Origin of the sequence: Desulfovibrio sp. OH1186_COT-070 (assembly GCF_003860215.1) — a bacterium.
Taxonomy (GTDB): domain Bacteria; phylum Desulfobacterota; class Desulfovibrionia; order Desulfovibrionales; family Desulfovibrionaceae; genus Desulfovibrio.
The window spans coordinates 1-44,553 of record NZ_RQYH01000016.1; the positions used below are offsets into that span (position 1 = coordinate 1).

A 44,553-nucleotide genomic window follows, 5' to 3' on the forward strand; every position below is an offset into this window, starting at 1 on the left:
CATATGGGCATCGGTGGTATCACCCCGGCCATGAAACTGAAACGGGCGGCATAGGCTCTACTTTTGAGCACTACCACAAATGGGGAGATTACAGACCCAGGCACGGGCGCGGGCATCAAAGAGTGATGCTGCGGCATGGGCCTCCTGCGTCAGCCGCGCTGTGTCCATTCCCGGATCGGCCGCAAACCGCGCTTCGTAAATTGCCTGCGCATGGGCGTCCTTCAAAACCAGAGTGTCCGGCGTTGGCGAAGAGAACTCCCACGGATGGCGTTGCCCGCGCTTGGCGCGCAGCCAGTCCCCCACAGCCCCGGCCGTAGGGTGCAGGGCCGCGCCGAACGCCGCGCCGAAAGCAATGTTGCCCAAGGCTTCAAACATGCCGTATTCCGCCTGCTCCTGCGTCCGTGCGGCGGCAATGATGGGCTCCACCATAGCCGCGCCCGCCGCGGCACCATGCGAGGGAAACAGGGAGGCCATCCATGATGGAACTCATTGAAAGCATGCTACCCGGAGCACTCCGCAGCGGCATCAATGCAAGGAGGCATAGCCATGCAACAAGATAATCTTCTTCGTCTGACTGACGTAAAAAAATCATCCCCTTGTCCCGTCCGACAATTTACAAGCGCATCCAGGAACGACACCTCGTACAGCCTGTTTTGGGCATATTTTTGGGCAGTTTTCGTTTATGCCCCTCCAAAATACCCCCAACGTGTTTGCGCTGTCAAGATTTTTAATGGACATTGTGAGACGTCAAAACAGGGAAAAAGTGAAGGCTCTCAAGTCTTTTGAGACGTTGAGAGCCTTCGGGAGAAAATGTCTTGGCGGAGAGAGTGGGATTCGAACCCACGTAGGAGCTGTTAACCCCTAACTCGATTTCGAGTCGAGCGCGTTACGGCCGCTTCGCTACCTCTCCGCACGGCATGCACGAACTGCGTGCCACAAAAACATATATTTCATCACGGGCAAAAAAGCAATGACCTCGCAGCCACCCGCTTTGCACCGATAAGCGCATGCCTTCCGCACGGCCTGCCGAAAAGTGCCGTTCCAAGTGTAAAGCCCATCCGGACTGTGCCCGCGCCCTCCCTTCCGCGCGTGAGCGGCCTGCAATATCCTCCCCGCTGACTGACAGGCGATCAGCCCCCTTGCTGCTTAAACAGGCAGCATCCGCTCCAAAGCGTTGTGCACCAAATGTCTTGCGCGAGACAATCGGCAGAAAAAGTGAACTTTTGTCCGGCCTTCGTTGACAAAGGATCAAAAACGTGTTTCTTCAATTCATGGCCGCGTACCGGCAATACGTTTTGCCGGATGGTCGCGCGGGAAGATTGTTTCTTTTGAGAGGGTGTTTCATGTCCAAGTCTATTTATGTGGGGAACCTTCCTTGGTCCGCTACGGAAGAGCAGGTTCAGGATCTTTTTGCCGAGTACGGAAAAGTGCTGTCCGTCAAACTTGTGAGCGACAGGGATACCGGTCGTGCCCGTGGTTTCGGCTTTGTGGAAATGGAAGACAACGAAGCTGAAGCCGCCATTGAGGCTCTGGACAACTTCACGTACGGCGGTCGCACCTTGCGCGTCAACGAAGCCAAACCCAGAGCCCCGCGTCCGCCCCGCTACTGAGCCACGGATTTTGAGAGCGCACGGGCGCAAGCCCGGCGCTTGAACGGATTGGCCGAAAACGTCTCGACTTCCGAGGCGTTTTTTTATGGGGCTGCGGATAACGCGGAACTGTATTGCCGACTGCCGGGATTTTTGCCATGATGCCACAGACGCTTTCGCCGGTTCGGCGAACCTCTGCGGCGCAACACTATTTTTGAGGAGAACAGCATGCTCAACCCCAAACAATGTGTGCTTTACAGCGGCGGAGCCGCAGGAACGGAACAGTTCTTCGGCGCGCTGGCCGAAAGCTGGGGCATGGAAGAAGTGAACTACAGCTTTGAAGGCCACCAGATCGAACGCACACGCGGCGTGCGCGTACTCACTTCGGAGGAGCTGAGCCTCAAGGACGTCAGCCTGACCTATGTTTCGCGGCTCATGAGCCGCGAATACACACGCGCCCCTCTGTTCCGCAAGGTTTTGCAGTCCATCTGCTGGCAGGTCAGCAGCGGTGACCAGATCATCGTGGTCGGAGCCATTCAGCCCGACGGCACAGTCAAGGGCGGCACCGGCTGGGGAGCGGAGTTTGCCAAAATCTGCAACAAGCTGCTCTATGTGTTCGATCAGCCGAGAAACGACTGGTTTTCCTGGCAGAAAGACAAATGGACCCCCCTGGAAAAGCCCGTCATCAGCCAGCCCCGTTTTGCCGCCACGGGAACACGCTTTCTTGAAGACAATGGCCGCGTGGCCATTCAGGATCTGTTTGCCCGGTCGTTCTCGCGCTGATGCCGCAAACCGGGCACAGCAATCTCCGGCATCTTCGCGGAATGCCCTTCTGCGAAGATGCCCAAACCGCGTTTGTGCGCTTTTGCGACGGGCAAAATGAACCACTCCTTTACCCCTGCGGAACAGACTGTCCTGCGCACAGTACAGGACAATCTTCCCGATGGCCTCACGCCGTACGCCCTGATGGCCGAACAGGCGGGCCTGACGGAAAAACAGGTTCTGGATCTGCTCACGGGCCTGAAAAAGTCCGGCGCCATCCGCCGCTTCGGCGTCAGCCTCAAGCACCAGAAAACCGCCTGGCGGCACAACGCCATGGTCGCATGGAAAGTGGACGCCGCACAAGTGGAGGAATGCGGGCGTCAGGTAGCCCGACACAGCCACGTTTCCCATGCCTACTACCGCCCCAGCCCCACGCCTGACTGGCCCTATGAGCTGTATACCATGATCCACGGCCGCAGCGAAGCCGAATGCCTGGAAGTGGTGGACGAAATCATGCACCGCACTCCGTTGCGGGACCATGCCATCCTGCGCAGCCTCAAGGAACTGAAAAAAACCTCCATGACCTACTTTGCCTGACAAGGAGCCACGCATGGACGACGCCTCCCGCAAACTTTTTGAAAAAAGCCGCGCTCTTGTTCCCGGCGGCGTCAACAGTCCTGTGCGCGCCTGCCACAATGTGGACAGCCTGCCCCTGTTCATCGCCGAAGCCCACGGCTGCCACCTGATCGATGCGGACGGGAAAAACTATATTGACTTTGTGCTCTCTTGGGGCCCCATGATTTTGGGGCATGATGCCGCGCCTGTGACCGAAGCCGTGTGCAGCGCAGCCAAGCGGGGCACCAGCTATGGCGCGCCCTGCCCGGACGAGGTAGCCTTGGCCGAAGCCGTTGTGGCAGCCATGCCCGGCCTTGAGATGGTTCGCATGGTCAACTCCGGCACAGAGGCCACCATGAGTGCCTTGCGCCTGGCCCGTGCCGCTACCGGCCGGGACAAGGTTCTCAAGTTTATCGGCTGCTACCACGGCCATGCGGATCCCTTTCTGGCCGCAGCCGGATCGGGCGTGGCCACTTTTTCCATTCCGGGAACACCCGGTGTGCCCCAAAGCGTTGTGGCCGACACCCTGCTCGCCCCGTACAATGATCTGGCGGCGGTGGAAGAAATTTTCGCAGTCCACGGTCCGGCCATCGCTGCGGTGATTGTGGAGCCTGTAGCCGCCAACATGGGACTGGTACTCCCCAAACCGGGCTTTCTGGAAGGATTGCGCGCCCTGACCACACAGCACGGCAGCCTGCTTGTTTTCGACGAGGTCATTACAGGCTTTCGGGTGGCCTTTGGCGGGGCGCAAGCCCGGTTCAACATTGACCCGGACCTGACCACCTTTGGCAAAATCATCGGCGGCGGCCTGCCCGTGGGCGCTTTTGGCGGAAAACGCCGCTATATGGAGCTTGTGGCTCCCCAAGGCAATGTGTACCAAGCGGGAACCCTGTCCGGAAACCCGCTGGCCATGGCTGCCGGACTCGCCACCGTACGCGCGCTGGCTGTTGCGGATTATGGCGCCCTGGAAGCGCGCACCAGCGCCTTTGCCACTGCCTTGCGCGACATTCTGGCCGCCAAGGGAGTGCCTGTGCAGATGCCCACACTGGCCTCCATGTTCTGCCCGTACTTCTGCGAACATGAGGTCACGGACTTTGCCGGTGCGAAAGCCTGCGACCAAAAACTTTTCACCAATTTTTACAAGCAGATGCGCGCTCAGGGCATCTACCTTGCGCCGTCAGGCTTTGAAACCGGCATGGTGTCTTTTGCCCACACCGAGGACGATTTCTCCCGCACGCTGGACGCCGCCCGCAAAGTGGCCCTGTAAGAGGCCTCCCTTGCGTGTGCTGCCGCTGGCCTGCTACGCCCTCAGCCGTGCCGCCCTGCCCCTGGCAGAACGGCTGGCCGCGCGGCTGGCGGAGTGCCCCTGGAGCGCGCCCGGCCAGCGCAGTATCGGGCAGTGCCGGATCTTCGCCCCCCAGCGCTTCTGCCCGTGCGGCGCCACTCCCTTTGACCGGCTGGGGGAGATGCTGGCCCGTACCTACAGAAGCCACGCCGCCCATATTTTCCTCGGCGCGGCCGGAATCGCAGTACGTGCCTTGGCTCCCCTGCTGGGACACAAGAGCCAGGATCCGCCCTCTCTGGTGCTGGATCATGCGGGCAGATATGTCGTCAGCATTCTGTCCGGGCACTGGGGGGGAGGCAATGACCTCACCGAACATCTGGCCCGCCTGCTGGGGGCTACGCCCGTTGTCACCACGGCTTCCGACTGTCTGGGAGAGCAGAGCCCCCCGCCGCTGGACATCCACCTGCGCGATGCCGGCCTGCGCATTCTGGACTGGGACAGGCTGCCGCGCTTTCAGGCAGCACTTCTGGACAACGAAAAAATTTTCCTGCACGACCCTTGCGCAGCCGTGCCCGCCCACCCAAACCTGATCCCCGTACGCGATATTCCCGCCCAGGCGTTGGCCCCTGCCCTGCATGTGAGCGCGCACTGGCGATACTGTGAACCTGCGCCGCACATTCTGCGTGTGGCGGTTCCCCGTTTGTATCTGGGGATAGGCTGCCGCAAGAATCTCGCGCCGGATATGCTGGCCGCTGCCGTGGAAGAAACCTTCTTTCGGCATGGGCTGGAAAAAAAAGCTCTTGCCGCTTTGAGTACGGTTACGGACAAACTGAACGAGCCCGCCCTGCGCCTGCTGGCAGAAGAACTCTCCGTTCCCCTGAAGGGCTTTTGCGCTGCGAAACTGGCTGCCTGCCCCGTTCTCCACCCTTCAAAAGCGGCGGGGCAACGATTCGGGCAGATCCCCTTCAGTGTGTGCGAAGGAGCGGCCCTGCTGGCCGCGAGCGAAAGCATTCCTGACAGCGTGCGCCTGCTGCTGCCCAAACAAAAAATCCTTTCCTGCCTGACGCTGGCTGTTGCCGCCCCGCAGGGCGGCCCACGCGAAACATGAGGAGCCTATATGCCTTCGGCAAGTCTGCACGTTGTGGGGCTTGGCCCCGGCGATGCCCAATGCCTGACGCCCCAGGCGCGTACCGTGCTGGAACAGGCCCGCTGTGTGGCCGGATACCACCTGTATGTAGAAATGGTCCCGCCCGAAATTCTGGCCGGAAAAAACCTCATCAGCACCGGCATGCGCCAGGAGCGGGAGCGTTGCTCTCTGGCTGTGGACGCAGCTCTGGCAGGCCAGCCTACAGCTCTGGTCTGTTCCGGCGATCCGGGCATTTACGCACTGGCGGGCCTGACTCTGGAAGTTCTGGAAGAACGCGATCTTCTGGGCAGCATTCCCTTTGGCGTTGTGCCCGGCGTTCCGGCCCTCTGCGCCGCGGCGGCTCTGTTGGGAGCCCCCCTGACCCACGATTTCGCCTGCATCAGCCTCAGCGATCTGCTGACGCCGTGGGAAACCATTGTACGCCGCCTCACTGCCGCCCTTGAGGCCGATTTTGTCTGCGTTATCTATAACCCCCGCTCCCGCGGGAGGCAGCACCATCTGGCCGAAGCCCTGAGCTTGGCGAGACGCTTTCGTCCGCCGGACTGCCCTGTAGGACTGGTGCGTCAGGCGTTCCGGCAGGGGCAGAACGCCGCTGTCCACCGTCTGGATCAGATTGATCCACAGCAGGTGGACATGCTTTCCCTGCTCATCATCGGCAATACACAAAGCCGGGTGCTCGGTCCCCACATGCTGACGCCGCGAGGCTATGCCCGCCCGCAAAATAACGCCGCGCACCGTATTGACACGTTGATACACCCCTGATTAGGGTAGCAGGAGGTGTTTCTCCATATTTTTTCCAAGGAGGTCTGCGGTGAAAAGAATCCTGTTCCTCTCCTGTATGCTGACGCTTGCCGTGGCGGCGTCTGTGGCGGCGGCCCCCAAGGCTCCTGAAGCCCCCCTGGAGTTCAAGGGCTCGCAAAAAACCGTCATGTTCCCCCATGTGCCTCACGCCAAGGTGGAGTGCGTGACCTGTCATCACCTGATTGACGGCAAGGAAAGTTATGCCAAGTGCGGCAGTTCGGGCTGTCACGATGATCTCGTGGGCAAAAAGGGCGAAAAGAGTCTGCACTATGTGGTCCACTCCAAAAGAGACCTCAAGCACACCAGTTGTCTGATGTGCCACACCAAGGTTGTGGAGGAAAAACCCGACCTGAAGAAGGATCTTCTGGGTTGCGCCAAGTCCAAGTGCCATCCGTAAGCCTCAAGCGGGAAAGCGAAATCTGTCATCAGTCTGGCAACCGGAGCCGTCCCCCATGAAGGCGGCTCCGGTTCCGCTTTTGCGGCCTCCGGCAAAGGCCTTCGTCGCCATGCATTTGCCTCTTTTTCCATAAGCTGATATGAACATTTGGCGTTTTTGTCGCAGGCGGCGCACGCGCACGGTTTTTCGCCACACGACATACCCCCACGAGGCTGCATATGGCTGATCAGAACACCGCTGAAGAAATCATCGACCTTACCGAACTGATCGAAAAAGGCGCTGTTCCCGCTTCCGGCGATGCCGCCCAACCAGCGCCAGCGCAAAACGCGGCTCCGCAGGCGGACGCTGCGGACGCAAGCGCCCTCAACGCCAATTCGCCGCATCTCAAAGGAGAAATTGACGAACTTCTGGATTCGGTGGGCCTTTCCGATGCCGAAGTCTCCAAGGAGCCGCTGGACTTTGCCGCGCCGTCCGCGCCCACAAATCGTCCGGTTGATCCCAATGAAGAATTGCAGATGCCCGGCATGGACGACATAGATAGCCTCCTGGAGTCATTGAATATTCCTCCACAGCCCGACAACAGGGAAACTCCGCAGGAAATCGCCGGGACAGACCATGCCGTGGACGACCTGCTCAATGCCCTGTCTTCTCCGCCCGCACAGCAAGCGGCACAGCCCGAACCCAATGTGGCCGACCTGTTGAGCGCAGGCAATACGCCCTCAAGCTCTGCGCAAGAAAGCGACCTGGAAGATTTGTTGCGCGCGGGCATGGTCACGCCTCCGCCCCCTTCTGCGGCCTCCACACCTGCTGCCAAAGCCCCTGCCCCCCCTCCTGAGCCGCAGGAATCTACAGATATTTCCGCAGACGATCTGGACGCGCTGCTCTCGTCTGTGGCCGGGCATGTGCCGCCGCCGGACGGCCAGACCGCGCAATCGCTCTCTTCCGACATGGCTGCGGACCTGGACAGCCTGTTGGAGCAGAACGATGGTGGGGCCGCACCGCAAAATGCCGCGAAAGAGGAAGCTCCTGCGCCGAAGGAGGAGGTTCCCGCTCCGGAAGCATCGGACGACATGAGCATCGACTCCCTGCTCTCCTCCATGTTTGAAGCTCCGTCCTCTGATGCGCCGGAGGAAGACAGCGCTGCAGCTCCTCCTTTGCAGGCCAGCGAATCTCCCACGGCAGACCTCGGCCTGGACGAAGCAGCCTTTTTTGCGGCCAGCGAAACAGCGCCCGACACAACAGAAGCAACCCCGCCCTCTTTCCCGGAACCGGACGTTACCGTAGAGGATGAAACACCGGCCGCAGGAGAAGACGCTCCAGCCAGCACTGACGAACCTGCGTTGCCGCCTCCCCCGGAAGTGGATCCGCTTGCCGACGATAGTACGGCGGAGCGTGAAACGGGCGGCGCGGAACACGGCGAAAGTGAAGCAGCCCTGCCCGAACCTCCGGAGGAGGAATTTTCCGGAGAGGCTCCTGTAACTGCCGAAGATGCCTGCGAGAATCTTGCAGAGGTTTTTGCGGTCGACACCGGCAGCGAAAGCGCAAGCCCTGCGGATACCATACTTTCTGCCGACCATGCGGCATCACCTACGCAGGATGACCTCCGCAAAGAGCTTGAACATGTGCGCGTCCAGGCTGCGGAAGCATCTTCGCAGGCTCTCGAAGCCTTTGAGCAGGCGCTTGACGCATCCTCCCGCACCGTTGACGTGACCGAAGCCGTGGACGCCTTGAGCCGGAGAACAGAGCAGTGTGCTGCCCTGCTTGAAGAAACTGCGCAGCGCCTGACAGATTTGGAAGCGGCCTTTGCAGCCACGCAGGCGGCAGACACACAGCCCGATGCAGCGCAGGCTCTGGCCGAGGAAAGCCTGGGCGCGCTGCTGGATGTGGCCCATCCCCTGCACCAGAAATTCCGCGATGCCGTTGCAGCAGCCGTTCGGGATGCTTTGCAGGCAGAGTCGACAAATCCGGACGGAGAGAGCGTGAGTCCGGCACTGGAAGAACGCCTTCAGGCACTGGCCCTGACCGGAAACAGCACTGCCGCGCGCGCCGATGCGCTGGAAAACCGCCTGGACGCGCTGGAACCGCGCTTCAACGAGCGGGTGGAAAAAGCTGCGGCTGCGGCTGCGGCCCGCATCTTGCGGGAAGAAATCGCCCGCCTGCTTCAGGGCGCGTAGTCCGGGCAGAAAAAGACAAACAAAAAGGGCGGGGGCTGCCGCTTCCGTTCTTTTACCCGTCCAGGCAATACCCGCTGTGGGTCAGGCCATTCCCCAACGACGGGTTTTTTCTTTGTCGCCCCTGTGGGCACATGCCGAGGCAGATTATGGACAAGGATCACAAGGAAGCCCTGCAGGTGGCCAAAGAACTGACCGCCAAATTCATCGAAACGCGCACGGTTTCGCCGGGCAATTTTGCCGAGGTTTTTCCTTCGGTCTACCGGGTTGTCTGCACTGCCATCGGTCTTGAGAACAAGCAGGAGGGCGCGTGACCTCCGGACGCAGGTTTTTCCGCTCCCGTCACGATGCTGCTGTAGAAAACATGTTCAGCCGCATCGTCCCCTGGTACGATCTGCTCAACAGGTTGCTCAGTCTGGGTATTGACCAGCACTGGCGGCGGGTACTGGCCCGGAGCGTGCGGCCCGGAACTGCGGGCATCGTGCTGGATCTGGCCGCAGGCACTCTGGATGTCGCCCTGGCCATCCGCCGCCTGTATCCGGGCGTTCTTGTCCCGGCCATGGACTTCTGCCACCCCATGCTGGCGCAAGGACGCCGCAAGCTTGCGGGCAGCCACCAACGGCATATCCTGCCTGTGACTGCTGACGCCAGACAGTTGCCCCTGCCCGATGCCTCTGTGGACTGCCTGACCATGGCCTTCGGCATCCGCAACATCGTGCCGCGCGAGGCTGCCTTTGCCGAAATGCTCCGCGTCCTGCGACCGGGGGGAAGGGCCTGCATTCTGGAATTCGGCTCCGGCCGGGAGCGCATTCTGGGGGGAGTGTACAACCTGTATCTGAACCGCCTGCTCCCGCGCATGGGACGCGCCTTTTCCAAAGACTCCGAAGCCTATGCCTACCTGGCCCGAACCATACGCGATTTCCCCCCGGCCCAACGGCTGGAACAGGAAATGCGGGCCGCGGGCTTTGCGCGCGCCTGGCACACACGGCTCACTTGGGGCATTGCCTGCCTGCATGTGGGCGAAAAGGCGGGTACGGACTGAACCTAGAAGTGAAAAGCCACGCGGGAAAGCAGGGCCCCCAGCAACAGAGCACCCAGCCCCACAAGCCGCAACCGGCTGTCGGGCAGGGGCAGAAGCTGCAACAGGGTTTTACGCATGCCGCCGGGAAAAACCGCCCAGCACAGCCCCTCCAGGGCAAGGGCCAGACCCAGGGCACGGAAAAACAGGGAAAAATCAAAATCCATGCATCAGTGGTGACGGAAAAAATCCGTTTTGTAAAGGAATGACGGTATGGTGACTTTTGAAGAATTACGCTCGGGCACGGCCACGCTGGCGGTAGTGGGGCTGGGATATGTGGGCCTGCCCCTGGCGGTGGCTTTCGCACGGCAAATGAACGTGCTGGGCTTTGATATCAGCTCCCGCCGCATTGAAGAACTGCGCAACGGCCTCGACCGCACACGCGAGGTGGACAATGCCGACCTGCAGACAGCCCGCCTGCGCTACAGCAATGACCCGGAGGATCTGCGGCAGGCATCTGTCATTATTGTCGCCGTGCCCACTCCCATTGACGAGCACCGCTCGCCCGACCTGACCCCGGTCAGGGGAGCCAGCATCACCGTGGGCGAAAACCTGCGCAAGGGCTGCGTGGTGGTTTACGAATCCACGGTCTATCCCGGCCTCACTGAAGAAATCTGCATCCCCATCCTTGAAGCTCGCTCCGGGCTGAAATGCGGGCAGGACTTCAGCGTGGGGTATTCGCCGGAACGCATCAACCCCGGCGACAAGGTGCATACGCTGGAAACCATCACCAAGATCGTTTCCGGCTCCGATGCAGCCACCACGGATCTGCTGGCGGATCTGTACGGATCTGTGGTCAAGGCCGGTATCCACCGCGCCTCCGGCATCAGGGTGGCCGAAGCAGCGAAAGTCATTGAAAACACCCAGCGCGACCTGAACATCGCTCTCATGAATGAACTGGCAGTGCTCTTTGACCGTATGGGCATCGACACGCTGGAGGTGCTGGAAGCCGCAGGCACCAAATGGAATTTCCTCCCCTTCCGGCCTGGTCTGGTGGGAGGGCACTGCATCGGAGTTGACCCGTACTACCTGACCTTCAAGGCCGAGGCTCTGGGCTTCCATCCCGAGGTCATTCTGGCCGGACGCCGCATCAACGACCACATGGGAAAATATGTGGCCGAATGCGCTGTCAAGAGGCTGATACGGGCTGGCTGCGCGGGCCGTGGCGCGCGCGTGGGCATTCTGGGGTTCACTTTCAAAGAAAATGTGCCCGACCTGCGCAATACCCGTGTGGTGGATGTGGTGCGCGAACTGGAAGACTACGGATTTGCGGTTCTGGTCAGCGATGCCGAGGCGGATCCGGCGGAAGCCATGCACGAATACGGCCAGCAGCTTGTGCCCCAGAAAGAGATGCGCAATCTGGACGCCCTGATCCTGGCTGTGGGGCACACTGCCTATGCCGCCCTGACGCCCCAGGAAATCAAAAGCTTTTTTGCACACCCGGACAAAGCCGTTGTGCTGGACGTAAAAAGTTTTTTTGATCCGCAGGCCATGCGTGCCGTCGGCATTGACTACTGGAGGCTGTGACTTCTGTGAGCCTGCTGCTCTGCGCCGCCACAAGCCGGGAACTGGCAAGCCTTGCGCCGCACTTTTCCCCGCCGGAGGACGACGGGCAGAAAAATCCCTGGCCCGAAATGCACCTCTGGCCCCTGCGGCTGAAGCACGGGGAAGCTCTGTGCTGCATTACCGGCGTTGGCCCCGTCAACGCGGCGCTGGTCATGGGCCATGCCCTGAGCCGCGCGGAGGCGGAAGGCCGCGCGGTGACCGCTGCCATCAACGCAGGCCTGGCCGGAGCCTTTGACCTCGCCACACACCCTCTGCGCTCCCTGTGCCTGGTACGCGAGGAAATCTGGCCGGAATACGGCCTGCACGACGGCACGCAGGTCAGCGCGGGCGCTTTCGGCTTTCCGCTCTGGCAGCCAGAACAGGGCACAGCCGTCAGAGATCGCCTTTTTCTGGCCGCTCCGGAAGAGATGAAATATCCGGGCATTGACTGCAAGCAGGGCGTATTTTTGTCCTGCACTTCCCTGACTGTGGCCGGAGTCAGTGCCAGTTTTGCCAGAGCGGCGGCCATGCGCATCCACTTCGGGGCGGACCTGGAAAATATGGAAGGATTTGCCGTGGCATATGCCTGCGCGCGGCAGGGCGTGCCCTGCCTGGAGGTGCGCAGCGTCTCCAACAAGGTGGGGCCGCGCGCCAGAGACGAAAAGGATTTTCCCGGCGCCCATAGCGCGCTGGCGCAGGTTTTGCCCGCTCTCAACCTCATCTGAGGACACGATGATCCAACTCAAAGCATGCCTTGCCCTGGAACTGCCGCCCATCAACCGCGCCTTGAACCGCGCGCTGGACAGGCTGCCGCCGCCAGTGCTTCCCGTGGCCCGGCATATTTTTGATGCAGGGGGAAAGCGCCTGCGGCCCTTGCTCACCGTTCTTGTCGCTCGCCTGCTGGGGCATACGGACAATGGCATCCAGGATCTGGCCGTCACTCTGGAGATGTTGCACGCCGCCACCCTGCTGCACGATGATGTTCTGGACAATGCCCTGACCCGCCGTGGCCGCCCGGCAGCCCACACCCTCTGGGACGCTTCTTCCGTTATTCTGGCGGGTGATGCCCTGCTGGCCTGTGCCAACGCGCTGGTTGCTGAACGGGGCGACCCGCGCCTGAGCCTCTGCTTTTCCAAAGCAACCAGCCGCACGGCCGCCGGAGAGATTCTGGAAATCGCGGCGCAGGGCCGTGTGGACACTACACAGGAAGAATACGAAGACATTGTGCGCGGCAAAACCGCCTGGCTTATCCGCGCTGCCTGCGAAATGGGCGCACTGGCCGCCAATGCGGCGCAGAGCCATGTGGCCGCTGCCGCCGCCTACGGGGAAAATCTGGGCATGGCTTTCCAACTGGTGGACGATGCCCTGGATTTTGCGCCTGAAAGTGTTACCGGCAAACCCACCGGCGGAGACGTGCGTGAAGGCAAGTTTACCCCGCCTGTGCGCCTCTACCGTCAAAGCCTGCCCTCCGGAGAGCGTGCCGCCTTTGACGCGGCTTTCGCGGCCAGAGCCATCAGCCCGGACGAAGCTGCGGCCATTGCCGAAAATATCCGCACAGTCGGGCACGACACAGCGACACGCCGTCAGGCGGAGGCTTTTCTTGCAAGGGCGCGTGCCGCTCTGGACGACATGCCGCCCGGCAAGGACAGGGATATTTTGCACAGCATGGCCGACCACGTGCGTGACAGGAAAAAATAGCAAACAGTGCAAACAAGAGGTGCTCCCATGCTCTACCGCCTGGAAGTCGGCCCGCGCGCCGGAAGTGAGGATAGCCTGGGCCGCAGAACGGCCCGCCGCCTGTCCGATGACCTGCATGTGGCCGTTGCCGCCGTGCGCCAAAGCAAAATCTATACTGTGGAAGGCCTGAACGCAGCCCAGGCGGATCGGCTGCTTGCAGAAGGCGTCTGGCACGATCCCATCCTGCAGGCGGCATCGCTGGCTCCGCTGCCGGTAGAAGAACCGTGCCCTCACTGGTTTGTTGAGGTGGGGTTCCGCCCCGGCGTTACCGACAACGAAGCCCGCACCGCGCGCGATACGGCCGCTCTCGTACTGGATATCGACCGCGAAAGTCTGTGGGTTTACACGTCTGTGCAGTACCGCATCAGTACCCTCCCCAGCGCCCCCCTGACCCGTGATCAGGTGGAAAGCCTGACCAGGGATCTGCTCTGCAACACGCTTATTCAGCGTTTCCGCATCAAGAGCCGGGAGGAATGGCAGGCACAGCCGGGTTTTGAGCCGCAGGCGGCCAAGGTCACGGGAGAAATCAATGAGCATGTGGGAACTATTGCCCTTTCCGCCATGGACGATGCGGCTCTGGCCCAGACCAGCCGTGAGAACACCTGGGCACTGAGCCTGCGCGAGATGCACGCCATCCGGGACAATTTTGCCGCCCCGGAAGAAACTGTCCAGCGCAGGGAACTGTGCCTGCCCGCCGATCCTACTGATGTGGAAATGGAAGTTCTGGCCCAGACATGGTCAGAGCACTGCAAGCACAAGATTTTTGCTTCGCGCATCCGCTATACGGATGCGGCCACCGGCCGCAGCGAAACCGTGGACAACCTCTACAAAACCTGCATCCGGGATGCAACCGCCCTTCTGCGCGCGCGCCTCGGAGCCAACGACTACTGCAAGTCCGTCTTCAAGGACAATGCGGGTGTCATCGCCTTTACCAACGGCCATGATGTCTGCATCAAGGTGGAAACCCACAACAGCCCTTCCGCTCTGGACCCTTACGGCGGCGCGCTGACAGGCATTGTGGGCGTCAACCGCGATCCCATGGGCACAGGACTGGGGGCGGAACTGGTCTGCAATACCAATGTGTTCTGCTTTGCCTCCCCCTTCCACACAGAAGCCCTGCCGCCGCGCCTGCTGCATCCGCGCCGCGTGCTGGAAGGCGTGCGCGAAGGCGTGGAGCACGGCGGCAACAAGTCCGGCATTCCCACGGTCAACGGCTCGCTGGTTTTTGACCAGCGCTTTCTGGGCAAGCCTCTGGTCTATTGCGGCACTGTGGGCCTCATGCCAGCGGAAATCCATGGCCGTCCGGGCTGGCAGAAAAAGGCGGAAGAAGGTGATATCATTGTCATGACCGGCGGGCGCATCGGCAAGGACGGCATCCACGGAGCCACCTTTTCCTCCGAAGAACTGCACGAGGGATCGCCAGCCACTGCCGTGCAGATAGGCGATCCCATCACCCAGCGCAAAATGTACGACTTTATCCTGCGCGCCCGTGATCTTGGCCTGTACAACGCCATCACGGACAACGGCGCAGGAGGCCTTTCCTCCTCTGTGGGCGAAATGGCCGAAGACACGGGCGGCTGCGTGCTGGACATCGCCAAGACCCCTCTCAAATACGACGGGCTGCGTCCGTGGGAAATCCTGCTTTCCGAAGCTCAGGAGCGCATGACGCTGGCAGTGCCCCCTGCCAAGCTGGAAAGTTTTCTGGATCTGGCTGCCCGCATGGATGTGGAAGCCACCGCTCTGGGGCATTTCACGTCTTCCGGATATTTTGAAGTACGCTACAGAAACCGCGTGGTGGCCTCCCTACCCATGCGCTTTTTGCACGAAGGCGTGCCCCAGATGGAATTGGAAGCCTGTTGGCAGGCTCCGGAAGAAAAGGAAATCGCCATCAGCGTCAGCGATGTGGATCAGAGCGCCTTTCTGCTGCGCATGCTGGGTCGCCTGAATATCTGCTCCAAGGAATACATTATCCGCCAGTATGACCATGAGGTGCGCGGCGGCAGCGTTATCAAGCCGCTGGTGGGTGCGCGGCGTGACGGCCCGGCCGATGCCGCGGTTCTGCGTCCCCTGCTGGAGTCCGATGCCGGGCTGGTCATTTCCCACGGCATCTGCCCCAAGTTCAGCGATTACGATACCTACTGGATGATGGCCAACGCCATGGACGAGGCCCTGCGCAATGCCGTGGCCGTGGGCGCTGATCCCGATGCTCTGGCCGGTGTGGACAATTTCTGCTGGTGCGACCCCGTGGCCAGCCCCGCCAATCCCGACGGTCAGTACAAACTGGCCCAACTGGTCCGCGCCTGCCGTGCCCTGCGCCATTTTTCCCTGGCTTTTGGCATTCCCTGCGTTTCGGGCAAGGACTCCATGAAAAACGACTATCTGGGCGGCGGGCAACGCATTTCCATCCCTCCCACGGTGCTCTTTTCCGTGCTGGGGGTTATCCGCAATGTTACAGCCACCCAGACTTCGGATTTCAAGCAGCCGGGAGATGCCGTGTATCTGTTGGGCGGCACGTGGCGTGAAATGGCGGGCAGCGAAGCCGCTGCGGAACTGGGACTCGCGGGAGGCCGCGTGCCCCATGTAGACGCGGGCAGCGCCCTTGACCGCTACCGGGCAGTTCACGGCCTCATGGGCCTGCGCTCCATCAGCGCCTGCCATGACTGCTCTGACGGCGGGCTGGCGGTGGCCTTGGCCGAAATGTGCATCGGCGGACGCCTGGGGGCGCAGATTGATCTGGAAGCCGTGCCCGGCATGGAAACAATGAATGCCACCGAACTGCTGTACAGCGAGTCGGCCAGCCGACTGCTGGTCAGCGTCAAACCCCAGTTGGTTCCCGCCTTTGACGCTCTGGCCCAGTGGCAGATTTGCGCGCGCATCGGCACGGTCAGCAATGACGGAGCACTGACCCTGAAGAGCGGCGAGAGTACGCTGGCCCGCGTCCCGGTGGACGAACTGGCACGGGCTTTCAAAAAAACGCTGGACTGGTAAAAAGCACAGAGCCGCAAGGTCTGACGTTTTCCCCCCTCCCCGGCACGCCGGAGAGGGGGGAAATTTTTGTGCGGCAGCCTCAAAATTACTTCAGGGCTGCGGCTCCTGCTTTGGCCACAACCGTATCTTCCGCCACGGAGCCGCCGCTCACGCCGATGGCACCTACAATGAGCCCGTTGCGGATCAGCAGTTCACCCCCGCCAAAGATCACAAGCCCGCCGTTGGTGACCTCAATGCCGTACAACTCTTTGCCGGGCTGGGAAGCAGATCCCAGATCCGCTGTGGACATGTTGAAATACCGGGCTGTGAGAGCTTTTTTTTGCGCGATGTCTATGCTGCCCAGAAAGGCCCCGTCCTCGCGGGAAAAAATCTTGAGATGCCCCCCGGCGTCAACGACGGCGATATTCATGGGAACGCCCTGCTCCTGGGATTTTTTCAGCGCAGCGTTGACCACCGTCATGGCCTCGGCAAGCGTCAGATCGCCGGGCAGATGCTTTGCAACCTGGGCGGCATGGGCAGTGAAGGAAAAAAGCATCAAAACCATGAGAAAGGAAAAAATGCGGTGCATAGCCAACTCCTTGTTTGCCTGGTGAAAAAGTTTCTCTTTACGCACAGAAATCGCTTGCTGTACGGCACAGCCAAGCCGCGAGCGGCAAAAAACCGCTCGCGACAAAACTTACGGCTTGGCGTCCACAGGGCAGACGCGCATCCGACTCCGGAAAAAAAGCGGAAAGCTTTTTCTCCGGAACGGAAATTACATGGCTGCCTTGTAAATGGCTGCCACCGCCGCATCTGTCATGGTGCGGGGGTTGGTGAGACCACAGGCATCCTTCTGGGCATTGGCGGTCATGACGGGGATATCTTCTTCGCGCACGTTTTTCCCGTATTTCTTGCCAAGAGCAACCAGCCCTTCAGGAATGCCCACATCCCTGGACAGAGTATTGATCGCCGTTATGGCCAGGTGCGAAGCCGCATCCGCGCTGAGCCCCTGGGGATGTTCACCCAACAGTTGCGCGATGCGCCCGAAACGGCGACGGTTGGAAATGCGGTTGTACGCGCAGACATGGGGCAGAAGAATGGCGTTGCACTCGCCGTGCGGCAAATCATAGAAGCCGCCGAGTTGGTGGGCCATGGCATGCACATGCCCGAGGCTGGCATTGTTGAAGGCCATGCCCGCCAGATACTGGGCATAGCACATGCCCTCCCTGGCCTCCTTGTCCTGCCCGTTGGCCACGGCCCGCCGCAAGTAGCGGTTGATGAATTCCATGGCTTTTTCCGCACAGGCATCGGTCATGGGCGTGGCTGCGGTAGATACATAGGCTTCCACGGCATGTGTCAGCGCGTCCATGCCGGTGGCGGCGGTCAGAGCCGGAGGCATGCCCATCATGAGATCGGGATCGTCAATGGCCACGCTGGGCGTACAACGCCAGTCAACAATAGCCATTTTGACCTTGCGGGACGTATCGGTGATAATGCAAAAGCGCGTCATTTCCGAGGCTGTGCCCGCAGTGGTGTTCACCGCCACATAGGGAGGGAAAGGCTTGGAGGATTTGTCCACCCCCTCATAGTCATGGATTTTACCGCCGTTTCCGGCCAAAAAACCCACTCCCTTGCCGCAGTCATGCGAACTGCCGCCGCCCAGGGTCACAATGCTGTCACAGCCTTCGGCAGTGTACACGGCAAATGCCGCGTCCACATTTTTGTCTGTGGGGTTGGGCACGGTTTGATCAAAAATGGAGTACGGCATGCCGGCGGCATCAAGAATGTCCGTAATCTGCTTGAGAATACCAGCCTTGACGATACCCTGATCCGTGACGATGAGCGGCTTTTTGCCGCCGATGTTCTTCAGACGGCCGGGAATCTCGCGGGAACAGCCAGCACCCACAAGCGTGACGTTGGGGATGAAGAACGAAGTGACCTGGCCAAGATGCATTGTCTTGATATCCATACTTTCGCCTCCAGAAGACTTTTCGCACGCAGGCAAAATGCCTTTTCATGCTGTTTGAAAAATATATAGCAATTTTTCTTTTTTGTGGCAAGATAAGAAAAAGATTTTTCTCTCTTGTTTAAAGCATTTTGCAGAAAAATTTTTCCATAAAATTTGACGCAAAAGAAGAAAGAAGTTTTATACTCCTGATATAGAAAAATCATATTTGATGATAAAATATTATTTTTTTGTTTTCATATTCTAAAATATATTTGTTAATCACAGAGCAACAGACCGCAAAGGCACAAGAGTGCCGGACCGGGCCGCCAGCAGTTCTGCCACCACAGAAACCGCTATCTGTTGCGGTGTTTCGGCCTTGATGCCCAGACCAATGGGGCAGCAAACGGCAGCCAGCTCCGCCTCGGGAACGCCCGCACTCCGGAGAGCTCTGTACACATGCTCACGCTTGTTTTTGCTCCCGATCATGCCGACATACCGGGCCCGGCTGACCAGAACCTGCTCCAGAACTTCCCTGTCAAAGGAGTGACCGCGCGTCATGATGGCCACGAAATGCCGGTTTCCCACGCCACATATCTCCACCAGGCGGGCAAATCCGGGCAATGCATGGCAGTGCCGGGCCATGGGAAAACGCTCCCTGTTGGCGAATTCCGGCCTGTCGTCCACAACGTCCACCACAAAACCACAGGCATGGGCCAGGTGCGCCACCTCCAGCGACACATGGCCGCCGCCGCACAGCAACAGCACCGGCGGCGCGTCCAACGGCTCCACATACACAGTGCCGCCTTTTGTCTCCACCATCCCGGGACGGCCCTTTGCCTGTTCCAGCAGGGGAAGAACCTCTTCCATCCCCTCCTGTACCCGCACAGGCAGCGGAGCGCCCGCACTGTCCGCATACAAGCGGCGGACGGGACGGACCACTGTCTCTCCCAAAGCAGCCAGCCCCTCCCCGCCAAAATCCACCACCCAGAGACCGCGCCCACCTCGCATCAGGCTTGCATCGGCCACGGCAAACATCCCGGCCTGCTCCGGTTTCAGAAATTCGCACAGCACTTCCATGCGCCCGCCGCAAACCATATCACTTTCCGGAGCCGAGGCGTCCAGCACAAAGACCGAACGCACAGAACGCCCCTCTGCAAGGCATTGGGCGGCAGCCTTCATGGCCTGGGCCTCAAGAATGCCGCCGCCCACAGTGCCTTCAAAACCATGCCGGGTCTGGAGCGCCCGCGTGCCCGCATGGCGCGGCGCGGAACCGAAACTGGACACGATTGTCAGCAAAACCACCGGTTCGTCCGCCCGCAGCAACTCCGCCACGCGCGCCTCCAGCGTTCCCTGCCAGGGCCTGTGCAACCCCGCACCCTGTCCGACCGATGCTGTTTCGCTCATTCCCTGCCTCCGTAGGGTATGGCCGGTTATCCGCAACCTTTGTCCCCGCCGCCTTTGCCGCAATCCCATTCTCGCCGAGAGGGAATTGCTCATGTGCCGTCCTGCCAGCCCGGCAAAAAACAGTGGCAGGCGTAGCCTGCAGGGATGCGCAGCACATCTGCGAGCGGCAGCGCCAGCCAGTGCGCCAGAAGTGCGCGCATGACTCCCGCGTGCGTGACCAGCAGCAAAACGCCCTCATACCGCTGTCGCCAGCGGACCACAGCATGCAGGGCGCGGCGCTGAACCATGCGAAAGCTTTCCCCGCCCGGCGGCACAAAAGAGGCCATGTCCAGCCCGCGGGCTTCATGCGCGCCAGGCCAGCGGCTGGCAATATCCGCGCGGGACAGCCCTTGCCACTGGCCGAGGCATATTTCGCGCAGATCCGCGTCCGCATGTACAGGAGGATGCGGCGTCCAGCCTTCCAGCAAAAGGGAGGCCGTATGGCGGCAACGCTCCAGATCTGACGTGATGACAGCCCCCAGGCCATGCCGCAGCAGCGGCATGAAGGAAGCCGCCAGTTTTCGCACCTGCGCGCGCCCTGCTTCACTCAGGGGGATATCCTGCGTGCCGACCATACGGCGCAAAGGATCGGCAGATACAGCCCCATGCCGCACCAGCCAGACGCCGCTCATGCCGCTTCCTCCCCGCTTTCCAGCGCCGCACGGGCCAGGGTTGCTGGCGGGATTCCCGTTTCCCGTGCAAAGCGCGCCTCCATACGCTGCGCCCGTTCCAAGCGGCCGGTAATGGCGGCGCAGGCTTCGGCATCGTTGGCATACTGCTCCAACTTTTGCCCGAAACGGATTTCCAGGGGAACAAAAGAGTCGCCCCGACAATATTTGTCCGCCAGATAGACGAGTTCCCGCTCCGCAAAGGGCGCTTCCTCCGGCAGGACAAGATCACGGTGGTCACGCACCAGCTCTGCCATGACCGGCAGGCCCAGGCTTTCCAGCAATTTGCCGCCCGCCGCCTCATGGTGCGGCTCCCCTTTGCAGATGTCGTGCAGCAATCCTCCGGCCATTGCCAGCCGCGCACAGCAGCTTGCGGCAAGCCCCCGGTCTTTACGGCTTTTCTCTAACGCATGCGCCAGGCGGGCGGCCACCGCACCCACGGCACGGGCATGCCGCAGGCCTTTTTCCGGTATACGGCGCAGACGCAACAAGGCATGTGCTTCGTCAGGCGACAGAGCTTCGTGCCAGCGCGCCTGTCCGCGCAGGCGCTCATACTCCACAGGAGTGTCCATATCCTCCAGAATCAGGGCATCGGGCACATCCACCACGCGCTGGGCCAATCCCGCCAGAGCTGTGCGCAGCCCGCCCCGGCCGTCATGCTCCAGAATACGGCGGAAGCACTGTGCACCAACCAGGGGCGGATGGCCTTTATCGCCGGAGAAGGCGGGCACAAGAACCGGAGAAGCAGGCAAATTTCTGCTTTTTTCTTCATCTGCCGCATCCAGCAGAGCCATGACCGTCAGGGGGCGCACCAAGGGAATATCCACAGGCTGCACAAAAATTCTTTCCACGCCGCCGCGCTTTGCCAACGCCGCAAAACCGGCGCGCACCGAGGAAAACATGCCCGCCTCCGGATGAAGATTGCGCACCACGGCCAGCCCCAGAGCTGCGGCCTCTTCCTCCACCAGAGTGGCATGAAATCCGCTGACCACGGTAATGTCTTCCAGCCCGCACGCACGGTACAGCCGGGCCAGCCCCGCCAAGGTGGAACATGCAACACCGCCCGGCAACAGGGGCAAGGGGAGCAGCGCCTTGACGCGGCCCATGCGCTCGGCCTTGCCTGCGGCCAGAATGAGAACGGACGTTCGTCCGCAGTCCACCCCGGTCATGCGCCTCCCTTGGCGTATGCGACAATGCGCGACCTGCCCTGCGGCCCGTCACGAACAATGCGCCCTGCCACAGGCCCCAGGCGCGGCAGCGGGCTGCCGCACGCACAGGGTCCGGGCAGCAGGGAAGCCACGTCACCCGTGCGGTACCGTATGAGGGGCATGGCCTCCCGGTTCAGGGTGGTCACGACAACTTCCCCTTCTTCCCCCCACGGCAGGACGCGGCCGTGGACCGTGTCCACAATTTCCACCAGCACGTCCAGAGCGCGCAGGTGGCGGCCATTGTGGGCGGGACATTCCACAGCGCAGCCATAACCGGTTTCGGTAAGGCCATAATGATCCAGAAGCTCACACTTCCAGCACGCGCGGATTTTTGCCGCTGTTTCCGGCGGCAATGGCTCGCCGCTGGACAGTATGCCCGCAAGGCGCGGCAGCCCCTCCGGCAAAAAATCCGGCAAACGGGCCAGTTGCGCGGGCAGGGCGACAAGACAGTGCGGGTCGGCCCGCAGCAGGCTCTCCGCCAAACACGCCTCCTGTCCCGCTTTCAGGCATTCCGGCGGAGGAGAAAGCACCTCCACGCCTCCGGGTTCCAGAGCCTGCCGCAGCAGATCGGCCACGCTGTGGGGACGTTGCGCGCCGGGCAGGAGCACGGCAAGCCGCTGTCCGGGCTGCACCAGACGGGCCATGCCCACGGCGAAAAAATCCCGCGTTCGCGCCAGATCCTTTGCGGTGAAGGCCAGCCGCTTGGGATGCCCTGTGGTGCCGGATGTGCGCAGCGTGACCATACGCTCCACCTCGCCCAACGGCACACAGAGAATATTTTCCCAAGGGTGCAGGTCGTCCGCCGTGGTGAAGGGCAATGCCGCCAGTTCCTCCGGCCCCGGGGGAGAGAGGTTGCAGCCCCGCAACCGCCGGGCATAAAGGGCACTGTGCGCGGCAGCCCGGCGCAGGGTTCGGGCCAGAGCAGCCCACTGTTCCCTGGCCAGACCACGGGCCAAAGACTGCGGAGAACGGACGCCGCAGGAGGCCGCCAGCCAGGCGTCCAGCTCGCAGGCGAAAAAACCTGCTTGCGGCCATGTGCCGCTCATGAAAAATCCCCGTGCAGCCGCATGCCGTCGGCCGACGTGAGATTATGCAGACAAAAGGGAATGAGGCGGCCATCGGCCCGCGCCACATGGATGCAGCAGCCGCGCACACGGGCCAGATCCAAACTCAGGGCATCCTGAAAAGCCATGCCCGAAAGAGTGAACCTCTGCTCCGCTCCGGCCTGGGCCAGAAAGCGGTCAAAGCCGTCCGCGATGCCGCTTTTCCCCGACTCCCTGCCTGCGCTGTTCCAGTGCAGGGCCACAAACTGCCGGGCCGCGCGTGCGCCTTCGGCAGCAGAAGGAGGAACCGTCCGGAGGGCAGGAGAAGGGCAACAGGCAGCAGGGCTGGATACAGGCTCAAGACCGGGACCATGCTCCCACTCCACACGGCGATATACCGCGCTGAAGGAGCACAGCTCGTGCTCGCAGCCCGGCGGGTGCAGGTGGCCGGGGCTGACAAATTCCGGAGCCTGGCTTGCCAGTGCGGCCATGACTTCGGGCAGGGTCAGGCGCGGCGCGTCCATGAGATGCCAGGGGTAACGCCCGAAAAAGGCCGCAGGCTGAAAATGCAGGCCGCGCACCGCCGGTCCCAGCCGCAGGGCCAGCCGCAGAAGATCCCCCACTTCTCCGTCATTGACGCCGCGCACCAGAGTGGCCACCAGCACCACGCCAAGGCCCGCCCGCGCGCAGTTTTCCACGGCGCGCCGCTTGAAATCCAGACAGGCCTGTCCGCGCAGGGCGGCAAAGGATGCATCGCCTGCGCCGTCCCATTGCAGATACACGGAATCCAGGCCCGCATCACGCAGCAAGGCCGCGTATTCCGGCTCGCGCGCCAGACGCAGGCCATTGGTATTGAGCTGCACCAAACCGAAGCCGCGCTCCCTGGCCAGAGCCACAAGGGAAGGCAGGTCTTCGCGCACCGTAGGCTCGCCGCCGGAAATCTGGAGGTTGCAGGGTCCGGACATGCTCCGCAGGGCATCCATGCGCGCTGCTATGTTCTCCGGGGCAGGATCTGGAGGCACAGTTTGTTCGCCTGCTTTGGCATAGCATACGGGGCAGGCCATGTCACAGCGCAGGGTTACTTCCACAAGGCCGGTGCAGGTGTGCTGCCCGTGCTCCGGGCACAGGCCGCAATCAAAGGGGCAGCCCTTTCTGACGGCCGTGGCCGGGTGCTTTGGGCGGGAAGGCGTTTTGGGGCGCGACCAGTCTGCAAAATCGGGCACAGGAATACCGCCCTGCTCCGGTTCAGACCATACGGGGACGCAAAACACACCGTGCTCCGGACAGACTTTGCGCAGCACTACAGTATGCGTGGCGGCATCGCGCTCGTACACGGCGTCCAAACGCCGCAAACAGACAGGGCAGAGGCTCCGGGTACGACGCAACATCACGCTTTCCCGCTCAGATCCACATCATAGGTCTCAACAAGCTCCACAATTTTTTCCCAGCATTCGGCCAGCAGATTTCCGCAGGCCGCGGGATCGGGCAAGCCATCGGACGCAGCCCCCAGACCGGCGGCCACCTGCCCGCAACGCTGGCCGCCGTACGGCGCAGTGCGCTCCTCAAACCATGCGGCATAGTCGTGTAGCAGGGGCACAAACAGGGGGTGAGCTTCCTCCCCTTCCGCGCCCTTGCCCGCCGCCAGCGAAAGAGCGCAAGCCCCTCCTGTCAGCAAGCCGCAGGGGCCGTCGGACTGGCCGATGCCGTGGCACAGCCCTTGCGCGGCCCGCACCACAGGGGCGCTTTCCTGATCCATGATCCGCAGCATGAGCAGCAGCAACAACTGGCTGCAACAATATCCCTGACGTACCCACGGCAGCAGTTCCAGCATCATGGGGTGCATACGGCCTCCTTGCGGGCGATCCACAGCCCGTAACCATAACGGCGGCGCGGAAGAAAAGTTTCGCAGGAACACATGCCGCCCAAGGCATGCCTTTCCGGATCATTTCCGCCCGGCGCGACTGCGCCATACCAGCACAGGCGCGCGGCCAGTTCCGCCAGGGCGCGGCTGTGATCCTCATGCAGAAGGATGCGAAAGTTCGCTGTTTCCAGCATTTCGGCCCACATATCTCCGGGCCGCGCGCCGGACAGGCAGGAGTCCCCCTTCCTGTCCCCGCACAGCGCGCCATCACGCAGCGTGACATCTCCCATCAGGCAAATGCCGCCCGCCTTCAAAACCGCCCACGCCGCGCGCAGCGCAACGAGAGGTTCTGGCAGAAGCGACAACACGCATTCCAGAAGAACAATGTCCGCGCACCCTGCGGCCAGCGGCGGGTGTGCCACATCGGCGCGTATACGAAAACCAGCTCCGGCCCCAACGGCTGCTCCGGGCGGCGCAGGCTCCCTGTCCACTCCCACGGCCCGCAAGCCCCGCGCGGCCAGAAGCTGCAAAGTGGCTCCGGCCCCGCAGCCCATATCCACCGCCAACGCGGTGGGCGGCAACAGGCCGTGAGCCGCACACCAGTCCAGAGAGCGACGCGTCAGGGCAAGACCGCCGGGACGCCATGCATCCCCGGCTACGGCGCGAAAGTCCGGCTGTTCCCATAACGCGTTCATTTGTCCTCCAGCAGGGCCTCCACTTCCCGCATTTTTCCTTCTGCCAGGGATTTTGGCACCAGCGTCAGCCCGCACTGCGGACAGGAAGGAAGCAGAACGTCAAAAGAGCTGTTGAGATAAGCAACAGATGTTTTGATCTGCTCCAGAGGCACGCGGCAACGCCCGCAAACCCATGTTCCGCCATCCGGTGCGTAGCTCGGTTCCATGCTCATGGCAGTTCTCCCAAGCCGCCGTCCGTACAGCAGGCGCTGGCAGCCCCGCCGGTGTGTCCGCCGGAACCGGGAACAGTCATGCGGTGCGACCAGGCATCGTGCAGTACCAGCGCGCCGTCACGCCGCTCATATTCCACCCAGAACGTCACATTGCGCGGACGCCACGAACCGAGAAGGCGGCCTGTTTCCACGTTTTCAAAATTCTGGCCGCCAGCCTCGACCCCGGCCACGGCAGCTTCCACATCAGAAAGAAGAATGTGCCGGGACTCCAGGCGCTCCAGCAGCCCCGGAGCAAGGCCGAGGACACAGGGCGAAACTTCCTGCCCTGCTTCCGCTTCGCCGTGCTGCGCCAGCAAAAACCGACGCAGGGCCGCCCTGTTGGCCCGCCGCGCGGAGAGTCCCGGACCCGCAACTTCGCCGGAAGGCGCTGCAACGCCGGGCAGCAATATGTCCAGCACATGCCAGCACGCTTTGCCGCCAGCGGCCAGGCGGTCACGACACATGACGCACGAGGCCAGCCCCGGATGCGCCATGGCTGCGGCCCGATGGGCGCTCATGGCCGCAGCCAGTTGCGGTTGCGCGCACCACACCAGCCCCCCGTATCCGCAGCAGGCCGTGGTTGTTCCCGAAAAAGCGGGTTCTTCCACCGCAACTCCGGCCTTGGCAACCAGGCTGCGCACAGAGGCCAGCCAAGACGCGTCGTGACGGGCTGTGCAGGGATCGTGGAGGGAAAAAACAGGAGGCAGGTCCGGCGAATTTGCGGCAGTGCCACGCAGGCGCAGACCGGAGATGTCCATGCCATCCATGACTTCCCATACGGATATGGCCTGCGCTTCGGGGAACCCTTCACGAAAAGCCGCAAGGCAGGAAGCGCAGGCGGCCATGATCCGCGGCTGCCCCAAGTTTTTCCATACTGCCCGCAATCTGGCCATATGCTCTCCGAAAAGGCGTTTTCTCCCGGCCCAGCGGGCGGGAATGCCACAACAGGAAAGCATGAGCGCCACACCCGGCGTATCGCCACGGCCCAAGGATTCGCGCAACCAGCCATACAGTTCCGCAAGCTGTGCGCCGCGCGAAGCTGCCATCTGGCAGCCGGGGAAAAACAACCAGGAAGGCGCGTCCGGTACGCTGCTGTCCGGCAGGACAAGGGAGCAGTCCGGCCCGGAGGCGTTTTCCATATCCTCCAGAGCGAACTCGTGGGCCGAAGGCGGCATATAGCCGCGCTCCACCATGTCCTCGCGTGCGGCAAGGCAAAGCTCGGCCATGGAAAAATTTTCAGGGCACAATTCGGTGCACTGCCCGCACAGCGAGCAGCCGTTGACAAGGGCATTGGCCGTATGCAAGCCCTTGACGATGGACGCGTTGTTGTGCACCTGCCGCGCGTACAGACGCGGATAACCTTCGTATTTCTGCATGTATACGCACTGGCGCACACAGATCATGCACTCGCACTGCAAACAACGCCGGGCCTCGGCCGCTGCCTCCTCCGGAGAGTACAAGCCCTCGCCGTCTGTGGCGAGTGCCGGTTCCACGCGGGGAACAGGTGCAATGCCCGCCACATCCGTATGCAGCCGCCCTTGCGCGCGCCCGCGCCCGGCAGTCAGGGAAAGTTTGCCCGCCAGCCTCTCCATACTCTGCGCGGCCTGCCTGCCCTGTCCCGCCTGCCGGGACGGCGAGGCAAAGGTATGCCCCGTGAGCGTGCTGTCCAGCCAGCCCGCACAGCAGATATTGTCGCGCCAGACAAGAGTTTCCGCATCGACATGGCTTTCTTCCGGCGCAAGGCCGCAAGCGGCGTCCGCGTCCAGCAGCACAGCATCATAGTCTACGGACAGCCGCTCCAGCAGCGCGCTGTCGCTCTCCGCCTGCTGGAAGGACACTTTTTTCCAGGAAAGCTCCTCCATATCTCCGGCCAGAAGATCCCCGGCCGCGCCTTCCAGGCCAAGCTGAGGCCAGCGCGACAGCAATGCCTGCCAAGGCTCTCCTGCATGAAACACCGTAACGGGATAGGCTTTGCGGGCCAAATCCCAGGCAGCCGCCAGACCGGCCAACCCGGCACCGACGACAGCCATGCGAAAACGCTTGGGCGGCAGGGGCAAGGTCCGCTCCCGGCTGCCCGCAGCCCGCATGCAGGCCAGTTCCAGCCCGTGCAGAGCCACGCTGCCGCCAAGATCACGGCGCAGGCAAGCATCTTCACAGGGATGATCGCAGATGCGGGCAAGGATGCCCGGCAGGGGCAGGTGGCGCTCCAGCAGTTTGCGGGCCTCACCCGTTTTTCCTTCGGCCATGCGGGCCAGAAAGGCACGCGCGTCCAGATCAAAAGGGCAGGCCGCGCGGCAACGCGGCGGACTCTCCTGGGTGCAGCGCGACTCGATTTCGCGCAGACTGTCCTGATCCATCATGGCAGGCGCTTCTCCCGTATCCGGCGATCCGGAGAACATTTTGGCTCTCCGGATCGCCGCTTTGCAGGGACGCTACTTGGGCATGGCTTCCAGAACCTTTTCGGGGCGCGCGGGCAAATGCCGCACACGCGCGCCGCACGCGTTGTAGATGGCGTTGATGATGGCCGGGTGCGGTGCCGTCAACGGCAGTTCTCCCACGCCCGACGCGCCGAAAGGCCCGTCCTTGCGCGGAGTCTGCACATAGACAACCTCCATGTCATCAGGAATCATCCTGATGCCAGGCACGCCAGCGCCGCCAAGGGTGCTGTGTTTTTTGAGATCCTCATAGTCTTCAGACAGAGCCAGACCCACGCCTTGGGCCATACCGCCGTAAATCTGCCCGTCAACTGTCAGTTTGTTGCACAGGGTGCCGATGTCAGCCACGCAGACAAGCTTTTCCACAGTGGTTTTGCCGCTGGCCACTTCCACGGCCACCTCAGCCAGGAACAGGCCATACATGTAGCAGGCAAAGGGTTCTCCCTGCCCCTTGGCATCGCAGTCCTTGGCTGGAGCACTCCACTTGCCCTCATAGCGCAGGGGTTTGCCCGCGGCCTTCATTTCATCGTAGGAGAAAAAGCCGCCGCCGGGCTTGCGCATGCTTTCCAGAAGTTGCTCACAGGCCACGCGGATGGCATTGCCCGTGACCACCTGTGAGCGTGACCCGCCGGCCGGCCCGGAATTGGGCGTCTTGCTGGTGTCGTTCATGATCAGGCGGATTTTGTCGGGCGTAACGCCCAACGGGCGCAGGGCTTCGTGGGCTGTGCCCAGAGAGCCGGAGTCCGCGCCCTGGCCGTGGTCCTCCCAAGAGTTTCCAACAGTAACGCCGCCATCGGGATCCAGTTCCACCCAGGCTTCTGAGGTATCCGGGCCGTCCAGGCCCGCGCCGTATACGCCCAGAGCCACGCCCACGCCGCGCTTCACCGCATCGGTGGAAGCTGCCTTGACGCGCTTTTTGGCGTCCTCATAGTAGGGGCGCATGGCCTTGAACATTTCCGGCAGGCTCATGACTTCGGGGGTCTGTCCGGTGGGCGTGGTGTCACCCTCCCGGTAGCAGTTCAGCTCCCGCAGATCAAAGGGATCCATGCCCAGCTTTTCCGCAAGCTCGTCCATGAGCGATTCGGAAGGAAACTCCGATTCCGGCGCGCCGTAACCCCGGAAGGCCGCGCCCCAGCAGTGGTTGGTGGCCACGGTACGCCCGTGCCCGCGAATATTGGCAATGCCGTATCCCGCGCCGATATACTGGGCACCGCGTAGGGTGAGCAGGTCGCCGAATTCGGAATAGGGGCCGTGATCCACAGTCCAGTCCGTTTCCATGGCGAGAATCTTGCCCTGCCTGTTGGCGGCATAACGCACGGTCGTCCAGAAAGGCGAACGCTTGCCGGTGTAGTTCTGTTGCTGCTCATAATCGTAGCGCAGATGGCAGGGACGCCCTGTGGCCATAACGGCCACTCCGACGAGAGCTTCCATTGTGGGGCTGAATTTGTAACCGAAGGTGCCGCCGGTGGTATTCTGCACCAGCACCAGATCCTTGGGAAATTCCAGGCCCAGACCCGGCGCGATCATCAGGGCGTGCAGATGGATGCCCACCGACTTGGAGTGAATGACCACCTGCCCCTTGTCGTTGATGTAGCCATAGCCCACGTCAGGCTCAATCGGCAGGTGCGGCTGACGCTGCGTGTAGTAGCTGCCCTCCACCACCACATTTGCGGGATCGTCAAAGAAGGGTTTGGTGTCCGCGCCTTTTTCTTCCAACTGGTCATAATAGACGTTGGGCGTACCCGGATGGATTTCCATGGCGTCCGGCGCCATGGCTTCGGGAGCGCTCATGTATTCGGGCAGGAGTTCCAGGTCGAACTTTACCTTTTCGGCCGCCGCACGGGCATTGCGCTCGGAGTCGGCACAGACGATAGCCAGAGCATCGCCGTACTGGAATACTTTCTTGTCATTGAGGATGGGGCGTTCCCACCCATCGCCCTTGTTGCTGGGGAAAGTGATGAGCCCGGTAATGCGGTTTTTGCCCTTCACATCCTTGTGGGTCAACACGCGATATACGCCGGGCATTTTTTCGGCCTCGGAAGTGTCGATGCCCTTGATATTGGCATGAGAAACCTTGGCCTGCGCCAAAGCCAGATGCAGGGTGTCGGACGGCATGCGCAGGGCTGCGTCCGCTCCGAATTCGGCAACGCCGGTCACTTTGGCCACGGCGCTGGGGCGGGGAATGCTGGTTCCCCAAATGCGGCCGTCGGCGGGCATCTTGAAGATAATATCGTCCAGTTTTTTGTCGCCGCGCATGACGGCGGCCGCGTCCATGACGGCATCCACCAAGGGTTTGTACCCCGTGCAGCGGCAGATGTTATGGTGTCTCTGAAACCAGTCGCGTACGTCCGCGCGACTGGGGCGGGGATTTTCGTCCAGCAGCCCCTTGGCGGAGACGATGAAGCCCGGCGAGCAGAAACCACACTGGGCTCCGCCGTGGAAAATCCAGGCATGCTGCAGGGGATGCAGCGCGGTGGGCGTGCCGATGCCTTCAAGAGTGGTGACCGCGGCATTGTCGGCAACGCGGGCCATTTTGACGATACAGGAACGGCTTACCTTGCCGTCCAGAAGGACGGTACAGGCGCCGCACTGTCCTTTGCCGCACCCCACTTTCACGCTGGCAAGCTGCAACTGATTGCGCAGCACATCCACCAGCGTGTCTTCCGGGTTGACCAGCAGCCGTCGGGGAATACCGTTGACAACAAGAGTTTTTGTTTCCATACCGCCCTTCCTTGAAGTAAGAGGACATTGCCGCTCGCGCGGGACTCCACAAAAAACTGCCTATTTCCCAAACGGACAGACCGGATACCGGCAGTCCGCGCATTGGGCACAAAAGCCGCCGTGCCCGAGGGACGCAATATCCGCAACGGTCACGTCAAGACCGGCCAACAGTCGGGGCACGATGAGGTCAAAAATGCTGGTCTTGTGGTACATGACGCAACCCGGCAAGCCCAGCACCGGCACACGGCCCGCAGCGCCATCGGCATGGGCCAGAAGAAACATGGCACCGGGATAGACAGGCGCTCCGTAGCAGACGATTTTTGCCCCGGCCTGGCGTATGGCAAGGGGGGTACGGTCATCAGGATCCACCGATACCCCGCCCGTGACAACCACCATATCCGCACCACGGGACAAAAAATCCCGGATGGCGTCCGCTGTCATGGCCGCCTCATCGCTGGTGATGGTTTGCCCCATCACCGTACAGCCAAGAGCGGCGAACTTCGCACGCAACACTGGCCCGAAGGCATCCTTGATGCGCCCGCTGTATACCTCGCTGCCGGTGGTGACCATACCCACCTTCGCCGGGCGCAGGGGCAGCACTTCGATGATCGGCTCCGCAACCAGTGCTTCCAGCGCCCGCAGTCTGGCATCCTCAATGAGCAGGGGAACCACGCGGGCTCCGGCCACAGAACGCCCTTTGGTCACATATTGCAGGCTGTGCAGAGTGGCGACAGTAATTTCGCCCAAGTTGTTGATGGCGGCCAGCTGGCGCGCTTCTACCCGCAGCAGGCCATCACAGGAGGCCACAAGGTCAATGCGGCCTTCTTTGGGGGATGTTTTTTTCAGGTTGCGTCCGGCAATGGCGGCAATGATCCGCTCTGCAGCGGCATCCTCATGCACCATTCCGGGTTGGGGTTCAAAAACGTACAGATGCTCCTTGCCCACGCGCAGGAGAACTTCGATATCTTCTTCCCGCACCACATGGCCCTTGCGAAAAACCGGTCCCTTGCCCTCGCCCGGAACAATGCGCGTGATGTCGTGGCACAATACCGTTCCCACCGCCTCACGCACGGGAACGGTTTCCATACATGGCTTCTGCATGTTTTCTCCGGCACTGTTGCTTGCCCCGCCCGTGTCGAAAAAGACGCGGACAGGGGGGAAATCACCCTTGCAAAATTTCCACCGCAAACACACAATCCCGCCTCGCGGCGTTCTTTCCTGTTTTGATGCTGGCGCACCGTTCCTCGAAGAAAGCCGCTCTATCCCGCTTGACCGCCCCAAGCAAAACCACCTTGAAACCGGAGGTCAGCAACAAGGGACGGATAGTTTTTTGGGGATAATCATGATATACGAATTATCGTGATGACAGTATCCTGTCAATATCCGTTTCCCGAAATTTCCGGCAGCACGCCGCAGCCCGCCTCTTGCCAAAGGGATTTGACAGGCAGCTTTTTTCCGGAGTATGGGAAACAGGAAAAGGCATTCCCCGGAAACGGGCGGAAGATGCGGCGCAAGGCGTCCGCAGGCCGCCGGTGCGAGATTTCCTGGGGTCAGAATCGCGGGCGCGATTCGTCCGGCATGTGTCCGGACAGCCTCTCAACATGCAACAAAGGATTGACCGTGAAACATATCCTCCGTTTTTTCCTGCCGCTTGCCGTGGCCTTTTGCCTGACGCTGGCTCCGCCCATGAATGTAGACGTTATGGCCGCAAGCACTTCCTCCAAAGAAAAAGCCGGAAAAAAATCTTCTTCCGCGCAGTCCCACAAGAGCAAAGCCACTTCCCAAAAGGCAAAATCCGAAAAAAAATCCCTGTCCGAAAACCGGAAAGACAGGAGCAAAAAAGCCACAAGCCACTCCGGCAAAAAGAAAAAATCTGCTACCGGTGACAGCAATCGTGACCTCTGGCTCAAGCGCGCCCAAGACAGTGAGATCATGACCGGCATCGCCTCCTGGTACGGAGAAAAGGCTCATGGCGGCCCCACGGCCAGCGGCATCCATTACGACATGTATACCTTCACCGCCGCGCACCGCACCTTGCCCATGGGAACCATTGTTCGCGTTACTGACCAGGAAAATGGCAAGAGCGTCATGGTCTGTGTGACCGACCGCGGCCCCTACATCAACGGCCGCATCATTGATCTCTCCTATGCGGCGGCCCGGCAGCTTGACCTCGCCGACAGCCGGGGCATCGGCAAGGTGGCCCTGGAAGTCGTCAGCGATGCCGAAGGCACCCCCCTCAGGGAAGATCAGGCATATTTTGTACGGTATACAACAGAACGCCGCAGTGAAAAGGTCGGCCCCTTCCGTGCTTTTGTGGATGCCGCCGCCATGCACGAAGCACTGCGGCAGGCCCACCCCGAAGCAGAGGTGGTGCTGGACAGCTCGCGCTGAATCCGGACTTTTTCCAACACAAAAACCCCGACAATGTGTCGGGGTTTTTGTGTTGAGATGCAGAAAAAACAAGCTGCAAGTCGTTCACACGGGCGTCTTTCCTCCTTGCTGCTGGGACAGCCCGAAGGACATTACGGCAAGCAAGAGTCTCAAGCCTGCTGTTCAACTGAGCAGGCGTTCCACCACTCTGGCCCCCATTTCCTTGCAGCCCACGGCCTTCATGCCCGGCTCCATAATATCCTGCGTGCGGAAACCGTCAGCCAAGGTTTTGCGCACGGCTGTTTCCACTGCTTCAGCCTCCTGCGGCAAATCGCAGCCAAGACGCAACAGCATGGCCCCCGAAAGGATGGTCGCCAGCGGATTGGCCTTGTCCTGCCCGGCCAGATCGGGAGCGGAACCGTGGATAGGTTCAAAGAGTCCCGGCGCACTGGCTCCCAGGGAGGCAGACGGCAGCATACCCAGAGACCCTGTGATGACAGCCGCCTCATCGGACAAAATATCGCCGAAGATATTGCCTGTCAGAATGACGTCAAACTGCGCAGGATCACGCACAAGCTGCATGGCTGCATTGTCCACATACATGTGGCTCAGCTCCACATCCGCATAGTCGCGGTGTACCTCAAGAACCACTTCTTTCCAGAGGCGGGAGGCTTCGAGAACATTGCTCTTTTCCACGGAACACACCTTGCGGCGACGTTTGCGGGCCGTCTCAAAGGCCACCCAGGCAATGCGCCTGACTTCTTCCTCGGTGTAGATCATGGTATTGTAGCCAGTGCGCAGACCGTTGCGCACTTCCACTCCGCGCGGCTCGCCAAAATACACGTCGCCGGTCAGTTCGCGCACCACAACCAGATCCAGGCCCCTGACCGCAATGTCCGACCGCAGGAGGCAGGCTCCGGCCAGTTCAGGAAAAAGCATGGCCGGGCGCAGATTGGCAAACAACCCCAACTCCTTGCGGATGCGCAGCAGGCCCTTTTCCGGCCGTTGCTCCGGCGGCAGGGAGTCCCAGCGGGGGCCTCCCACAGCGGCCAGAAAAACAGCGTCTGCCTGACGGCAGGTACGCAGGGTTTCCTCGGGCAGGGGATCCCCCACAGCGTCAATGGCAGCCCCGCCCACAAGCGCGCTTTCAAAGCGGAACTCGTGGCCGAATTTTTTTGCCACGGCCTCAAGCACCGCCACGGCCTGCGCCAGAATTTCCGGCCCGATGCCGTCACCGGGCAACAGGCAGATGGTCTTGTTCATCAGAATATCCTTGTTGTGTTTGCTGCTTACGCTCCCTGTGCCGCCAGACGCTCCCTGACATACCCTACCAGACCGCCCTTTGCCAAAATCGCGGCCATGGAGGCAGGCAAAGGCGGGCAGACAATTTCTCCACCCCTGGTCGCATTGCGCACCACGCCCTGATCAGCATCAATTTCCAGCCGGTCGCCGTCAAAAATCATATCCACCTGGTCGCCCACTTCCATGAGCAGCAGGCCCATGTTGAAGGCATTGCGGTAAAAGATGCGCGCAAAACTGTGCCCCACAACCACGGGCATGCCCGCGCCGAGAATGGCCAGGGGCGCGTGCTCGCGCGAGGAACCGCAACCGAAGTTGCGCCCCGCCACCAGAATATCGCCTGCGGACACCCGGCTGACCCAGTGGGGATCAAGCCCGGCCATACAATGTTCGCCCAGTTTCCCGGCATCTGCCGTAACCAGAAAACGCGCAGGAATGATGGCGTCTGTATCAATATGCTCGCCCACCTTGTGGGCTTTGCCTGTATACTGCATCTTGCTATCCTCAAAAGCTTTTGGAAAGTTTGCGCCCGAAGCCGCGCAGCCGCACCCGGCAGGCTACAGCTGATCCGGCCCGGCCACGCAACCGGCCACAGCCGATGCCGCAGCCACAACCGGACTTGCCAGATAGACCTCGGACTCCAGGCTGCCCATGCGCCCCCGGAAGTTGCGGTTGGTGGTGGCCACGGCACGCTCGCCGTCGCCCAGAATGCCCGTATGCCCCCCCAGGCAGGGGCCACAGGTGCACGTCCCTACAATGCAGCCCGCTTCCATGAAAATTTCCAGCAGCCCCTCCCGGAGACATTGCTTCCAGACAGCAGGCGTGGACGGCAGGACAATGCAGCGCAGATGTTTGGCCACCTTGCGTCCGCGCAGAATGGCCGCGGCATCGCGCATATCGCTGATGCGCCCGTTGGTGCAGGAGCCGATGACCACCTGCTGCACAGCCACATCGCGCACCGCGGAAACCGGCTTCACGTTGGAAGGCAAGTGGGGACAGGCCACCACCGGTTCCTTGCCGCTGACATCCAGTTCCACCACACGGTCATACTGTGCATCAGGATCCGCAGCCAGCGGAGCAGCAGGGGATCGCCCCTTCGCCGTACAATACGCATTGGTCGCCTCGTCCACAGGGAAAAGCCCCACTTTGCCCCCTGCCTCAATGGCCATATTGGCCATGCACAGCCGCCCTTCCACATCCAGAGCCTCCATGACAGGCCCCCCGAATTCCAGGGCCTTGTAGAGGGCACCGTCCACGCCGATCTCCCCGATGAGCATGAGCATGATGTCCTTGGCGCGCAGCCACACAGACGGCGTGCCTTTGACAATGACGCGGATGGTTGGCGGCGTTTTGAGCCAGGTTTCTCCCAATGCCATGGCTGCGGCAATGTCTGTGGAACCCATGCCTGTGGCAAAGGCTCCGATGCCTCCGTAGGTGCAGGTGTGACTGTCCGCGCCGATGACAAGATCCCCCGGCCCCACCAGGCCGAGTTCGGGCAAAAGGGTGTGCTCCACACCACAATCACCACCCTCGTAGTAGTGTGTGATCCCCTGCTCCCGGGCAAAGGCACGGCTGATCAGAACCTGATTGGCGGAGTCAATGTCCTTTTGGGGAGTAAAATGATCCATGACCAGGGCGATTTTGTCCTTGTCAAAAACTTTCTGCGCGCCCATGCCGCGAAAAGATTTGATGGCAAGAGGTCCTGTGATGTCGTTGGCCAGCACCAGAGAAACACGGCAACGGACAATCTGTCCGTCCTGGGTTATGGCTTCATCGGTATGGGCTTGCAAAATTTTCTGCGCAAGCGTCTGTGGCATGGGAAACTCCTGTTCTGCGGCGCAGAGGCCGCGTTCTTCAATGCTGCGTCGCAAAAAGCGCACAGGCTGCGCATATCAGTTCAACTGACAGTGCAGACGGGGACCTTCTTCTTCCTTGGCAAAAAGATGGTTCAGCGCGTTGACGTAGGCTCTGGCGCTGGCCACAAAAATATCCGGATGGGCTCCACGCCCGAGAGCATAGACATTGCCTTCACGCAGCCGTACGCTCACCTCGCCCTGGGCATCAGTGCCGCCGGTGATGGCGTTGATGGCGTACTGCTCCAACTCCGGCTCACGGCCAACAATATCGGCAATGACATTGAACAGGGCATCCACCGGCCCCACGCCGAATCCAGCCCCGCTGCGCTCCACGCCGTCCACATCCATGATCACCGCTGCGGTGGGCGGGACCCCGCCCGTATCGGAACTCTGGATACTCACATGGCGCAGCCGGATACGGTCCGGCATGCGGTAAATTTCTTCCTGCACCAGCGCCATGAGGTCATCGTCGTGCAGGGTCTTTTTGCGGTCGGCCAGCTTCTTGACCGCCTCAAAAAGAAGATTGAGCTGTTCTTCATCCAGTTTGTAGCCCAGGCTCTCGAACTTGTTGCGCACGGCATTGCGCCCCGAATGCTTGCCAATGACCAGGCTGCTCTCGGTGCGGCCCACGGACTCCGGAGTCATGATTTCGTAAGTTTCCCGGTGCTTGAGCATACCGTCCTGATGGATGCCCGACTCGTGGGCAAAAGCGTTGACACCCACAATGGCCTTGTTGTGGGGGATGGGCTGGCCGATGGTCATGGAGAGCAGGCGACACGAGGGATACAACTGCTCGGTAACGATATTGTGCTCCAGACCGAAATGGTCATGCCGCACCCGCAGACTCATGACCACCTCTTCAAGAGCGGCATTGCCCGCACGCTCCCCAATGCCGCCCAGAGTGACCTCGGCCTGGCGCACCCCCACCCGGAAAGCCGCCAGCGTATTGGCCACCGCCAGTCCCAGATCGTTATGGCAGTGCACGCTGAACACGGCCTTGTCGCTGTTGGGCGTATTTGTGATCACATATGCGATGCGGGCCGCAAATTCTTCCGGCACGGCGTAACCCACGGTATCGGGCAGGTTGATGGTTGTGGCCCCGGCCTTGATGGCCGCTTCCACCACGCGGCAGACAAAATCACCCTCGGAGCGGGAAAAATCTTCACAAGAAAATTCCACATTGTCCGTAAGGGCGGCACAGCGCCTGACTCCGGTCACGGCCATAGCCAGGACCTCATCGGGGGATTTACGCAGCTTGTGACGCATGTGCAGGGGAGAAGTGGACACAAAAACGTGCAGGCGGGGATTTTTGGCCCCCCTGATGGCCTCCCAGCAGCGGTCGATATCTGCGGGAGTGCAGCGCGCGAGTCCGGCCACCTGAATATTGTTCGCCTGTTCGGCAATGCGGCGCACAGCCTCAAAATCTCCGGGACTGGAAGCGGGAAAGCCGGCTTCCATGATATCCACGCCAAGCACTTCAAGCTGGTGGGCCAGACGGAGCTTTTCCTGCAGATTCATGGTTGCGCCGGGCGACTGCTCGCCGTCACGCAAAGTGGTGTCAAAAAAATAGACGCGGTTTTTCATGGCATACTCCCTGACGGGCAAAGGGTGAAGGTTCTTTGCATAACGGCCGCCGTAAAGAGCGGCTGTCCGGGGGAGTCCGCCCCTGGGGGCGGCGTGCCGTTACGCAGCCTCATTCGCTCTGGGGCGATAGGGCGCGTAGCAGTTGACGATTGCGACGGGGCAGGATGACAAAGGTGTAGGCCAGACCGCCCGCAATATAGGCGGCACAGAGCACAAAACCCATGAAGCGCGGCGCGGAGATCACCGTGCCGAGCACAAGAAGAAAGGCAAGCATGACACGGATGGGATGGGCATGGAAAAAATCATATTCCTTGAAGGAAAAGTAGCGCACCTTGCTGACCATCAGCACGCCGACACTCACCGTCAGGGCAAGCGTCATGTAGGGCAGCAGGGAGTGCAGGCTTTCGGCAAAAAGTGAGGCAAAAAAAACAAAGCACACCACAGTGCAGCCTCCGGCCGGAATGGGAAGGCCGATAAAAAAACGCTTACCGGCAGCACTGGTGCTCACATTGAAACGCGCCAAGCGCAAGGCTCCGCACGCGGCATAGGCAAAGGCCGCGGCAACGCCCACCCGGCCAAGGGCAGACAACTGCCACTGCCAGGCCAGCATGGCTGGCGCGATGCCAAACGCCACCAGATCCGAAAGAGAGTCGTACTGCACGCCGAACTCGCTGGTGGTGTTGGTCATGCGGGCGACCTTGCCGTCCAGACCGTCCATGATGGCAGAAACCAGGATGGCCAGACAGGCAGGCTCATACTGGCCCTGCACAGCCCAGGTTATGGACAGAAAACCAAGAAACATGCTCAACGTGGTGATCATGTTGGGCAGCAGATAGATGCTGCGACGCGGTTTTTTGCTTTCCTGAGTCATACCTGGGCAAAGGCCTCTGCGCCGGGAGATTCCGGAGTCATGGGCAAGGGCAATACGGCTATTCCGGACGGGCCACAATGCTCTGCCCGGCAAAGACCTGCTGCCCGATGCGGGCCACAGCACCATAGCCCTGCGGCAGGTAAAGGTCAACCCGCGAGCCAAAGCGGATCATGCCGTACCGCTGGCCCCGATCCAGACTGTCGCCCGGCTCCACCCGGCAGACAATACGACGGGCCACAAGCCCGGCGATCTGCACCATGCTCCACAACTTGCCCTTGTCGTCGCGCAGGCTGTAGGCGCAACGCTCGTTGTCGGTGGAAGCCTTGTCCCAGGCGGCATTGACAAAGGCTCCGGGAAAATAGCGGATATCCTCCACGCGTGCGGCCACAGGAGAACGGTTCACATGCACGCTGAAGACATTCATGAAAATGCTTATGCACAAAAGGGATTCGCCGCTGAAAGGATCCGGCCGCCGCTCGATGCGGATGACCTTGCCGTCGGCGGGGCTGACGGCCACATCCGGATCGCCGGGCACAACGCGTTCGGGATCGCGAAAAAAGTGCGCGCTGAACCAGCACAAGGCCAGAAAAACCACTGCCAGAAGCCAGCAGCCAATGCAGGCGAAAACAAGGGCGGAAAGGCCCGTCAGACCGATGCAGGGCCAGCCTTCGGGAGTAATGCCGCAGTGTGCGGGACGCATATAGCCTCCGAAAAACATTCTTCAAAAATATATGTTACCCGACTCCGCCACCTTCCACAAGGAAAAAACGCCTTGCCGGGCAGGCCGGACATAGCTATACAAAAAGCATGAAAGCACGCTACGGCCTGTCCCCATTTTCCGCCCTCGCGCTGACGCTCGCCCTGCTGGCCGGTTGCGGCCCCAGGGATATCGGCACAGGCACCTCCCCGGAGCCCCCCCCCGAAGGCATTTCCACGGCAGACCAGTTGCGGTATCCCGTGTACGGCGCAGGGGCAACACAGCGCATGCTCTACCTCTACAGCCATCCCGATATCACAGCCAACATGCAGCAATGGCGCATGCGGCACTTTGCCCGCGTCCACGGGCTTGCGCCCGTCAGCCCCGAAGACCCGCAATACCGGGCAGTGCCGCGTCAGGCCAGCCCTTTCCGGCAGTAAGACATGGATCCGCTTACTCACGCCGCCAGCGGCGCGGCAGCCATGCTGGCCATGCCCCGCCGCCCCTCCACCCGCTGGGCCGTACCTTTGGCCGCCCTGGCAGCCGCTTTCCCGGATGTGGACATGCTGTTCGCCAACAGCCCCCTGAATCTGCTGCTCCTGCACCGCGGCATCACCCATTCCTTGTTTTTCGCTCCTCTGCTGGGCCTGCTGCTGGCCTTGGCGGCCCGCCCTCTCCAGAGCCACGGCACGCCCGGCCGGTGGAAGCTGCGCACGGTCTGGCTGTTCATGACCTGCATGGTTCTGCTGCACATCTGGCTTGACTGTATCACCACCTACGGAACCATGATTTTCCTGCCTTTTTCGTCTCTGCGGGTACGCCTCAACGCCGTTTTCATCATCGATTTTCTGCTGACGCTCCCCCTGCTTTGGGCAATATGGCGCTGGCGCGCACGGCGTACCCTTCTGCTGCTTGTTCTGGCCTGGCTTTTCGTCTATCCCGCCTTCTCCATCGCCATCAACGCCCACCACGAGGCACGGGCTACAGCCCGCCTGGCTGCCCAAGGCAGGGATGTGAGCCGGGTTGTCATTCTGCCTGATGCCCTGGCTCCCTTCTACTGGCGCGCGCTGTACGCGGAAAACACCTCCGCAGGCCTGCGGGTGCACACACAGGGGCTGGACATGCTGGGCCGCCCCCACAGCCCCGAAGCAACAGACACAGGACTTTCGCCCCACTGTGAAAAATCTCTGGCCGGGCAATCCGTGACGGCCGGAGCTTTTCTGGAGTTTACCCTACTGCCGGTGGTCAGCCCTCTGGAAGAAGGACTCGAACCACCCCCGGATACGGGCGTACCTCTGGCGGCTGACACCAGCTCCGTCTTGCGGTACACAAAAATCAGCGACCAACGTTTCGGCAGCAACCTGAAATTTGTTCGCAAAATCATGGCCGCGCGCGCGGGCTCTGAAGTGCCTTTCGCCCTTCTGACCGAAACAGCTTTTGCCCAAGGTCATGCGGACGCTGACGGGCAGTGCGGGCGTCTTGTCCGCGAGGCCCTGCATTTTCCTAACCACGCCGCCGTACCCCGCTGGCAGCCCCCACAGCCGCCTTCAGAGCCTGCGCTCTGGCGGTGGCTTGTGGGTCTGCGGTAAATTGCCCGTTTTTCCGAACGGCAAAACAGCCTTGCCGCGCCGAGCTCCGACCACTCCCCAACCCGGAGGACATAATGGATCAGACCTTCTCCCACCTCGACACTCAGGGTTCCATGACCATGGTGGACGTAAGCCACAAGCCCTCCACGGAACGCGTGGCCATTGCCCGTGCTGTGGTGGAGATGGCTCCGGGCACTCTGGAACTTCTGCGCAAGGCCGCTCTGCCCAAGGGTGACGTGCTTGCCTGTGCGAAGATCGCCGGGATCATGGCGGCCAAGCGAACCGGAGAACTGATCCCGCTCTGTCATCCCCTCAGCCTGACCCATGCCGATGTACGCTTTCGTGTGATCCAGGAGCCGCCGCAGGTGGTCATTGAAGCCGAGGCACGGACAGTGGGCGCCACAGGGGTGGAAATGGAAGCCATTGTGGCCGCGCAGACTGCCGCCGCCACCATCTACGACATGTGCAAGGCCGTGCAGCGCGATATTGTTATCAGCAACGTGCGCCTGTTGTACAAGAGCGGCGGAAAAAGAGGCGTTTTTACGGCACCGGATTTCACCCGATGAATATCTTTCCCATTGATCCCGTGGCCCTGACCATCGGCGGCCTGCAACTGCGCTGGTACGGACTCATGTATCTGGCGGGTTTTGCGCTGGGCTGGGGGCTGGGACGCTGGCGGGCCAGCCGCCCCGGTTCCGGCTGGACAGCCCATGAAGTGGACGACCTGCTGACCTGTGTCATGGTCGGCATCATTGTGGGCGGCAGGCTGGGCTATGTGCTGTTTTACGATCTGCCCGCCTATATTCATGACCCCATGGAGATTCTGCGCGTCTGGAACGGAGGCATGTCCTTCCACGGAGGATTGCTGGGAGTGCTGGCAGCCTTCTGGTATTTCGCACGCAGCCGGAAGAGGACGTTTCTGGAAGTATCGGACTTTATCGCGCCCCTGATCCCCCAAGGACTCTTTTTCGGGCGCCTGGGGAATTTCATCAACGCCGAATTGTGGGGCAAGGTCAGCGATGCGCCTTGGGCCGTGGTTTTTCCCGGCGGCGGCCCCCTGCCCCGCCACCCTTCCCAACTGTATGAAGCCCTGCTGGAAGGACTGGTGCTCTTTGCGCTGCTCTGGATATTTTCCGGGAAAAAACGCAAGACAGGAGCGGTTTCCGGGCTGTTTGCCCTGGGGTACGGCCTGTTCCGCTCGGGAGTGGAATTTGTGCGCGTGCCCGACGCGCACCTGGGTTATCTGGCCATGGGCTGGCTGACCATGGGACAGGTGCTCTGCCTGCCGCTGATCATTGCGGGCATCTGGTTGCTGTGGCGCTCCTCCTCTGCCCCTGCAAAACGCGGCACGCATGGCGGGCGCGCAAAAGGCGGCTCTGGAGCACCTTGACAGCACCCCGTTTTTTTGTGAAACTTTCTGCCGCTTGTTCACTTTTTTACGGAGTTCACATGGCCAAGGAAGGATCTATTGAAGTTGACGGCATTGTGCAGGAAGCCCTACCTAATGCCATGTTTCGCGTGGAACTGGAAAACGGGCACGAAGTGCTGGCCCATATTTCCGGGAAAATGCGCAAATTTTATATCCGCATCCTGCCCGGCGACCGCGTCAAGGTGGAGCTTTCGCCCTATGATCTTACCCGCGGCCGCATCACCTACCGCATGAAGTAAACCCGGCGGCCGTCAGGCGCCGGGCAGTGCCCCCAGCCAGCGCAGCAGGGCCACGCACGCCAAGGCCCATCCCCCCGCCACCACATCGTCGATCATGATGCCGAAACCGCCGGGCAGCCAGTTTTCTGCGGCCCGCACCGGCCACGGCTTGAAAATATCGAACAGGCGAAAAAAAGCGAATGCGGCCAGTACCAGCCAAAAATCCGGTTTGGCAAAAGGCAGCAGCACCAGCCAGACGCCCACCAGTTCATCAATGACAATCTCGCCGGGGTCTCTGACGCCCAGCAGCGTCTCCGCGCGGCCGGCCGCCAGCCCCCCCAGCACAAAAAGCCCTGCCAGAACCACGATACGCCAGCCCAGGGGCAGAGGAAAAAAAACATAGGGGGCCAACAGGCAGGCCAGCAGTGTGCCCCAGGTTCCCGGCGCGCTACGATCCAGACCAGCCACTCCCAGGCGGCAGAACGACAGTATCAGCTTGTCTCCCGGCGTCATGCTTCCTCCTGTGCCGATGCTGCGCGCCCTGTTGCCAGGCGCACGGCGTCTCCGCTTTTTTGTACGGCCAACGCCGGGTCAAGGCAAGCTGTCGCCTTTGGGTTGTCACCGGGCAGAGCCTGCACGCCGCAGGAACTTGTCGGCCCCGTCCGCTACGACTGTACCCGCGCGCACGGAAGAAGGCAGGTGAACGATGCGGATTCCATATGTAGGATGCTGCGCCCGCGCGCACGGAAAATAGGTGGACAAAAAGCCCCGGATTGCCTCCAGACCGTCTTTGGCATATAAAAAACCGCATGGACAAAAACCGCAGCGAACTTTTCGGCCATCTTGCCTATGACGACAGCCTGACCTACGAGTTGCTCTTGCAGGCAGAAGAAGAGCTGACAAGCCGGATCGGCGACCTGCTGTTACGGGCCGGAGCCGCGCATCTGGACTTTACCCCTCTGGGCGATGCGCTCATGTTCCAGTGCGCCTTTGAGCGACACAGGCTCTACATCTACCGCAAAATTGCTCTGGAGATGGCATCCCTGCTGCCCGAGGGCGTGCAGGGGCGTCTGCTCTGCGTGGACAAGACCCTTGGCCCCCTGCATGTGTACTGGCTGCGCAAAAACGTCTGGCAGGAAGAAGAACGCCCTGTTCCCGGCGAGCCACCCCGAGGACTCAGGCAATGGCACTGCGTGAGCGCAGCGAACGCGTGTGAGCCTGTGACGCAGGACTGAACACCGCCGAAAAATCCGGCGAAAAAGTGGAAATCGTATATTCTTTTGCGGACAGAGCTTTTGGCATGACTGTGCCCGGATGGTGGAACAGGCAGACACAAAGGACTTAAAATCCTTCGCCTCTTTGGCATGCGGGTTCAAGTCCCGCTCCGGGTACCATAAATGATTTCAGTCCCTTGCGTCATTCCGGCAAGTGCTGGAATGGCGCGGCATGGGTGTGGTGTGTACACGCCATCAAAACGGAGTTCCCTTCCCTTTTCAAGGGACTGCTGTCAGATCAAGTCAAAACTGGTTCAGCTACGCAAAACGAAGCCTTTCCTTCCTTGCCGCCGTGCAAATCAGGTGAATCTCATTGTGGGCAACAATAATTTGACGACACTATCTAGAAAATTTCTAAATTCAAACCTTTTTGATTATGGATGGCTTCTAGAGCCGTTTTTTTAACATACTGCTCTCTGGCCTCACACACCGCCCGATGATTGGTGTCCGCCCAAATAACAAGCTTCTGCATCGGTACAAGAAAAGAACGGCCAAGCTCCGTCAGTTGATACTCTACACGCGGCGGTACTTCGGGATAAATCGTGCGCAGTTGGAAATATCACCAATCTCACGTGAGAGCGCATTGAAGCGCAGAGTTTTTACCTCCAACGCTTCCAGAACCAGCAAACTCCACTGGTCGCCTATGCGGTCAAGCACGTCCCGGATTGGGCAGGGCTGTACAAATTCATAGTCGCTATCCTCAATCTTAACATCCACAAAACGCCTCCTCTTTCATGGTCACATTTTGCTGACCTGATAACTTTTCCGTGACTTCTTGCGCCAGCAAAACCGCTTTGCTATGAGCAGTTATGGTTTAGATAGTAGACCATTCTTTAAAATCATACCAGAGGCAATTACAAGTGCCGCCTCACAGCGGCGTTTGACGTTTTTATCAAAACTATTAGATAGTGTCGTCAAACTATGAATAGTATGATAACACCTCTTCCTGCATGACAGGAGAAGCTATGCGCGCACATCGACGACACGATATTTGTGACA

The 44,553-nt window shown here is 61.0% G+C and carries 45 protein-coding genes and 2 tRNA genes; 22 read left to right on the forward strand and 25 right to left on the reverse strand.

The annotated features are described in order from the left end of the window. Window positions 1-57: 57 nt before the first annotated feature. Both EII23_RS06885 and EII23_RS06890 read right to left on the reverse strand, forming a co-directional pair. The gene (locus EII23_RS06885) at window positions 58-474 is read right to left on the reverse strand and encodes a hypothetical protein (protein WP_124792657.1); all 417 of its coding nucleotides are present in this window, start codon (window positions 472-474) and stop codon (window positions 58-60) included. Window positions 475-816: 342 nt separating this feature from the next. Continuing rightward, window positions 817-910: transfer RNA gene (locus EII23_RS06890), tRNA-Ser, on the reverse strand. A 433-nt stretch (window positions 911-1,343) separates the two neighbouring features. Between EII23_RS06890 and EII23_RS06895 the strand changes: the two genes are divergently transcribed. From EII23_RS06895 to EII23_RS06940, 10 genes are all read left to right on the forward strand, one after another. After that, a complete protein-coding gene (locus EII23_RS06895) occupies window positions 1,344-1,610 on the forward strand; it encodes an RNA-binding protein (RefSeq protein ID WP_124792658.1) in 267 nt (88 codons plus the stop codon). 207 nt (window positions 1,611-1,817) lie between these two features. Further along, window positions 1,818-2,372, forward strand: coding sequence for a hypothetical protein (locus tag EII23_RS06900; RefSeq protein ID WP_124792659.1), 555 nt, complete (start codon window positions 1,818-1,820; stop codon window positions 2,370-2,372). A gap of 96 nt (window positions 2,373-2,468) precedes the next feature. Next, window positions 2,469-2,948, forward strand: coding sequence for a siroheme decarboxylase subunit beta (locus EII23_RS06905; RefSeq protein WP_124792694.1), 480 nt, complete (start codon window positions 2,469-2,471; stop codon window positions 2,946-2,948). Between the two features lie 13 nt (window positions 2,949-2,961). Beyond that, the gene (hemL, locus tag EII23_RS06910; protein WP_124792660.1) at window positions 2,962-4,233 is read left to right on the forward strand and encodes a glutamate-1-semialdehyde 2,1-aminomutase; all 1,272 of its coding nucleotides are present in this window, start codon (window positions 2,962-2,964) and stop codon (window positions 4,231-4,233) included. Between the two features lie 16 nt (window positions 4,234-4,249). Further along, window positions 4,250-5,359 carry a cobalt-precorrin 5A hydrolase gene (locus tag EII23_RS06915; RefSeq protein WP_260424633.1) on the forward strand — a complete coding sequence of 370 codons (1,110 nt, stop codon included), beginning with the start codon at window positions 4,250-4,252 and terminating at the stop codon, window positions 5,357-5,359. Between the two features lie 9 nt (window positions 5,360-5,368). Continuing rightward, window positions 5,369-6,160: a precorrin-3B C(17)-methyltransferase gene (gene cobJ, locus EII23_RS06920; RefSeq protein WP_124792661.1), complete on the forward strand. Its 792-nt coding sequence runs from the start codon at window positions 5,369-5,371 to the stop codon at window positions 6,158-6,160. A gap of 49 nt (window positions 6,161-6,209) precedes the next feature. Next, a complete protein-coding gene (locus EII23_RS06925; protein ID WP_124792662.1) occupies window positions 6,210-6,596 on the forward strand; it encodes a cytochrome c3 family protein in 387 nt (128 codons plus the stop codon). A gap of 218 nt (window positions 6,597-6,814) precedes the next feature. Further along, on the forward strand, window positions 6,815-8,770 hold the full coding sequence (locus EII23_RS06930; RefSeq protein WP_124792663.1) for a hypothetical protein: 1,956 nt from the start codon (window positions 6,815-6,817) through the stop codon (window positions 8,768-8,770). A 146-nt stretch (window positions 8,771-8,916) separates the two neighbouring features. Next, window positions 8,917-9,081, forward strand: a complete 165-nt coding sequence (locus EII23_RS06935) for a hypothetical protein (RefSeq protein WP_185702328.1) — start codon at window positions 8,917-8,919, stop codon at window positions 9,079-9,081. Between the two features lie 50 nt (window positions 9,082-9,131). Next, window positions 9,132-9,809 (forward strand): ubiquinone/menaquinone biosynthesis methyltransferase, encoded by a 678-nt coding sequence (locus tag EII23_RS06940; protein ID WP_124792696.1) that lies wholly within the window; start codon window positions 9,132-9,134, stop codon window positions 9,807-9,809. A gap of 2 nt (window positions 9,810-9,811) precedes the next feature. Here EII23_RS06940 and EII23_RS06945 read toward each other — a convergent pair whose 3' ends face one another. Then, on the reverse strand, window positions 9,812-10,012 hold the full coding sequence (locus EII23_RS06945; RefSeq protein ID WP_124792665.1) for a DUF2065 family protein: 201 nt from the start codon (window positions 10,010-10,012) through the stop codon (window positions 9,812-9,814). A 46-nt stretch (window positions 10,013-10,058) separates the two neighbouring features. Here EII23_RS06945 and EII23_RS06950 point away from each other — a divergent pair, with 46 nt between their 5' ends. Genes EII23_RS06950 through EII23_RS06965 form a run of 4 tightly spaced genes read left to right on the forward strand, consistent with a single transcriptional unit; the run spans window position 10,059 to window position 16,115 of the window. Beyond that, a complete protein-coding gene (locus EII23_RS06950) occupies window positions 10,059-11,372 on the forward strand; it encodes a nucleotide sugar dehydrogenase (protein ID WP_124792666.1) in 1,314 nt (437 codons plus the stop codon). Beyond that, window positions 11,369-12,115 carry a futalosine hydrolase gene (gene mqnB, locus EII23_RS06955; RefSeq protein ID WP_260424630.1) on the forward strand — a complete coding sequence of 249 codons (747 nt, stop codon included), beginning with the start codon at window positions 11,369-11,371 and terminating at the stop codon, window positions 12,113-12,115. Before EII23_RS06950 ends, mqnB begins: the two co-directional genes overlap by 4 nt. Window positions 12,116-12,122: 7 nt before the next feature. Continuing rightward, the gene (locus tag EII23_RS06960) at window positions 12,123-13,088 is read left to right on the forward strand and encodes a polyprenyl synthetase family protein (protein WP_124792667.1); all 966 of its coding nucleotides are present in this window, start codon (window positions 12,123-12,125) and stop codon (window positions 13,086-13,088) included. Window positions 13,089-13,115: 27 nt separating this feature from the next. Then, a complete protein-coding gene (locus EII23_RS06965; RefSeq protein ID WP_124792668.1) occupies window positions 13,116-16,115 on the forward strand; it encodes an AIR synthase-related protein in 3,000 nt (999 codons plus the stop codon). Between the two features lie 85 nt (window positions 16,116-16,200). On the opposite strand, the gene EII23_RS06970 is transcribed toward EII23_RS06965, so the two are convergent. From EII23_RS06970 to EII23_RS07030, 13 genes are all read right to left on the reverse strand, one after another. Beyond that, the gene (locus tag EII23_RS06970; RefSeq protein WP_124792669.1) at window positions 16,201-16,683 is read right to left on the reverse strand and encodes a heme-binding protein; all 483 of its coding nucleotides are present in this window, start codon (window positions 16,681-16,683) and stop codon (window positions 16,201-16,203) included. A gap of 186 nt (window positions 16,684-16,869) precedes the next feature. Continuing rightward, window positions 16,870-18,063: an iron-containing alcohol dehydrogenase gene (locus EII23_RS06975; protein ID WP_124792670.1), complete on the reverse strand. Its 1,194-nt coding sequence runs from the start codon at window positions 18,061-18,063 to the stop codon at window positions 16,870-16,872. Window positions 18,064-18,321: 258 nt separating this feature from the next. Then, entirely contained in the window at window positions 18,322-19,446 is a 1,125-nt protein-coding gene (locus EII23_RS06980) for an XdhC family protein (protein ID WP_124792671.1), read from the reverse strand. Window positions 19,447-19,535: 89 nt separating this feature from the next. Further along, window positions 19,536-20,117, reverse strand: coding sequence for a histidine phosphatase family protein (locus EII23_RS06985; protein ID WP_124792672.1), 582 nt, complete (start codon window positions 20,115-20,117; stop codon window positions 19,536-19,538). Beyond that, on the reverse strand, window positions 20,114-21,322 hold the full coding sequence (locus tag EII23_RS06990) for a DVU_1551 family NTP transferase (RefSeq protein ID WP_124792673.1): 1,209 nt from the start codon (window positions 21,320-21,322) through the stop codon (window positions 20,114-20,116). The genes EII23_RS06985 and EII23_RS06990 overlap by 4 nt, the downstream gene beginning before the upstream one ends. Continuing rightward, entirely contained in the window at window positions 21,319-22,407 is a 1,089-nt protein-coding gene (locus EII23_RS06995; RefSeq protein ID WP_124792674.1) for a DVU_1553 family AMP-dependent CoA ligase, read from the reverse strand. Before EII23_RS06995 ends, EII23_RS06990 begins: the two co-directional genes overlap by 4 nt. Next, entirely contained in the window at window positions 22,404-23,792 is a 1,389-nt protein-coding gene (gene trsS / locus EII23_RS07000; protein ID WP_409360230.1) for a radical SAM (seleno)protein TrsS, read from the reverse strand. Before trsS ends, EII23_RS06995 begins: the two co-directional genes overlap by 4 nt. Further along, window positions 23,792-24,247 (reverse strand): DVU_1555 family C-GCAxxG-C-C protein, encoded by a 456-nt coding sequence (locus tag EII23_RS07005; RefSeq protein WP_124792676.1) that lies wholly within the window; start codon window positions 24,245-24,247, stop codon window positions 23,792-23,794. Before EII23_RS07005 ends, trsS begins: the two co-directional genes overlap by 1 nt. After that, on the reverse strand, window positions 24,235-24,960 hold the full coding sequence (gene trsM, locus EII23_RS07010; RefSeq protein WP_124792677.1) for a DVU_1556 family methyltransferase: 726 nt from the start codon (window positions 24,958-24,960) through the stop codon (window positions 24,235-24,237). Before trsM ends, EII23_RS07005 begins: the two co-directional genes overlap by 13 nt. Then, window positions 24,957-25,172 (reverse strand): DVU_1557 family redox protein, encoded by a 216-nt coding sequence (locus EII23_RS07015; RefSeq protein WP_124792678.1) that lies wholly within the window; start codon window positions 25,170-25,172, stop codon window positions 24,957-24,959. Before EII23_RS07015 ends, trsM begins: the two co-directional genes overlap by 4 nt. Beyond that, a complete protein-coding gene (locus EII23_RS07020; RefSeq protein WP_260424631.1) occupies window positions 25,169-27,610 on the reverse strand; it encodes a pyridine nucleotide-disulfide oxidoreductase/dicluster-binding protein in 2,442 nt (813 codons plus the stop codon). The genes EII23_RS07015 and EII23_RS07020 overlap by 4 nt, the downstream gene beginning before the upstream one ends. A gap of 33 nt (window positions 27,611-27,643) precedes the next feature. Beyond that, complete coding sequence (locus tag EII23_RS07025) at window positions 27,644-30,367, reverse strand: molybdopterin-dependent aldehyde oxidoreductase (RefSeq protein ID WP_124792679.1); 2,724 nt, start codon at window positions 30,365-30,367, stop codon at window positions 27,644-27,646. Window positions 30,368-30,427: 60 nt separating this feature from the next. Further along, window positions 30,428-31,453: a molybdopterin-binding protein gene (locus tag EII23_RS07030; RefSeq protein WP_409360231.1), complete on the reverse strand. Its 1,026-nt coding sequence runs from the start codon at window positions 31,451-31,453 to the stop codon at window positions 30,428-30,430. A gap of 534 nt (window positions 31,454-31,987) precedes the next feature. Here EII23_RS07030 and EII23_RS07035 point away from each other — a divergent pair. Beyond that, entirely contained in the window at window positions 31,988-32,758 is a 771-nt protein-coding gene (locus EII23_RS07035; RefSeq protein WP_260424632.1) for a septal ring lytic transglycosylase RlpA family protein, read from the forward strand. A gap of 162 nt (window positions 32,759-32,920) precedes the next feature. Here EII23_RS07035 and leuB read toward each other — a convergent pair whose 3' ends face one another. The 6 genes from leuB to EII23_RS07065 all read right to left on the reverse strand — a co-directional run bounded on the left by leuB (window position 32,921) and on the right by EII23_RS07065 (window position 39,047). After that, window positions 32,921-34,000, reverse strand: a complete 1,080-nt coding sequence (gene leuB / locus EII23_RS07040) for a 3-isopropylmalate dehydrogenase (RefSeq protein WP_124792681.1) — start codon at window positions 33,998-34,000, stop codon at window positions 32,921-32,923. 26 nt (window positions 34,001-34,026) lie between these two features. Beyond that, window positions 34,027-34,530, reverse strand: coding sequence for a 3-isopropylmalate dehydratase small subunit (locus tag EII23_RS07045; RefSeq protein ID WP_124792682.1), 504 nt, complete (start codon window positions 34,528-34,530; stop codon window positions 34,027-34,029). A 63-nt stretch (window positions 34,531-34,593) separates the two neighbouring features. Further along, complete coding sequence (locus tag EII23_RS07050) at window positions 34,594-35,853, reverse strand: 3-isopropylmalate dehydratase large subunit (RefSeq protein WP_124792683.1); 1,260 nt, start codon at window positions 35,851-35,853, stop codon at window positions 34,594-34,596. Window positions 35,854-35,928: 75 nt separating this feature from the next. Next, window positions 35,929-37,476 carry a 2-isopropylmalate synthase gene (locus EII23_RS07055; protein WP_124792684.1) on the reverse strand — a complete coding sequence of 516 codons (1,548 nt, stop codon included), beginning with the start codon at window positions 37,474-37,476 and terminating at the stop codon, window positions 35,929-35,931. Between the two features lie 109 nt (window positions 37,477-37,585). Further along, the gene (pssA, locus tag EII23_RS07060) at window positions 37,586-38,347 is read right to left on the reverse strand and encodes a CDP-diacylglycerol--serine O-phosphatidyltransferase (RefSeq protein WP_124792685.1); all 762 of its coding nucleotides are present in this window, start codon (window positions 38,345-38,347) and stop codon (window positions 37,586-37,588) included. Between the two features lie 58 nt (window positions 38,348-38,405). Next, window positions 38,406-39,047, reverse strand: a complete 642-nt coding sequence (locus EII23_RS07065) for a phosphatidylserine decarboxylase family protein (protein ID WP_124792686.1) — start codon at window positions 39,045-39,047, stop codon at window positions 38,406-38,408. A 107-nt stretch (window positions 39,048-39,154) separates the two neighbouring features. Between EII23_RS07065 and EII23_RS07070 the strand changes: the two genes are divergently transcribed. The 5 genes from EII23_RS07070 to infA all read left to right on the forward strand — a co-directional run bounded on the left by EII23_RS07070 (window position 39,155) and on the right by infA (window position 42,301). Further along, window positions 39,155-39,484: a chemotaxis protein gene (locus EII23_RS07070; protein WP_124792687.1), complete on the forward strand. Its 330-nt coding sequence runs from the start codon at window positions 39,155-39,157 to the stop codon at window positions 39,482-39,484. Between the two features lie 3 nt (window positions 39,485-39,487). Next, window positions 39,488-40,633, forward strand: a complete 1,146-nt coding sequence (locus EII23_RS07075) for a metal-dependent hydrolase (protein ID WP_124792688.1) — start codon at window positions 39,488-39,490, stop codon at window positions 40,631-40,633. A 74-nt stretch (window positions 40,634-40,707) separates the two neighbouring features. Continuing rightward, window positions 40,708-41,199: a cyclic pyranopterin monophosphate synthase MoaC gene (gene moaC, locus EII23_RS07080; protein ID WP_124792689.1), complete on the forward strand. Its 492-nt coding sequence runs from the start codon at window positions 40,708-40,710 to the stop codon at window positions 41,197-41,199. Then, complete coding sequence (lgt, locus tag EII23_RS07085) at window positions 41,196-42,023, forward strand: prolipoprotein diacylglyceryl transferase (RefSeq protein WP_124792690.1); 828 nt, start codon at window positions 41,196-41,198, stop codon at window positions 42,021-42,023. The genes moaC and lgt overlap by 4 nt, the downstream gene beginning before the upstream one ends. A 59-nt stretch (window positions 42,024-42,082) precedes the next feature. After that, a complete protein-coding gene (infA, locus tag EII23_RS07090; protein WP_124792691.1) occupies window positions 42,083-42,301 on the forward strand; it encodes a translation initiation factor IF-1 in 219 nt (72 codons plus the stop codon). 12 nt (window positions 42,302-42,313) lie between these two features. Here the strand turns inward: infA and EII23_RS07095 are convergent, their stop codons facing one another. Then, window positions 42,314-42,793 (reverse strand): phosphatidylglycerophosphatase A, encoded by a 480-nt coding sequence (locus EII23_RS07095; protein WP_124792692.1) that lies wholly within the window; start codon window positions 42,791-42,793, stop codon window positions 42,314-42,316. A gap of 296 nt (window positions 42,794-43,089) precedes the next feature. On the opposite strand from EII23_RS07095, the gene EII23_RS07100 reads away from it, so the two are divergent. Together EII23_RS07100 and EII23_RS07105 are read left to right on the forward strand one after the other, a co-directional pair. Next, window positions 43,090-43,515 carry a hypothetical protein gene (locus EII23_RS07100; protein ID WP_124792693.1) on the forward strand — a complete coding sequence of 142 codons (426 nt, stop codon included), beginning with the start codon at window positions 43,090-43,092 and terminating at the stop codon, window positions 43,513-43,515. Between the two features lie 73 nt (window positions 43,516-43,588). Continuing rightward, window positions 43,589-43,674: transfer RNA gene (locus tag EII23_RS07105), tRNA-Leu, on the forward strand. Window positions 43,675-43,897: 223 nt separating this feature from the next. On the opposite strand, the gene EII23_RS13625 is transcribed toward EII23_RS07105, so the two are convergent. Then, window positions 43,898-44,104 carry a winged helix-turn-helix transcriptional regulator gene (locus EII23_RS13625; protein WP_221620374.1) on the reverse strand — a complete coding sequence of 69 codons (207 nt, stop codon included), beginning with the start codon at window positions 44,102-44,104 and terminating at the stop codon, window positions 43,898-43,900. Continuing rightward, a complete protein-coding gene (locus tag EII23_RS13150; protein WP_221620372.1) occupies window positions 44,068-44,271 on the reverse strand; it encodes a helix-turn-helix domain-containing protein in 204 nt (67 codons plus the stop codon). The genes EII23_RS13625 and EII23_RS13150 overlap by 37 nt, the downstream gene beginning before the upstream one ends. Window positions 44,272-44,553: the final 282 nt, after the last annotated feature.

What these genes read in the sequence shown, in the direction of transcription:
- EII23_RS06885 (WP_124792657.1), bottom strand. Translation starts at nt 474, where the DNA reads ATGGCCTCCCTGTTTCCCTCGCATGGTGCCGCGGCGGGCGCGGCTATG.
- EII23_RS06895 (WP_124792658.1), top strand. Translation starts at nt 1,344, where the DNA reads ATGTCCAAGTCTATTTATGTGGGGAACCTTCCTTGGTCCGCTACGGAA.
- EII23_RS06900 (WP_124792659.1), top strand. Translation starts at nt 1,818, where the DNA reads ATGCTCAACCCCAAACAATGTGTGCTTTACAGCGGCGGAGCCGCAGGA.
- EII23_RS06905 (WP_124792694.1), top strand. Translation starts at nt 2,469, where the DNA reads ATGAACCACTCCTTTACCCCTGCGGAACAGACTGTCCTGCGCACAGTA.
- hemL (WP_124792660.1), top strand. Translation starts at nt 2,962, where the DNA reads ATGGACGACGCCTCCCGCAAACTTTTTGAAAAAAGCCGCGCTCTTGTT.
- cobJ (WP_124792661.1), top strand. Translation starts at nt 5,369, where the DNA reads ATGCCTTCGGCAAGTCTGCACGTTGTGGGGCTTGGCCCCGGCGATGCC.
- EII23_RS06930 (WP_124792663.1), top strand. Translation starts at nt 6,815, where the DNA reads ATGGCTGATCAGAACACCGCTGAAGAAATCATCGACCTTACCGAACTG.
- EII23_RS06935 (WP_185702328.1), top strand. Translation starts at nt 8,917, where the DNA reads ATGGACAAGGATCACAAGGAAGCCCTGCAGGTGGCCAAAGAACTGACC.
- EII23_RS06940 (WP_124792696.1), top strand. Translation starts at nt 9,132, where the DNA reads ATGTTCAGCCGCATCGTCCCCTGGTACGATCTGCTCAACAGGTTGCTC.
- EII23_RS06945 (WP_124792665.1), bottom strand. Translation starts at nt 10,012, where the DNA reads ATGGATTTTGATTTTTCCCTGTTTTTCCGTGCCCTGGGTCTGGCCCTT.
- EII23_RS06950 (WP_124792666.1), top strand. Translation starts at nt 10,059, where the DNA reads ATGGTGACTTTTGAAGAATTACGCTCGGGCACGGCCACGCTGGCGGTA.
- EII23_RS06960 (WP_124792667.1), top strand. Translation starts at nt 12,123, where the DNA reads ATGATCCAACTCAAAGCATGCCTTGCCCTGGAACTGCCGCCCATCAAC.
- EII23_RS06965 (WP_124792668.1), top strand. Translation starts at nt 13,116, where the DNA reads ATGCTCTACCGCCTGGAAGTCGGCCCGCGCGCCGGAAGTGAGGATAGC.
- EII23_RS06970 (WP_124792669.1), bottom strand. Translation starts at nt 16,683, where the DNA reads ATGCACCGCATTTTTTCCTTTCTCATGGTTTTGATGCTTTTTTCCTTC.
- EII23_RS06975 (WP_124792670.1), bottom strand. Translation starts at nt 18,063, where the DNA reads ATGGATATCAAGACAATGCATCTTGGCCAGGTCACTTCGTTCTTCATC.
- EII23_RS06980 (WP_124792671.1), bottom strand. Translation starts at nt 19,446, where the DNA reads ATGAGCGAAACAGCATCGGTCGGACAGGGTGCGGGGTTGCACAGGCCC.
- EII23_RS06985 (WP_124792672.1), bottom strand. Translation starts at nt 20,117, where the DNA reads ATGAGCGGCGTCTGGCTGGTGCGGCATGGGGCTGTATCTGCCGATCCT.
- EII23_RS06990 (WP_124792673.1), bottom strand. Translation starts at nt 21,322, where the DNA reads ATGACCGGGGTGGACTGCGGACGAACGTCCGTTCTCATTCTGGCCGCA.
- EII23_RS06995 (WP_124792674.1), bottom strand. Translation starts at nt 22,407, where the DNA reads ATGAGCGGCACATGGCCGCAAGCAGGTTTTTTCGCCTGCGAGCTGGAC.
- trsS (WP_409360230.1), bottom strand. Translation starts at nt 23,792, where the DNA reads ATGTTGCGTCGTACCCGGAGCCTCTGCCCTGTCTGTTTGCGGCGTTTG.
- EII23_RS07005 (WP_124792676.1), bottom strand. Translation starts at nt 24,247, where the DNA reads ATGCACCCCATGATGCTGGAACTGCTGCCGTGGGTACGTCAGGGATAT.
- trsM (WP_124792677.1), bottom strand. Translation starts at nt 24,960, where the DNA reads ATGAACGCGTTATGGGAACAGCCGGACTTTCGCGCCGTAGCCGGGGAT.
- EII23_RS07015 (WP_124792678.1), bottom strand. Translation starts at nt 25,172, where the DNA reads ATGAGCATGGAACCGAGCTACGCACCGGATGGCGGAACATGGGTTTGC.
- EII23_RS07020 (WP_260424631.1), bottom strand. Translation starts at nt 27,610, where the DNA reads ATGTTCTCCGGATCGCCGGATACGGGAGAAGCGCCTGCCATGATGGAT.
- EII23_RS07025 (WP_124792679.1), bottom strand. Translation starts at nt 30,367, where the DNA reads ATGGAAACAAAAACTCTTGTTGTCAACGGTATTCCCCGACGGCTGCTG.
- EII23_RS07030 (WP_409360231.1), bottom strand. Translation starts at nt 31,453, where the DNA reads ATGGAAACCGTTCCCGTGCGTGAGGCGGTGGGAACGGTATTGTGCCAC.
- leuB (WP_124792681.1), bottom strand. Translation starts at nt 34,000, where the DNA reads ATGAACAAGACCATCTGCCTGTTGCCCGGTGACGGCATCGGGCCGGAA.
- EII23_RS07045 (WP_124792682.1), bottom strand. Translation starts at nt 34,530, where the DNA reads ATGCAGTATACAGGCAAAGCCCACAAGGTGGGCGAGCATATTGATACA.
- EII23_RS07050 (WP_124792683.1), bottom strand. Translation starts at nt 35,853, where the DNA reads ATGCCACAGACGCTTGCGCAGAAAATTTTGCAAGCCCATACCGATGAA.
- EII23_RS07055 (WP_124792684.1), bottom strand. Translation starts at nt 37,476, where the DNA reads ATGAAAAACCGCGTCTATTTTTTTGACACCACTTTGCGTGACGGCGAG.
- pssA (WP_124792685.1), bottom strand. Translation starts at nt 38,347, where the DNA reads ATGACTCAGGAAAGCAAAAAACCGCGTCGCAGCATCTATCTGCTGCCC.
- EII23_RS07065 (WP_124792686.1), bottom strand. Translation starts at nt 39,047, where the DNA reads ATGCGTCCCGCACACTGCGGCATTACTCCCGAAGGCTGGCCCTGCATC.
- EII23_RS07070 (WP_124792687.1), top strand. Translation starts at nt 39,155, where the DNA reads ATGAAAGCACGCTACGGCCTGTCCCCATTTTCCGCCCTCGCGCTGACG.
- EII23_RS07075 (WP_124792688.1), top strand. Translation starts at nt 39,488, where the DNA reads ATGGATCCGCTTACTCACGCCGCCAGCGGCGCGGCAGCCATGCTGGCC.
- moaC (WP_124792689.1), top strand. Translation starts at nt 40,708, where the DNA reads ATGGATCAGACCTTCTCCCACCTCGACACTCAGGGTTCCATGACCATG.
- lgt (WP_124792690.1), top strand. Translation starts at nt 41,196, where the DNA reads ATGAATATCTTTCCCATTGATCCCGTGGCCCTGACCATCGGCGGCCTG.
- infA (WP_124792691.1), top strand. Translation starts at nt 42,083, where the DNA reads ATGGCCAAGGAAGGATCTATTGAAGTTGACGGCATTGTGCAGGAAGCC.
- EII23_RS07095 (WP_124792692.1), bottom strand. Translation starts at nt 42,793, where the DNA reads ATGACGCCGGGAGACAAGCTGATACTGTCGTTCTGCCGCCTGGGAGTG.
- EII23_RS07100 (WP_124792693.1), top strand. Translation starts at nt 43,090, where the DNA reads ATGGACAAAAACCGCAGCGAACTTTTCGGCCATCTTGCCTATGACGAC.